A 56,672-nucleotide genomic window follows, 5' to 3' on the forward strand; every position below is an offset into this window, starting at 1 on the left:
CACGTTGGCAGCACGTGCGGGCCTGTTACTCGACAGCGTCGAGCCTGTTGCCGAAGTCGCGTTGGGAGAATACCGGGGTGAGGGGGCGCAAGCAGTTGGCCGGCAGACAGCCAGGCTGGCCGCATCCGGCGACTTTATCAGCGCATGGTCCTTTCTCGGCGCGCTGAGCGCGCTGCCGGTGATCGCGGTACCCGACGAGGTCCAACTGAAAGCGGACGGTGGGCAACTCTCGTTGCGCGCCATGTTGACGATATACGGCATGCGCGGTGGACCCGGTCTCACTGCAGCTGGCTGCGGCCGCGAGTGGGTGCACGAGCCCCGTGTGCCGTTACCGGCGCGCAGCCTGGCGGCTGCTGCTATTCGCGTGCATGATGCCAGCAGGGATGACGCTGCCGAGCGAGACGTCGATGCCGACCGAAAGCGTGCCGGCGATCCACCTTCGCCGTTGCCATCGGATCCTTTTAGTCGGCCCCGCGCACGCCAGCCTCGCGTAGCGTCGGTTGCGCCACCGGTGTGGATCGGCACGATATGGAGCGGGTCACGCCGGGTCGCCGTGGTCGACGCGATCAAACCTCGCTTGCCGGCCGCCCCAGGCGATGGCGCCGACTTGGCGGCGGGGGCCATTGCCGACGACGCGGCCTGGGAGGTCGGGCGAGGCGATCATGGGCCATCGGCGCCACCCGCGGAGGGTTACGGGTGAGCAGCGTTCGATTCGGCAACACGCGTCGCGTGGCGGCGCGGTGTTTTACGGCCACGCTGGGCGTTGCGCTTTTCGGGCTTGCCGGGGCACTGGTTGATGCCCGTGCCTCGTTGGCCACAGGACGGCCCGTGTCGCATGCCATGGCCGAGCATGATGTGCGCATGCTACAACTGCCTAGCGCGGCGATGGCGGCGGGTGCGCCGGCGCCGGCGTTTCGTCTTGGGCCCGTGCCGAGTCTTGCGTCCACACCCACGCCCACGCCTGGTTCCGAGGCCATACCTGCACAGACGCCATGGCCGACGCCGAAGGTCAACGCACGGGATGGTGCCGAGCCTTCCGCCGCCCCGCCGGCTGTGTGCAGCGGCTTGCGCTCCGGCGCAAACGTGCACGATGGTACGGACGCGGCCAGGCCAATATCCTTGACTTTTCGTGACGCGGAACTGAGCACGGTACTCGGCGCCTTCGCCGAATTCACGGGATCCAACATCATTGTCAGTGACAAGGTTCGCAAAAAAGTGTCGCTGCATCTGGTCGACGTGCGATGGTCCCATGCGCTGGCCGCGTTGCTGCAAGCGCACGGACTCGAAATGGAGCGACGCGGCAATGTGATATGGATCGCGCCGGCGGCCGAAATCGCGGCGCGAGAACGCGCGTTGCTGGAGGTGCGCGCGAAACGATTGCAACTGGAGCCGCTGGCTAGCCGCTTGTTCGAACTTCATTATCAGCGAGCCGAAGACGTGCGCACGATGATCTGCGCATCGGGCAGCCAGCGGCTGTTGTCCAGCCGCGGCGCGGCGAATGCTGACCCGCGTACCAATCAATTGTTTGTCACCGATGTCCCCGAGCGGCTGACCGACATCGCGTCGCTGATCCAGGCGATCGATCGGCCGACCCGGCAGGTGTTGATCGAGGCGCGGATCGTTGAGGCGGATAATGAATTTTCCCGCGCGCTGGGGGCACGAGTCGCGATGCTCAAGCGCGACGGCGGCGACCGTCCGACATCCGGTGGCGAGGTGGTGTCTCAAGGGCGTACCGGGGCAGGGCTGCGAGGGCCGATGGTCGATCTATTGGCGGCCCCGCTTTCCGGGTTTGCGCCGGCCAGCGCGGGCATTGGGCTGTTGAGCGCGTCGGTATCGAGGCTGCTCGACATCGAGCTCAATGCACTGGAGATGCAAGGGCGCGGCCGCGTCGTATCGAGCCCACGCGTGATCACCGCGGATCGCTTCAAAGCCGTGGTCGAGCAGGGGGCCGAAGTGCCGTACCAGACCCGTACGCAGCGGGGCAGCACGGTACAGTTCCGGCGCGCGACGCTCAAACTCGAAGTCGAGCCGCGCATCACACCTCGCGGACATGTGATGCTGGACCTTGACATTGCCAAAGACAGTGTCGGCTCCGAGATGTTACATGGGCCGGCGATCCATACGAAGCGAGTGCACACGAGCGTGGAGGTCGAAAACGGCGGCACGGTCGCGATTGGCGGCATCTATTCCCAGGACGATCGGCAAGACGAGGCTCGCGTACCCGTCCTAGGTGATATCCCGCTGATCGGTGCTTTGTTCCGGCATCGGGCCCGAAGTGACCGTCATAGTGAATTGATCATATTGATTACTCCCACCGTCGTCACTGGGCTGCAAGAAACCGCGTCCGGGGCGCGACGCAAGGATTTTGGAGCCACACCACGGCCCGGCGGCGCCGAAGCCGACCCTGCGCAGGGGACCGAAGCGGACCTGCCGCAGCCTGCTGAAGCGGGTCCGTTGCAGCCAATCGAAGCGAACTGACTACGGCCTACCGAGGCGGGTTCGTCACAGTCCGCCGAGCAGGACGCACACGAAACCGAGGGGCAGCATGAGGGGGGATGCGCAAATCGTCCGCGCCGCCTGTCGCGATGCGTGTGTCCCGGCTCCACAAGTACGGTGGTACTGTGCTGCGGCCTCGACAAACTACGACGTTTGCAATTAAGCTGCGCGACGGACTAGTAGATTCATGTCAATGACACAGTTGCTCGACGCGATGGCAAACGCCAGCGTTTTTTTTATCGGATTGATGGGGGCGGGAAAGACGACGGTCGGTCGTGCTGTCGCCCGTCGCCTCGGACGCCCTTTCGTCGACTCCGATCACGAAATCGAAGCCCGTACGGGCGCGCGCATTCCGGTGATATTCGAGCACGAGGGGGAGGATGGCTTCCGCCACCGGGAATCGGCGATCATCGATGAGTTGACGCGCCGTCCAGGCCTGGTCCTGGCGACGGGCGGCGGCGCAGTGATGCGGCCCCAAAACCGTGAGTGGCTGCATACGCGCGGCATTGTCATTTATTTGCGCGCCACGCCGCATGACTTGTGGCTGCGTACCCGTCGCGACAAGAATCGTCCGCTGCTGCAAACCGACGATCCGCGCGGCAAGCTGGAATCGCTGTTCGAGTTGCGAGATCCGCTGTATCGTGAATGCGCGCATTTCGTGATTGAAACCGGACGGCCCACTGTCAATGGTCTTGTCAATATGGTACTCATGCAACTGGAACTGATCGGCCTGCGCCCGCAGCCCGACTGCGAAGCATCGCAAGATGCGCTGCCGCCCCATGACAATGCTTGTTGAGTTGCCCCGTATGATCCATGTCGAAGTCGAACTGGGCGAGCGTGCCTACCCCATCCATATCGGTGCGGATTTGATCGACCGGCAGGCGTTGTTCGCGCCGCATATTTGCGGGACATCTGTGGCCATCGTGACCAATACCACGGTCGAGTCGTTGTACGGCACGCGGGTACGAGCAGCGCTTGAGCGCGCTGGCAAACGCGTGCAGACGATTGTGCTGCCCGATGGCGAAGCGCATAAGAACTGGCAAACGCTGCACCAGATATTTGATGCGTTGCTAGGTCAACATGCGGATCGCAAGGTGACGCTGGTTGCACTGGGTGGTGGTGTCATCGGTGACATGACCGGCTTTGCCGCCGCATGCTACATGCGAGGTGTGCCGTTCATCCAGGTGCCGACCACGTTGCTGTCCCAGGTCGATTCGTCGGTCGGAGGCAAGACCGGCATTAATCATCCGCTCGGCAAGAACATGATTGGCGCGTTCTACCAGCCGCGAGCGGTGATCGCCGACATCGGCACGCTGGACACGCTGCCGCAGCGCGAGCGTGCCGCCGGCCTCGCCGAGGTCATCAAGACAGCGGCCATCGCGGATCCGGCGTTTTTTGACTGGATCGAAGCGAATATCGACGCGTTGAACCATTGTGACGCATCGGCGCTGGCATGGGCGGTCAAGTGTTCCTGCGAGTTGAAGGCAAAGGTGGTGGCTGCTGACGAGCGTGAGGCAGGCTTGCGCGCGATTTTGAATTTTGGCCATACGTTCGGTCATGCGATCGAGGCCGGACTCGGGTATGGCCAGTGGCTGCATGGCGAGGCGGTCGGTTGTGGGATGGTGATGGCCGCGGACCTGTCGGTACGGCTTGGCCTGCTTGACGAGGCCACGCGCGAGCGACTGGTCCGATTGATCAGTGCAGCGCACTTGCCCACGCGCGCGCCGGCACTTGGCACGGATCGGTATGTCGAACTGATGCAGGTCGACAAGAAAGCGGACAGCGGTACGATAAAGTTCATTCTATTGAAGCAAATCGGTGACACGCTGATCACCGGTGCGCCCGAAGCGGATGTGCGCGCGACACTAGCGGCGAGCGTCTGAGTTTACGCCCTGGTGTCCGGGCGGCTGAAGCAGGGCTGCAGCAGTCGTTGCTCAAGGAGTGTCAGTAAGTGAAGAGTGCGTTCGAAGGTCAATTTCGGCATACGGTGCCGGCGTTGCGCGATCTTGAGGATCATCTCGCGCCGTATGCGGTGTCTTCGCGGCTGTCCCGCGGGCGCCGCCATCCGGAATCCGCGCCGGATTCCCGGACCGAGTTTCAACGCGATCGGGACCGTATTATCCATTCGACGGCGTTTCGGCGCCTCGAATATAAGACGCAGGTATTCGTCAATCACGAGGGCGACCTGTTCCGCACGCGGCTCACCCACAGTCTGGAAGTCGCGCAGATCGCGCGTTCGGTGGCGCGTAACCTGCGCGTCAACGAGGACCTGGTGGAGGCGATCTCATTGGCGCACGATCTCGGGCATACGCCGTTCGGCCACGCCGGACAGGATGCGCTGAACGAATGCATGCACGAGTTCGGTGGATTCGAGCATAACTTGCAAAGTCTGGCGGTAGTCGATGAGTTAGAGGCGCACTATGGCGGATTCAACGGCTTGAATCTGTGTTTTGAGACCCGCGAGGGCATCTTGAAGCACTGCTCGCGTGAAAACGCGCGGCGCCTGGGCGAGCTCGGCGAGCGTTTTTTGCACGGGCGCCAGCCTTCCATCGAGGCGCAGATCGCCAACCTTGCCGACGAAATCGCGTATAACAATCATGATATTGACGATGGGCTACGCTCGGGGCTGCTGACCCTGGAGCAACTCGATGCAGTCGAGTTGTGGCGGGCGCATTACGCATTGGCGAGGCAGGCTCATCCGACGTTGAATGGGCGGCGGCTAATCTATGAAACAATACGGCGGATTATCAATACGTTGATTGTCGATTTGATCGGCGCGACGGCTGAGCGCTTGGCGATGGCGGCGCCAGACTCGGTCGATGCGGTTCGCGCATCGGCGCCGCTGGTCGCGCACAGTGACGCGATCGCGGCGCAAGCGCGCGAGCTTAAACAATTCCTGCTCCACAACCTGTATCGCCATTATCGTGTGATGCGCATGGCGAACAAGGCGCGTCGCGTGGTCGTGGGGTTGTTCGACGCGTTCCAGGACGATCCGCGCTTGCTGCCGCCCGCTTACCAGTGCGATGATTCGGCGGCGACACAGGCTAGACTCATAGCGCATTACATCGCTGGGATGACGGATCGGTATGCGTTGAAAGAATATCGCCGTCTGTTCGTCATTGACGACGGCTAAACCCCGATGCTTGCTTTTCCCGTGCGTTGACTTGCGCTGCTTCCAACTTTGTTCAAGCGAGGAATGCAAGGTGGCCGATTGGCCTTATCCGCGCGTGGTCGCGCACCGGGGTGGCGGTACGCTGGCGCCGGAAAACACCTTAGCGGCGATTCGCGTCGGCGCGAAGCTAGGGCTCAAGATGGTTGAGTTCGATGCTAAGTTGTCTGCCGACGAAGTGGTTTTTCTGCTGCACGACGATACAGTGAATCGGACTAGCGACGGCCGGGGGGCTGCGGCGCGTAAACAGTACGCGGCGATTGCCCGGTTGGATGCCGGCAGCTGGTTCGACGGGCGTTTCAGTGGTGAATGGATGCCGACGCTGCAGCAGGCGAGTGAGTACTGTCGCGAGCTGGACTTAGCCGTCAACGTTGAAATCAAACCGTGTCCGGGGCGCGAAGCCTTGACCGGGCGCATTGTGGCAGGCGAAGTGGCGCGATGGTGGGAAGGTGCCACGTCGCCGGTGCTGCTCTCGTCGTTTTCCCTCGAGGCACTGCGCAGCGCGCGCGGCGCGGCGGCGCACCTGCCTCGCGGCTGGCTGGTCGATGCCGTGCCGGCGGACTGGCGCGAGCACGCCCGTGCGCTCGGCTGCGTCTCATTGCACGTGAGCCACCGCCAGTTGACCGCCGCACGCGTTGTCCAGATTAATGAAGCCGGCTTGCGTGTCCTAGCTTACACCGTCAATACGCCGGAACGCGCCCGCGAACTTGTCGAGTGGGGCATCGATACGATCTGCACAGACCGCATTGACTTGATCGGCGCGAGTTTCTTAGGCTAGGGCGCCGCGTTACGCACGGCGAGCCCGTTACGCCGAGTTGGTAATCCGCATAGGTAGGAAAATGCCGTACCACGTAAGACGTTGGGTACGCGAAGGATACGCTGGCCGTTAGTAGAAATGCCAGTCCGTCAATGGGGTGCATGCCAGCATCACGACGCCGCGCCGTGACCGGCGCGGCGAGTGAGGCGCCATGGGATCAGAGCCTGCTCAACGGCCTCAAACGCTGTTGCGGCACACACAGGCTACCCCGGGGCGCAGCAGCAGCAGGCCGGCGCTGCGCATGTGTGCTGCGCCTTGGCGCGTCGCTAAGCGCGTCCCAGCAACAAGCCCAGTAGCAACGCCGCGCCAGCGGCTGCGGCGACGGCCTGCCATGGGCGCTCATGGACATATTCGTCCGCCCCGCCCCATGCGGCTTGGGCGCGGCGCCTCACGTTTGCCTGGGTATCCTCCAGGCGCGAGCGCGTGGCTTCGATCTTGTCTTGCAATTGCTGACGCAAAACCTCGGCGTCGGCTTGAGTACCGTCAGTGAGCGTATTTTCCAAATCGGACAACAGCTCACGTACTTCGGCGCCGACGTCCTGCACGGCATGACGCCCATGGTGCGCGATACGCTGCGCGTGGCGGCCGGCCCTGTCGAACGAATCACCTAGCGCCTGGCGGGTATTTTCCAAATTTGCCATTGCAGCTTCCTCCAAATATTGTCGAAATGTTCGACGGTGTTGCAAAAAAGCCATCCGTGTTGGCACGCAACGTGCGGTAACGCACTGAACAGCCGTGGCTGTGTGAGTGTTGACAACGCCACGTCGAGTTGGTTCTGCGACTTGCGACTGAGTTCTCGATGGTGGTGGCAGTGCGCAATGCGGCTGTCGGTGCCGACACAGTGAAGCACATTGCAGGCCAACTTGGAGGTGATCGGCGTCGTGCCGCTCAAGGCTGGCGATAGCTGCGCCGGCCAAGGCGGTGTTCTGAGGTAGGCGGCGTGCGACCCAAAGCGGTGGCGTAGAGCTAGACGGCGCGCGACCCAGGGTGGTGGCCTGGAGCTAAACGGCGCGCAGCCACGAGGCGGTGGGGCGGAGCTAAACGATGCGCGGCCCAAGGTGGATGACGCGCAGTTAGAGGGCGCGCGGGGCAAGGTAGGTGCCACGCAGACCCGCGTTGCACTGGCGAACGCGGGCGGCACGGTTGCAATGCCGCTCTCGGCATGAAGAGGCCAGCACGGCGCCCCCGGTGCGTCGGGCGTCAGAAGCGGTAGCCGACGTTCAGGAGCGTGACGAGCGGATTGAGTTTGATGTGCGCGTGGCTCGTGACGTTACGTACGCCGACCGGCGTTTGCGCAGCAGTATGCAGCGTGGCATCGGTTGAGAATGGGAGGAACGATACGGAAAAGCTGGCGAACATGTGCTTATTGAAGTTGTACGCGAAGCCGGCGTTGAACACCGGTGCCCATGCGCTGTCTACGTTTACAGAGGCCGGACCATGCAACTGCTGCGACACGAACCTCTGGTTCGTGATCCGTGCGTTGGTGAACCAGATGTAGCTCACGCCGATTCCGACGAACGGGCGAAACGCGGCATCTGCATTGCGCAAGTAATATTTGAAGACGAGCGCGGGACTCCATTGTCGTGCCTGCCCGAGTTTGCCGTACGAGGCGAGGGTGCCGCCGCCGAGCAGGTCGAATTTGGGCGGAATGCCCGCATCGGCTTGGACGACGAAGTGATCAGTGATGAAGTACCCTGTGGAGAAGCCAAAAGTATTGGAGGAGCCGATACTGGCACTCGACCCAGGGACCGCAATGTTGACGGGAGAGCCGCCGATGTTCGTGGTTCTCAGTACGTCGCTGCTGTCTTGCGGCGCAAGATGGAACCATCCGGCTGCCATGTAGACGCTGCCAGCCGTTTGAGCATGTGCCTGATTGAAGCAGCAGGCGATGGCCGTGAACCCCACGATGGCCTTGATGACGCGTATTAATTGCATGGTGCTCCTCCATTTTTTTTAAAAGCCCACCCATTATGCAGACAACATTTCAAACGAACCATAGCCCTGCGCTAGAACATTTTCCCTAAAGCTGGAGCAATGGGTTTTGCACGCCACGTCGTGCGCGAGCGCCGCGAGATAATTGACTCCCGCGGGTATACTGTAAGTGCGATCTAAACGGAAATCCCTGCAATGGCCCGGTTAGCACGTCTTTATGTCCCCGACCAGCCGCAGCACGTAATTCTGCGAGGCATCGATCATCAGCCTGCTTTTGTCGATGACGAGGATTATGCGCTGTTTGTCGAATGCCTGAAAATGGCATCTCGCGACCACCGGCTTGCGATCCACGCGTACGTCCTGATGCCGTCGGCGGTGCAGTTGCTGGCGACGCCGCGCGAGGAGTCCAGCCTTCCCAAAGCGATGCAGGCCGTGGGTAGACGCTACGTCGCGCACTTCAATCGTCGCTATGGACGACGGGGTACGCTGTGGGAAGGGCGTTACCGCGCCACGGTGATCGAGGCAGAAAGGTATTTCATGCTGTGCAGCCGGCTGGTGGAGCTCAGTCCGGTACGCGAGCGCCTCGTTTCTTCTGTCGACGCATACCCGTGGTCTAGCTATCAACACCATGTTGGCCTCACACTCGATTCGCTGATTACCGACCATCCGCTATATTGGGCGTTGGGCAATACGCCGTTCGCGCGCCAGCACGTATATAAAGAGCTGTGCGAGCAGGCGTTGGATGAAAACGCGGTGAATGAGCTGCAGCAGGCCACGCTCAAGGGCTGGGTGCTGGGAAGCGAAAGTTGGCGCGATTGGGCAGCCCAACAAGCGAACCGCCGTGTGTCGCCGTTGCCGCGTGGACGCCCTCGCAAGACGCGGGACGACGATGACCAGGGGCCGGCCGGTGCGCAGCCGGCTGGTACAGAGGCCGAAGGCGACGCTTCGGCGGCTGCGCCCCCGCCAGGCGATGCGCCATCGTCGGAAGCGGGCCGCTCAGGCGAGGCAGGGTCGGGCAATGAGCCGTGCGCACAGCGCAGGCAGGCGGGGCAGGCCACTACTGGCCTCGGCGCCGCTGGCACGGGGGCGAGTGATGGCCCTCCGGCACAGGCATCGGGGGAGGGGGCGGCCAATGGCGGTTCGGAAAAGGATCATCCTACTTCAACGTAGGACACCGCTGTTCAGCGGCGTCTCCACCGGCGGCCACTCGCTTAGTGGCTACCCGTGGTTCTCCCGGCGGCGACGTTACATTCGATGTTCTCATCCTGATAGTCCCCTTCTGGGCGGCCTACATCGAGCAGTTGCCCCCTCGAGCGCTTCCTCTCGGGCATTTCCTTCCGGGCACGCCTCCCCCGGAACGCTTTCTCCGATACTCCCCCTTCAGCATTCCCCCTCTTAGGCACTCCCTTTTAGGCATACCCCTCTCTGGCCCTCTATATCGCGCAGCCACCCATCCGGCAGTTGCTCATCGCACGGCGTAGTGGCCCTGGGGACAGCGCGACGCACAGGCTTTCGCAATGATGCATCGCGTGCAGAACGGACAGAGGCAAGCGGGGGTATTTCGGTTGCCACAGACGCCATCCTAATCGACGAAGTAGGCACATCCAAATAGGCTTTTTTATGCACTTCAGTGATATGGAACCAATTTATTGGAACAAAAAATGAAGACAAATATTAATGGGGACATATATTCCGATTTTTCTTGGCATCCTGTTGATTCGTCGCGTATATTCCGATTTCCAGCTGCTTCATCGCTGCCGTGTCCACAAGCCGCGGCCGCTCCCGATCCAGCCGACATGCGCCGAAAACCTTTGCGCCAGCGACACAGCGCTCAAGCACGAGTTTTCTCGGACGGTTGCACGGCCAAATCACAATCACGGTGTCCCCATGAAAGACGTAACACAATCGACCGTCGGCCAGGGCGTGCCTGAAGCACAAGGCCTGTACGCGCCAGAAAACGAACATGACGCGTGTGGCGTCGGCTTTGTCGTGCACATCAAGGGCCGCAAGAGCCACGAAATCGTGGAGCAGGGCCTGAAAATTCTCGATAACTTGGATCATCGCGGCGCGGTGGGCGCGGATCCGCTGATGGGCGACGGTGCCGGCATCCTGATCCAAATTCCGGATGCGTTCTATCGTGAGGAGATGGCGCGGCAGGGGGTGACGTTGCCGCCGTCCGGCGAGTATGGCGTCGGCATGATTTTTCTGCCCAAGGAGCAGGCGTCGCACCTGGCGTGCGAGCAGGAACTCGAGCGCACGGTCAAGGCCGAAGGGCAAGTGGTGCTCGGCTGGCGCGACGTGCCAGTCGACGGCACGATGGAAATGTCGCCGATGGTGAAAGCCAACGAGCCGGTGATTCGTCAGATCTTCATCGGGCGCGGCAAGGACATCATGGTGACCGACGCGCTCGAGCGCAAGCTGTACGTGATCCGCAAGACGGCCAGTCATCGTATCCAGGCGCTCAAGCTCAAGCATGGCAAGGAGTATTTTGTGCCGTCGATGTCGGCGCGCACGGTCGTCTATAAGGGGCTGCTGCTGGCGAGGCAGGTGGGGATCTATTATCGCGACTTGCAGGACGCGCGGGTCGTGTCGGCGCTTGCGTTGGTGCACCAGCGTTTCTCGACCAACACGTTCCCAGCGTGGGAGTTGGCACACCCGTACCGGTTAATCGCCCACAATGGCGAAATCAACACGGTCAAGGGCAACGTCAACTGGCTGAACGCGCGCACCGGGGCCATTGCGAGCCACGTGCTCGGCGATGATCTGCCCAAGCTGTGGCCGCTAATCTACCCGGGCCAGTCCGATACAGCATCGTTTGACAACTGTCTCGAATTGCTGGTGATGGCGGGCTATCCGCTGGCGCACGCGGTGATGATGATGATTCCGGAGGCGTGGGAGCAGCACGCGCTGATGGATGAGAACCGTCGCGCGTTCTACGAATATCACGCGGCGATGATGGAGCCGTGGGACGGTCCGGCGGCGATCGCATTCACCGACGGTCGTCAGATCGGCGCGACGCTGGATCGCAACGGCTTGCGTCCGGCGCGCTACCTCATCACCGATGACGACATGGTGATCATGGCGTCCGAAGCCGGCGTGCTGCCGATCCCCGAGTCCAAGATCGTCAAGAAGTGGCGCCTGCAGCCGGGCAAGATGTTCCTTATCGACATGGAGCTCGGCCGCATCATCGATGATAAGGAACTGAAAGACAATCTGGCGAACGCGAAGCCGTACAAGAGCTGGATCGACGCGGTGCGCATCAAGTTGGACGAAATCGAGCCGAAGCCGGAGGACGTTGCGGCGGCGGCTGAGCCGCAGGCCGCGCCGGCGTTGCTGGACCGGCAGCAGGCGTTCGGCTACACGCAGGAAGACATCAAGTTCCTGATGGCGCCGATGGCGCAAGCCGGCGAAGAGGCGATCGGCTCGATGGGCAATGACTCGCCGCTCGCGGTGATGTCGAACAAGAACAAGACGCTATACCATTACTTCAAGCAGTTGTTCGCGCAGGTCACGAATCCGCCTATCGACCCGATTCGCGAGAACCTAGTGATGTCATTGGTGTCGTTCATCGGACCGAAGCCGAACCTACTCGATACAAACAACATCAATCCGCCGATGCGGCTGGAAGTATCGCAGCCGGTGCTCGACTTCAAGGATATCGCGAAGATCCGTGCAATCGGCGAGTACACCGGCGGCAAGTTCAGTTCCTACGAGTTGAATATCTGTTATCCGGTCGCGTGGGACAAGGCCGGTATCGAGGCGCGCCTGGCGTCGCTGTGTGCTGAGGCAGTCGACGCTGTGCGCTCCGGCTACAACATCTTGATCGTATCGGATCGCAAGACCGACCGGGACAATGTCGCGATCCCGGCGTTGCTCGCGACCTCGGCGATTCACAGCCACCTGGTGGCGCATGGGTTGCGCACGAGTACGGGCCTGGTGGTCGAGACGGGTTCCGCGCGCGAGGTTCATCACTTCGCGCTGCTCGCTGGCTACGGCGCCGAGGCGGTGCACCCTTACCTGGCGCTCGAGACGCTGGTGGCGATGTCCAGCAGTTTGCCGGGTGTGCTGTCGGCTGACAAGGCCATCCAGAACTTCACGAAGGCGCTCGGCAAGGGTCTGCAAAAGGTCATGTCGAAAATGGGCATCTCAACCTACATGTCGTACACCGGCGCGCAGATCTTCGAGGCGGTGGGCTTGTCCAGCGAACTGGTCGCCAAGTACTTCAAGGGCACTGCATCCAACGTCGGCGGCATTGGCTTGTTCGAAGTGGCGCAAGAGGCGATCCGCCTGCATCGCGATGCATTCGGCGACAACCCGGTTCTCGCGACAATGCTGGATGCCGGCGGCGAGTACGCGTACCGCGTGCGTGGCGAAGACCACATGTGGACGCCCGACGCGGTTGCGAAACTGCAACATTCGGCGCGCAGCAACTCATACCAGACCTACAAAGCGTATGCGCACATCATTAACGACCAGACCCGCCGTCACATGACGTTGCGCGGCCTGTTCGAGTTCAAGGTCGATCCGACCAAGGCCATTTCGCTCGATGAAGTCGAGCCGGCCAAGGAGATCGTCAAGCGCTTCGCAACCGGTGCGATGTCGCTTGGCTCAATTAGTACCGAGGCGCATGCGACGCTGGCGATCGCGATGAACCGCATCGGCGGCAAGTCCAACACCGGTGAAGGTGGCGAGGACGAGCGTCGTTATCGCAATGAGTTGCGTGGCATGCCGATCAAGAACGGGGATACGCTCGGCTCGGTCCTAGGGGAGAAGGCGGTCGTTGTCGATATTCCGTTGCGCGACGGCGATTCGCTGCGCTCGAAGATCAAGCAGGTCGCATCGGGCCGTTTCGGCGTGACCGCCGAGTATCTGAGCTCGGCCGACCAGATCCAGATCAAGATGGCTCAGGGCGCCAAGCCGGGCGAAGGGGGCCAACTGCCCGGGCACAAGGTGTCAGAGTACATCGGCCAGCTGCGCTACTGCGTGCCAGGCGTCGGGCTGATTTCCCCGCCGCCGCACCACGATATCTATTCGATCGAGGACCTCGCGCAGCTGATCCACGACCTGAAGAGTGCCAACCCGAGCGCCGGCGTATCGGTGAAGCTCGTGTCTGAAGTTGGCGTGGGCACGGTGGCGGCGGGCGTGGCCAAGGCCAAGGCCGACCACGTCGTGATCGCGGGCCACGATGGCGGCACGGGTGCATCGCCGCTGTCGTCGATCAAGCACGCCGGCACGCCGTGGGAGTTGGGCCTGGCTGAGACGCAGCAGACGCTGGTGCTCAACAAGCTGCGCGGCCGGATTCGCGTGCAGGCCGACGGACAGATGAAGACGGGGCGCGACGTCGTGATCGGCGCGCTGCTGGGTGCCGACGAGTTCGGCTTTGCGACGGCGCCGCTGGTCGTCGAAGGCTGCATCATGATGCGCAAGTGCCATTTGAACACGTGCCCCGTGGGTGTTGCGACGCAGGACCCGGTGCTGCGCGCGAAGTTCAACGGCCAGCCCGAGCACGTGGTGAACTTCTTTTTCTTCGTGGCCGAGGAAGTGCGCGAAATCATGGCGCAGCTTGGGATTCGCCGCTTTGACGAACTGGTCGGGCGGGCTGACTTGCTCGACACGAAAAAGGGCATCGAGCATTGGAAGGCGCGCGGGCTTGATTTCTCGCGGATCTTCCATGTGCCTGAGGCGGGCGCCGAGGTGGCGCGCCGGCACGTCGATACGCAGGACCATGGCCTGGATCGGGCATTGGATCATGTGTTGATCGACAAGGCGAAGGCGGCGATCGACAGAGGCGAGCATGTGTCGTTCATCCAGCCGGTGCGCAACGTGAATCGCACGGTCGGCGCGATGCTCTCGGGGGTGATCGCCCGCAAGTATGGGCACGCTGGCCTGCCCAACGATACGATCCACATTCAGTTCAAGGGGACGGCGGGACAGAGTTTCGGCGCGTTCCTGGCGCGCGGCATCACGCTGGACCTGGTCGGCGACGGCAACGACTATGTGGGCAAGGGGCTCTCGGGTGGACGCATCATCGTGCGTCCGACCAATGACTTCCGCGGCAAGTCAGAAGAGAACATCATTTGCGGCAACACCGTCATGTATGGGGCGATTGAGGGCGAGGCGTACTTCCGCGGCGTTGCGGGCGAGCGCTTCTGCGTGCGTAACTCCGGCGCGACGGCGGTCGTTGAGGGCACCGGCGACCACGGTTGCGAGTACATGACCGGCGGCACCGTCGTTGTGCTCGGCCAGACCGGCCGCAACTTCGCGGCTGGCATGTCGGGAGGCGTCGCGTACGTATTCGATCCGGACCACACGTTCGCGACCCAATGCAATAAGGCGATGGTCGCGCTTGAGCCGGTGTTGCAGCAGGCTGAGCAAGAGCGCACTGTCGATCCGGCGCTGTGGCATCAGGACCAGACCGACGAGGCATTGCTCAAGGGGCTGATCGAGCGCCACTTCGAGTTCACCGGGTCGCCGCGCGCCAAGGTGCTGCTCGAGAACTGGGATACGTCGCGACGTCAGTTCGTCAAGGTGTTCCCGACCGAGTACAAGCGTGCGTTGGCCGAAATCGGCGCCAAGAAGAAGGCGGCGAGCGCGCCGAGCCTAGCGGCCTGACGGTGCATGCACCGACGCGGCTGCGGATGCGCCGACAAGTCAACGCACGACAGTCCCGCCGCGGTGCAGCGGGCTGCCCCTTAATATACATTGGTTAAGAGAACCTCATGGGCAAGGCAACCGGTTTTCTCGAATATGAACGCCGCCACGAGGCGTATGAACGACCGCTAGAACGCGTGAAGCACTGGAAGGAATTCGCGCATGCGCTGACCGATGAGGACGCAAAGATCCAGGGCGCACGCTGCATGGATTGCGGTATTCCGTTTTGCAACAATGGCTGTCCGGTAAACAACATCATTCCGGACTTCAATGACCTCGTGTTTTGCCAGGACTGGAAGCAGGCGATCGAGGTGTTGCACTCGACAAACAATTTTCCGGAGTTGACCGGCAGGATCTGTCCCGCGCCGTGCGAGGCCGCCTGTACGCTCAATATCAACAGCGACGCGGTGGGCATCAAATCGATCGAGCGCGCGATCATCGACAAGGCGTGGAGCGAAGGATGGGTCGCGCCACAAGTGCCCAAGCTGAAGACCGGTAAGAAGATTGCGGTGGTGGGGTCCGGGCCCGCCGGGCTGGCCGCCGCGCAGCAACTGGCGCGAGCCGGTCATGAGGTGACAGTGTTCGAGAAAAACGACCGGATTGGCGGCCTGCTGCGCTACGGCATCCCCGACTTCAAACTGGAGAAGTGGCAGATCGACCGCCGTATGCGCCAGATGGAGGCCGAAGGCGTGACGTTCCGTACCGGCGTGTTCATTGGCAAGGAACCGTTGCCGCCGTCGATCAACAATGCGGCAAAGGAAATCCTGTCGCCGCACGCATTGCGCGAGCAGTTCGACGCAATCGTGATGGCGGGCGGTGCCGAAACGCCGCGTGATTTGCCGGTGCCGGGCCGCGAGCTGGCCGGTATCCACTTCGCGATGGAGTTCCTGCCGCAGCAGAACCGGGTCAACGCTGGCGACAAGCTCGCGGATCAGTTGCTCGCCAAAGGCAAGCACGTGGTCGTGATTGGCGGCGGAGACACCGGGTCGGACTGCGTCGGCACGTCGAACCGGCACGGCGCGAAGAGCGTCACGCAGTTCGAATTGCTGGCGCAACCGCCGCAGGAAGAGAATAAGCCTCTCGTGTGGCCGTACTGGCCAATCAAGCTGCGCACGTCGTCGTCGCATGAGGAAGGTTGCGAGCGCGATTGGTCGGTCGCGACCAAGCGTTTCGAGGGCAGGAACGGCAAAGTCGACAAGCTGATCGCTGCGCGCGTCGAGTGGAGGGACGGCAAAATGCAGGAGGTGCCCGGTTCCGAGTTCGAAATGAAAGCGGACCTGGTACTGCTTGCGATGGGCTTCACGCAGCCGGCGGCGGCGATGCTCGATGCGTTCGCCGTTGACAAGGACCAGCGTGGCAACGTGCGAGCCGGCACCGACGGCGAGCGCGCGTATCACACGTCGGTCGACAAGGTGTTTGCTGCTGGCGACGTGCGTCGGGGGCAATCGCTGGTGGTCTGGGCCATTCGTGAAGGCCGCCAATGCGCGCGTGCGGTGGACGCGTTTCTGATGGGGGCCTCGGAGCTGCCGTGTTGAGCTTGAGCCGTGCGCGGGCCGGTGTCGGGTCAGGCCTGGCTGCGCGTCGATGAGCTCACGAGCCGCAACGTACAACGTATATACGTTGCAGTTTTTCGTCATCGGCTACCGTGCGCAGTAGGATGGCTTTGCCGTAAGGAGTCGTCGATGGATGTCAGACTGCAGCGTTGCTTTGTCGCACTGATTCCCGATTCCGACGCCCTCGATGCGATCGACGCATGGCGCAATCCATGGCGCGCCAATCGTATCGCAGGCGTCAGATGGACACCGCGCGAGCAAATTCACCTGACCATACGATTCATTGGCGCGCTGACGCCGGATGGGGGAAAACGGCTGATCGACGAATGGCCGACACTGACGCCGGCGCCGGACATGCTGCTCACCTCGCATGCCGCGATGCTGCCCAGCGCCACGCGGGCGCGCGTGTATGCGCTTGAACTGATCAGCGCGCCGGCGTTCCTCGCGTGGGTGGCTCGCGTCGCCGTGCTGCTGGAGCGGGCCGGTGTGCCCGCCGCTGCGCGGCCGTTGCGGCCGCACCTGACCCTGGCCAGACTGCGCGGCGATCTTCCCGCGCCGACGTACGATTTCGAAACGGTGCGTCCCGTGCCGCCGTTAATCACCTTTGATAGGCTGGCGTTGGTCAGCAGTACGCTGACGCCGGCCGGATCGCGCTACACGACGCTCGCGGCGGTACCGGCCAGGCGCAGCCGGCCGTGACTGTGCGATGCGTGCGCGGCACAGTCGTCATCACGCTGCCGCACGTCAGTTATCGCGCACCACTTCGATCGTCTCGTCGTGCATCGCTTGCACGGACTCCCGGTGCGCGACACTGACGATTGCCGCGTGGGCCAGACGTTGCGTCAGCACGTGGTACAGCGCCGCTTCGGTGTCGAGGTCGAGCGCGCTGGTCGCCTCGTCAAGGAACAGGAAATTGGGCTTTTGCAACAGCACGCGGGCGATCGCTAGGCGTTGCTGTTCGCCTGGTGACAGCACGTGCTCCCAATGGTCGCTCACGTCGAGCTTATCGACTAGTTCGCCTAGTCGGCAAGCGCGCAGCACGTCGGCACAGTCTGCGTCGGTGAACGCGTCGGCCGATGCCGGATAGCACAGCGCGCCCTTGAGCGTGCCGATCGGCACGTAGCTTTTCTGCGGCACGAACATCACGCGCGCGTTGACAGGCATCACGATGGTGCCGCTGCCAAATGGCCACAGGCCGGCCAGCGAGCGCAGCAGTGTGCTCTTGCCGGAGCCCGACGCGCCTCGCACTAACACCCGCGAGCCGGGCGTAATGGCAAACGAGCCGATCGTCGATAGCGGCGTGCCATCCGGGCGCAACAGCCGCAGCGCCTGCACGCGCAGTACCGTCGTATCGGCCATCCTCATGTGAATGCCGCCGTGTTCGGTGGCCCGCGACGTTGACTCGAGCAACTGCGGCTGCGCCATGATGCGCCGGAATTCCTTGAGCCGGTTAGTCACAGCGCGCCATGCGGCCAGCGTCGAGTAGCTGCTGATGAACCATGAGAACGAGCTACTGACGGTGCCGAACGCGCCGATTGTCTGCTGATAACCGCCGTAGCTGATCGCCTTCGCGAAGTATTTCGGTGCGGCGGCGATGAACGGGAACACAATCGCTAGTTGCGAATAGCTGACCACGACAAGGTTCAGGCGACGCGTATAGCGCATGATCATCCGCCAATTGTCGCGGATGTGCCCGAAGGCGCCTTGCAGCGCTTTCTCCTCGGAGCGTTCGCCCTCGTACAGGGCAATCTGGTCCGCATTCTCGCGCAACCGGATTAACGAGAAACGAAAATCCGCCTCGACCCGTTGTTGTTGGTAGTTGATCGACACGAGCGGATGGTTGACGCGATGCGTGATGTACGAGCCAATCACAGCGTAGAGTAGGGCGGTCCACACCATGTAGCCCGGTATTGTCACCTCGGTGCCCAGCACGGTGAAGCTGAGCGGGCCGGCCAAGTGCCACAGGACATTGCTGAACCACAGCAACGTGACGGACGTGGACAGGAAATCCAACGAGAGCGCCAGCGTCGTGCTCGCCAGTTCCTGTAGGTCTACTGAAACCCGCTGGTCCGGGTTATCGGCGAGCTTGTCGCGCTCGATCCGATAGTACGCGCGGCCCGACAGCCACTCGTGCATGTATTGCGTGGTGAGCCACTGGCGCCAGCGGAATTCGAGCATCTGCCGGAAGTACGTGCGGTATGAGCCGAGCAGGATCATCGCCATCGCGATCGCAGTAAATTGCAGCAGCGAGTGCTTGAACACCGGATAGTTGTACTGCTGGATTGAGTCGAAGAACACGCGCTGCCATGTGTTGAACCACGCGTTGACCGCCACCATGGTCATGTTGATCGTGACCACGAGCGCGAGCAGTCCCCAGGCGATCCACTTTTCGTTCGATACCCAATACGGCTTGATCAAGCTCCACGTGGTAATACATTCGTTGTTGCCCGATGCGGGTTGACTCATGGGGTGTCTCAAATGTAGGGTTCCTCAAATTGGTCCATTCACCGGCGCGTCGCGGGCGTCGCGACGATGACCGACTCGTGCCAGTGCGGATTGTTCCGGCTACCGCTTAATTCCGGCTTAAAGCGCGCGGCAGCGTGCGCTCCGGCGGTGGCGATTGCGCGACATTGTGTCAGAGCAACAAATTGCGGCCCGCGGCGGTTTTGTGATTTAATGGGCTTAGACGAAACAGGGGTGCTTTGCAAGTCGGTGCGCGGCGATCCGCGCAGTGCGAGGCTGAGAGAGTCCCTTCGCACCCGATCCGGGTAATACCGGCGCGGGAAGTTTTCGGTTCCTGTCGTGAGGGAGCGGACGTGCCTGCCGGCGCGCCACTGTGGTCAGGTCCCGCACGTGAATCTCGCCGGTTTCGTCCTTGTACCCCGATTTTCGTACATAGGTTTCGATTGCCGTGCACCGATCCGACCCCTCTTTAGAAACCGCGTACCACGCTACGCCGATGCCCGATGTCGCCATCCTGGGCGGCGGCTTGTCCGGTCGCCTCATTGCGTGGCGGCTCGCGCGCGCGGGCCATCACGTCGCGTTGTATGAGCAAGGCGAGCCGAGCGGCCGCAGCGCAGCAGCGTGGGTCGCCGCGGCCATGCTCGCGCCGCTGGCCGAAGCTGCCAGTGCCGAGCCGTTGTTGGTGGAGCTGGGCGCCGCGTCGCTCGAGCGCTGGGCCGAATGGTTGCCGCAGCTGCCACAACCGGTGTTCTTTCAGCGCAACGGCACGTTGATTGTCTGGCATGCGGCCGATCGCGCCGAATGGCCCTTGTTCGAGCAGCGTGTGCGCGTGAACGCGCCCATTACGATGCTGCGCGACGGCATCGTCGCACTGCACGGCGCTCAGGTCACGCAAGCCGAGCCGGCGCTTGGTACACGTTTTCACGACGCGTGCCTGCTGCCTGGCGAGGGGCAACTGGACAATCGGCAGTTGCTGGTGGCGCTGGGGGCCGCGCTCGAAGAACTGCATGTCGACACGCACTGGCATACCTGCGTGCGCGAGGATGCCCTGCCGGCTGCCGGTCTGGTGATTGATTGCCGTGGACTGGGCGCGAAGCGGGCATGGTCCGGTCTGCGCGGGTTGCGAGGCGAAGTCGCGCGGGTTCATGCGCCGGGCATTGGTCTGAGTCGGCCGGTGCGTCTGTTGCATCCGCGCTATCCGTTGTATATCGCGCCCAAGCAGGACGATCACTATGTGATCGGGGCCACCGAGATCGAGGGCGAGGACATGTCGCCGGTGAGCGTGCGCTCGGCGCTCGAGTTGTTGTCGGCGGCATACTCGCTGCATCCTGCCTTTGGTGAGGGCCGGATTCTTGAGCTAAACGCGCATTGCCGGCCCACACTGCCGGACCATCGCCCTGCGCTGTCGTGGGATGGCGCGTCGATGCTGCGCGTCAATGGCCTGTACCGCCACGGCTACATGATTGCGCCTGAGGTGGCGTGCGAAGCCGTGGCGTTCGCGGACGCGTTGCTCGATGGGCAGGTGCGCGATCCGGACGGTTTTGACGCATGGCGTGCCGCCTCGCGCTGGCCGATACTTTACCGTACGGCTGCGCTGCAGCCGTACCCGACTGACGCATAAATTATATGGATATCCAGATCAACAACCAGCCGTTCTCGTTGCCTGACGATGCGCGCCTTGCCGACGCACTGGCCTCGTATGGTGCGGTGCCGCCGTACGCGGTCGCGATCAACGGCGAATTCGTACCACGCGCGCAGCATCCTGCGCGTACGCTCACGCAAGGTGACCGAATCGACGTCGTCAAGCCCGTTGCAGGCGGATGACGCATTAACGGTATGCCACGCGAGCCGACAACCTGGCCCGACAACCTGGCCCATAGGTCACCGAAACTGACGGAGACAATGATGAATTCGCATTCCACTGCCGACGCGCTGATCCTGTACGGACAACCCTTCACAAGTCGGCTGTTGCTCGGCACTTCGCGCTATCCGTCGCTGCATGCGCTCGAGGCCTCGCTCGTGGCCGCGCGGCCCGCGATGGTCACCGTCGCGCTGCGGCGCCAGTTGGCCGCGCAGGGCGACGCCGACGTCGGGTTTTTTGACGCGCTGAAGCGCCAGGGTGCCGCGCTGTTGCCCAACACCGCCGGTTGCCATACTGTGAAGGAGGCGGTGACGACCGCGCAGATGGCCCGCGAAGTGTTCGAAACTGACTGGATCAAGCTCGAGCTAATTGGGGACGACTACACGTTGCAGCCGGATCCGGTCGGTTTGATCGAGGCGGCCGACATCCTCGTGCGGGACGGCTTCAAGGTATTACCGTATTGCACGGAGGACCTCGTCGTCGCGCGGCGACTGCTCGACGTCGGCTGCGAGGCGTTAATGCCGTGGGGCGCCCCGATCGGAACCGGCAAGGGAGTGGTGAACCCGTATGGGCTCAAACTGCTGCGCGAGCGCCTGACGCACGTACCGCTGATCGTCGACGCAGGGCTAGGTGTGCCGTCGCACGCGTGTCAGGTGATGGAGTGGGGGTTTGACGCCGTGCTGCTCAACACGGCGGTGTCGCAGGCGGCGCGGCCCGAGGCGATGGCGCGGGCATTCGCGAGCGCGGTTGATGCGGGTCGCGAAGCGTACTTGGCCGGGCCGATGCCGCAACGCGACAGCGCGCATGCGAGTACGCCGGTGGTTGGCATGCCGTTCTGGCACCAGGACGGCTATAGCACGCCGGAAGGCGCCGCCGTCCCGCCGTCGGATGAGCGCACGTGAGCAGTCCCTTCCCGTGGGGACGCGAGGTTTTTTACCCGCCTGCTGCAGACGAACTGTTGGAGGCGGCCGAGCGGATTCGCGCACGGTTGGATGATGGGCCGCGCGCCAGCCAGTCTGTGCGTATTTGTCTCGCGCCGCCGCCGCAGCCCGGGCCCGGTGACGTGATCGTGGCGACCGATGCGCAGCCGCATGCGGTCGATGTCGCGCGCTGGGTGGCTGCCGGCGCCACGGTGCTGGACGCGTCGGCGCGTGCCATGCGGTTGCATCAAGGCGATATGGTCCGCACGTTGGAGGCCACGCCGTGCGGCGACTGGATCGCGGCGTTCGCCGCGTTTATCGATTGTGGTTGCGTGCCGCACGATGCGTTGTGCCTCGCCCTGGCGTGGCGGCAGGGCGACGAGTATGCGCAGGACCCATGGCCGAGCGACTTGTCGCGCTTTCCGCGCGTGCTGGGGTTGCCCAATGCGCCTGTGCAGCCGTTCGCCGCGTGCCCGGCGGCGCTGGGTCTGTATCCGGTGGTGCCGACGGCCGACTGGATCGAGCGGTTGCTACCGCTCGGTGTGCGGACTGTGCAACTGCGCCGCAAGGTTGACGAGGCGGACGACGCGGCGGATTCGCGCGAGTTAGCCGTGCTGCGGGCCGACGTGCGCCGCGCCGTTGTGGCGGGCCGCCGCTATGAGGGCGCACGCGTGTTCATCAACGACCACTGGCAACTGGCAATGGACGAACGTGCATACGGCGTGCATCTAGGCCAGGAGGATTTGCAGCGCGCGGACATCGGTGCGCTGGCGCACGCGGGGCTGCGGCTGGGTCTGTCCTCGCACGGATACTACGAGATATTGGTGGCGCTGCACTTCAAGCCGAGCTATGTCGCGCTGGGTGCGGTGTTTCCGACCAACACCAAGGCGATGCCCAGCGCGCCGCAAGGGCTTGCGCGACTCGCGCGCTACGTGCGGCTGCTGGACGGCGTGGTGCCCTGCGTGGCAATCGGTGGTATCGACTTGCAGACGCTGGACGACGTGCTGGCCACGGGGGTACGCGGCGCCGCGGTTGTGCGTGCGATAACGCAGGCCCACGACGTCGAAAAAGCAATCTTTGCGTTGCAAAGAGGGTTTACCCGATAATGCGGGGCTCGCCTGCCATTTCCCTACGCCGCGAAGGCGGCATATAAGCGGTCTTGCGCACAGTTCACGTCGGGGTTTTAGGCGGCAGATCCGCTTTAGGCCCTATAATCCGCGTTCCGTGCTTTTGATGACCGCCTACGTGCCGCCCACCACCTCCGATATCCTGCTTGAGCTGCGCGACGTTGCTTTCGGCTACAGCGCTGAGCGGCTCGTGCTCCAGAACCTGAACATGCGTTTCAAGCGTGGACAGGTGGTTGCGATCATGGGCGGCTCCGGGTGCGGCAAGACGACGGTGTTGCGGCTCATCGGTGCGCAGGTGCGTGCCAACCGAGGCCAGGTGCTGTTCCGTGGCGAGGACGTTGGTGCAATGGGCCCCCAGGCGGTCTACGCAGCGCGGCGCAAGATGGGCATGTTGTTCCAGTTCGGGGCGTTGTTTACTGACATGTCGGTGTTCGACAACGTCGCATTCCCGCTGCGCGAGCATACGGACCTGCCAGAGGAGTTGATCCGCGATCTCGTGTTGATGAAACTCAACGCGGTCGGCTTGCGCGGCGCACGCAACTTGGTGCCGTCCGAAGTGTCGGGCGGCATGGCGCGCCGGGTTGCGCTGGCCCGGGCGATCGCGCTCGACCCCGAACTGATGATGTACGATGAGCCGTTCGCGGGACTGGATCCGATCTCGCTGGGCATTACCGCGAAACTGATCCGTACCCTCAATACCGCGCTCGGCGCCACGTCGATCCTCGTGACGCACGATGTGCCGGAGTCGTTTGCGATCGCAGACTACGTGTATTTCATTGCGAATGGACGGGTGCTTGCCGAGGGTACGCCCGCGCAGTTGCGCGCGTCGCAGGACCCGAGCGTGCGGCAGTTCATCGACGGCGCGCCTGATGGTCCCTTTCATTTTCACTATGCGAGCGCGCCGCTGGAGGCGGACTTCGGTCTTGGCGTCGCGCCGCGCGCAGGAGAGTAGCGCATGATCGCCACGGTTGGCCGCGCCGTTCTCGACGGCCTTTCGCGCACGGGCTACGGCGCCCGCATGTTCGCGCGGCTTGCATCGGAGTGCTTCCCATTGCTGCGGCGCCCGCGCACCGTCACCCAGCAGATCCACTTCCTGGGTAATTATTCACTTGTCATCATCGCCGTTTCAGGGTTGTTCGTCGGCTTCGTTCTGGGCTTGCAGGGCTACAACACGCTGAATCGCTACGGCTCCGAGCAGGCGCTCGGGCTGTTGGTCGCGCTGTCGCTGGTGCGCGAGCTGGGGCCGGTGGTTACCGCGCTGCTGTTCGCCGGACGCGCTGGTACGTCGCTGACCGCGGAGATCGGCCTGATGAAGGCGGGCGAGCAGTTGAGCGCGATGGAAATGATGGCGGTGGACCCGATCCGGGTCGTCGTCGCACCGCGATTCTGGGCTGGCGTGATCGCGATGCCGATCCTGGCGGCGATCTTCAGCGCGGTCGGCATTGTCGGCGGGTATTTCGTTGGTGTGGTATTGATCGGCGTGGATCCCGGCGCGTTCTGGTCCCAGATGCAATCGGGCGTCGACCTGCGGCAGGACATCGGCAACGGCGTGATCAAGAGCATCGTGTTCGGCTTCGCGGTGACTTTCGTCGCGCTGTTCCAAGGCTATGAAGCCAAGCCGACCCCCGAAGGCGTGTCGCGCGCGACGACTAAGACGGTCGTGTTCGCATCGTTGGCAGTACTCGGGTTGGACTTTCTGCTGACCGCGCTGATGTTCAATTAATGGATGGACCCGGCGCCACGGCGCGCCGGCACGACTGCGTGCGCGATCCCCGTGCGGCACGCAGCGACAACAGCTATTCCGATGGGATGACGATGAAGAAAAACGCTCTGGACTTCTGGGTCGGCTTATTCGTGGTGCTCGGTTTTGTTGCGCTGCTGTTCCTGGCGCTCAAGGCTGGCAATATGAGTTCGCTGTCGTTTCAATCCACCTACTCGGTGAAAATGAAGTTCGACAACATCGGTGGACTGAAGCCGCGCGCGGCGGTCAAGAGCGCCGGTGTGACGGTGGGTCGTGTGCAGAGCATCGGATTCGATACGCAGACTTATCAGGCACTGGTTACGATCGACGTGTTTAAGCAGTACACGTTCCCGAAGGACTCGTCGGCCAAGATCCTAACCGCGGGCCTGCTCGGCGAGCAGTACATCGGCCTGGATCCGGGAGGCGATGAGCAGTTGCTCAAGGATGGCGACACGCTCACGATGACGCAGTCCGCGATCGTGCTGGAAAGCCTAATCAGCCAATTCCTGTACAGCAAGGCGGCGGATGCGGGTGCGGGCAAACCGGCCGCGCCTGCCGCGCCCGCTCCGGCGGTGCCCGGGCCCGCCGGGGCCAGCCTTGGCGCATCTCAAACCCAAGTCGCGCCGGCAAGCGCGACGGCAAACTGAGGGGAAGCAGCATGACAACGATGCGAGCCACCGTTGTGGTTGCGGCCGCTGCGATGGCGCTGGGCGGTTGTGCGACGGTGAAGACGCCGTCGAAGCAAGACCCGCTGGAAGGATTTAACCGGACGATGTTCGAATTCAACGATACGCTGGACCGCGTGGCGATGAAGCCGGTGGCGCGCGCCTATAACTGGGCGTTGCCTCAATTCGCCCGCGATCGTGTGTCGAGCTTCTTCTCGAACATCGGTGACGTGTATATTGCCGCTAACAATTTGTTGCAAGGCAAGATCACCGCGGGCACGGAAGACATCATGCGCGTAGCGATCAATAGCACATTCGGGCTGGGCGGGCTGTTCGACTTTGCCAGCCAGGCCAGGTTGCCGAAACACCAATCGGACTTCGGCGTCACGTTGGGCCACTATGGCGTGCCGCCGGGCCCGTACCTCGTGCTGCCACTGCTTGGGCCCAGCACCGTGCGTGATGCGGCAGGCCTGCTGGTCGACTGGCAGGGCGACCTGACTGCCTATATGCGTCCGATCTGGCTGCGCACGACGCTGTATGGTGTGCGCATCGTCAGTACGCGCGCGGCGTTGCTCGGTGCGACCGACCTGCTGTCTAATGCGGCGCTCGACAAGTATTCGTTCGTGCGCAATGCCCATTTGCAACGGCGCCAGTACCTGATTTCGGATGGCAATCCGCCGCCGCCCGCGTACGACGATGAATCGGGCGCCGACACCGGCCCGACCGACGATGGCGCACCGACGCCTGGCGCCGAAGGTGCGCCGGCTGCCGGTGCTACCGGAACTGCTGGCGGCAGTCTTGCCCACCCGGTGGTGACGCGACCACTGGTACCGGCCGCCGCACCGCGGCCCGACGCGGCGCAGGGGGCATCGGCCCCACAACGGCAGGAGCTGACCGGCGCGGCCGGGCCGGATGCTGCGGCGGCGCGATTGGCGTCGGAGACGCATGTGCCAAGCCAGCAGATGATTCCACCCGGCGGCCGCCCCTATAGCTTTCCGAATCTTCGGTTTAGGTGAGCATGCTTCGCGGCGAATGAAACTCGCACTGTGCAATTCGCTCCAATGTTCGATGATCGTTGACCATAGCGGAAAGAAAAATCGATAGGACTAAGTTAATGAAAAAATTTTTACTGATCCCCGTCGTTGCTACGTTGTTGTCATTCAGTGCCGGTTCATTTGCCGATGCGCCGGCCATTGATATGGGCACACCGGATGGGCTGGTGAAATCGGTGACGACCGATGTGCTGGGCATCGTGCGCGCCGACCCGTCGATCAAAGCCGGCGACATCGATCGGATCACGCAGGTCGTCAACCAGAAGATCCTGCCGTACACTGACTTCGCGAGGACAACGCGTCTGGTCATGGGGCGGCACTGGCGCACCGCGACGCCGCCGCAGCAGCAGCAGATCGTCGAGCAATTCAAGCTGCTGCTGATCCGAACCTATTCCGGGGCGCTGTCGCAGGTGGGCAATCAAGAAATCCGGTACCAGCCGTTGCGCGCGGCGCCGACCGATACCGACGTCGTCGTGCGCTCGACGGTCATCAACAATGGTCAGCCGATCGAGCTCGACTATCGGATGGAGAAGACCGCGCATGGCTGGCGGGTCTATGATTTGAACGTCGCCGGTGCGTGGCTCGTGCAGACATACCAGCAACAGTTCAATGAACAGATCCAGCAACATGGGATCGATGGCTTGATCACCTACCTATCGCAGAAGAATACATCGGCCGCCGCGGCCAAGAGCACATCGTGACGACCTTCGAAATGCACCCGGCACTGACGGTCGCGACGGCGAACGCCACGCTCAAGGCTGGCCTGAACCATATCGCCGGCGGCGCAACCGGTGTGGATTGCGCCCGCCTGCGGCAATTTGATTCGTCGGCATTAGCGGTATTGCTGGCGTGGCAACGTGCGGCTCGCGCGCGTGGCGCCGCGTCGTTCTCGATTTTGAACCTGCCCGACGGATTGGCCAGCCTTGCCCAGGCCTACGGCGTCCAGGCGCTGGTTTCGTCAGGCCGACATTGACGCTGTCACGTCATCCCAGGTGACGGCGCGGACCATGCGAGCGATCGGCTTCCTCGCGGCGACCCGCTGACTTCGCCTATAATCAACGGTTTTTTAGGCGCTTGATAGGCCGCCCGCGCAGCCTGCATGGGCGAGCCTGCACAAACCCTGCCGGCGCCGTCGTGCCGCACACTCATGCCAGCCATAGAAATCCACAACGTCAAGAAGCGCTATCGCGATCTGCAGGCGCTCAAAGGCGTGTCGTTCACCGTTGAAGATGGTGAGTTCTTCGGATTGCTCGGCCCCAATGGCGCAGGCAAGACGACGCTCATCAGCATTCTCGCGGGTCTGGCGCGCGCGCATGAAGGATCGATTGCGGTGCGTGGTCACGATGTCGTGACGGACTTCAGGCGCGCACGGCGCGCGCTGGGCGTGGTGCCACAAGAATTGGTTTTCGACCCCTTTTTTACCGTGCGTGAATGCCTTCGCATCCAGTCCGGCTATTTCGGTTTGGCCCGCAACGACGATTGGATCGACGAGGTGATGGCCAATCTGGACCTGACCGAGAAGGCAGACGTCAACATGCGTGCGTTATCCGGCGGAATGAAGCGGCGCGTACTGGTCGCGCAGGCGCTTGTGCATCGTCCGCCGGTGATCGTGCTGGACGAGCCGACCGCGGGCGTGGACGTAGAATTGCGCCAGACACTGTGGAAATTCATCTCGCGGCTCAACCGCGAAGGGCATACGATCGTGTTGACCACGCACTACTTGGAAGAGGCTGAGTCGCTGTGTGACCGCATCGCCATGCTGCGTCGCGGCGAGATGGTTGCGCTCGAGCGCACCGGTGCGTTGCTGCAGCGCTTCAGCGGACTGCAGTTGTTCGTGCGAGTGAGCGCAGGCAGGGTGCCGGCGCAGGTCAGGGCTCTGGAGATCGGCACGCCCGATCCGGCGGGCCGGCAGCACCTGCTGCGGCTGGACTCGTATGACGACGTGGAGCCGATTCTTGCGCAATGCCGTGCGGCCGGCTGCCGGTTTGACGAGATCGACGTGCGCAAAGCCGACCTGGAAGACGTGTTCGTGCAGATCATGAATGCGCCCGACACTGTGGAGGGGCTGGCATGACCGGCTTCAGGACGCTGTTCTACAAGGAAGTGCTGCGGTTTTGGAAGGTGGCCTTCCAGACCGTGCTGGCCCCGGTGATGACCGCGCTGTTGTACCTGACCATCTTTGGCCACGCGTTGCGTGGTCATGTCCAGGTCTATCCTGGCGTCGAGTACACGAGCTTCCTCATCCCGGGACTGGTCATGATGAGCGTGTTGCAAAATGCGTTTGCGAACAGTTCGTCGTCGTTGATTCAGTCTAAGATTACCGGCAACCTGGTGTTCGTCCTGTTGCCGCCGCTGTCGCACTGGGAGATGTTCGGCGCCTACGTGCTGGCCTCGGTCGTGCGTGGCCTGGCTGTTGGGCTGGGGGTATTCGTCGTGACGATTGCGTTCATCCCGGTGTCGTTCTCTGCACCGCTGTATATCGTCGCGTTCGCCGTGCTTGGCGCGGCGATCCTCGGCACGCTGGGCCTGATCGCCGGGATCTGGGCCGAGAAGTTCGACCAGTTGGCGGCATTTCAAAATTTTCTGATCATGCCATTGACGTTCCTGTCCGGCGTGTTTTATTCGACGCATACGTTGCCGGACCTGTGGCGGCACGTATCGCGCCTGAACCCGTTCTTCTACATGATCGACGGATTTCGCTTCGGTTTCTTCGGTGCGTCCGACGTGGCGCCGCTTGTGAGTCTGACAGTGGTAGGTGGATTTTTCGTCGCCGTCGCGGCATTGGCGGTACGCTTGCTGGCGAGCGGGTATAAGCTGCGCCATTGAAGCATGGGAATCGGTCGAGGCGTCGCGTCTGACGTGCGTCGCGGCTCACACTTGAGAGAATACTGAGAGGAACTTGCGATGTTGCCGACCCCGGAACAAGTCAAGGGATATATTGAAACAGGCTTGCCGTGCGAGCGCGTCGACATCGAAGGCGACGGCCAGCACTTCTTCGCGACGATCGTCAGCTCGGCATTTGAGGGCAAGCAAAGGATTGCACGGCACCAACTCGTCTATGCGGCGCTGGGCGAGCGCATGCGCGAGGAGATTCATGCGTTGAGCATGAAGACGCTGACACCGGCTGAATGGCAAAACCGATGAATCGGGATTCGAGTGCGGATTGAACAAGATAACCTGGGCGTGACGAACGACGCCCCAGTGGCCCAGGCGGTTCACGCGTCGCGCCCGCCGGCCACACAATGCGGAAGCGAATCAATGGATAAATTGCTGATCGACGGTGGCGCTCGCCTCAATGGCGAGATCACGGTGTCCGGCGCCAAGAACGCGACGTTGCCGATCTTATGCGCAAGTCTGCTGAGCGCGGAGCCGGTGCAGTTGGAGAACGTGCCGGACCTGCAGGACGTGCGTACCACGTTGAAGTTGCTCGGCCAGATGGGCGTGCGCTCGGAGGTGAACGGCAACGCCGTGACGCTGGACGCGTCGCAGGTCGACAAGCCGGTGGCGCCCTACGAGTTGGTCAAGACGATGCGTGCGTCGATTCTCGTGCTTGGACCACTGGTGGCGCGCTTCGGTCATGCACAAGTGTCGCTGCCTGGCGGATGTGCAATCGGCGCGCGTCCAGTCGATCAGCATATCAAGGGATTGACCGCGATGGGCGCGCAGATCTCGATCGAGCACGGCTTCATCGATGCGCGGGCGCGACGCTTGAAGGGCGCGCACGTGGTCACTGACATGATTACCGTGACCGGCACGGAGAACCTGCTGATGGCGGCGGTGCTCGCGGACGGGGAAACCGTGCTGGAAAACGCGGCGCGTGAACCGGAGGTCACCGACCTGGCGAACCTGCTGGTCGCGATGGGCGCGAGAATCGACGGGATCGGCACGAATCGGCTCGTGGTGCATGGTGTGCCGCGCCTGCACGGTGCGCGCCACGCGGTCATCCCGGACCGTATCGAGGCCGGCACGTTCCTGTGCGCGGCCGCCGCCACGGGGGGCGACGTCACGCTGCGCGGCGTCACGCCGCTGATCCTGGAGGCGGTTATCGACAAGTTGCGCGAGACGGGCGCGCAAGTGTCGGCCGGCGATGACTGGATCCGCCTGCGGATGCCAGGCCGTGCGCGTGCGGTATCGTTTCGCACCTCCGAGTATCCAGCGTTTCCGACCGACATGCAGGCGCAGTTCATGGCGCTGAACGCCATTGCGACCGGGACGTCACAAGTGGTGGAGACGATTTTCGAGAATCGCTTCATGCACGTGCAGGAATTGAACCGGCTTGGCGCGAACATCACGATTGACGGTAATACGGCGCTGGTGACCGGCGTGGACAAGCTGTCTGGCGCGAAAGTGATGGCCACGGACCTGCGCGCATCGGCCAGCCTGGTCATTGCCGCGCTGGTGGCCGACGGGCAGACGCTGATCGATCGGATTTACCACCTCGATCGTGGCTACGACCGCATGGAGATGAAGCTGGGCGCGCTGGGCGCGTGTGTCAGCCGTATCAGCGCGAATGCACCCAGCAATACGGATGATGCGCGCGGCGATGCCGCGCAAGACGCCGCAGCAACGGCCTTGCAAGACGCCGCCGTGGCTTCGCAAGATGCTATCGGGCAGGCGTGCGCTGCCACGGGCGGGGAGGGTTTGGCCCACGGAGCGGCTGCATGAGTCCGCCGGCCAGCATACCGGGCGCGTTGGCGCCGGTAGTCGGGCCGGGCGCGCCGTTGACATTGGCGCTGTCCAAGGGCCGTATCTTCGAGGAGACGTTGCCGCTGCTGGCGGCGGCTGGGATCACGGTGACCGAGGCCCCGGAGTCGTCGCGCAAGTTGATTCTGCCCACCACGGATTCGGGCTTGCGCGTGATCATCGTGCGGGCGACCGACGTGCCGACCTACGTCGAGTATGGCGCAGCCGACTTCGGCGTGGCCGGCAAGGACGTGCTGCTCGAGCATGGTGGCGACGGGCTGTACCAGCCGATCGACCTAAACATTGCCCGCTGCAGGTTGTCGGTGGCTGTGCCGCAGGGTTTCGATTACGCGAATGCGGTGCGGCAAGGTGCCCGGCTGCGGGTGGCCACGAAGTATGTGAGCAGCGCGCGCGAGCATTTCGCGGCCAAGGGCGTGCACGTGGACCTGATCAAGTTGTATGGCTCGATGGAGTTGGCGCCGCTGGTGGGCCTGGCTGATGCGATCGTCGACCTGGTCAGTTCCGGCGGCACGCTGCGTGCGAATAACCTAGTCGAGGTTGAGCAAGTCATGGAGATCTCGTCGCGGCTGGTAGTCAACCAGGCCGCGCTCAAGCTCAAGCGTACACAACTCAGGCCCATTCTCGAAGCGTTCGAGCGCGCCAGCAAGGGTGGGGTGCAAGCCGTGGCCGGGCGCCGCGCAGAGACCGGGACGCCTGGCGCATGATGCCCGCATCGCGGGACACAAGGAACTCGTATGGCGATCAAGATCCGCAAACTCGACTCTTCTGATGCTAGTTTCAAGCCGGCGCTGGCGGCCGTGCTCGCATTCGAGGCGGGCGAAGACGAAGCGATCGAGCGCTCGGTCGCGCAGATCCTAGCTGATGTCAAATTGCGCGGCGATGCCGCTGTGCTGGAATACACGAAGCGTTTTGACCGGCTGGACGTGGACAGCGTGGCGTCCCTGGAATTGCCGGTTGCCCGGCTGCAGGCGGCACTGGATGCGCTGGAGCCCAAGCGCCGGGCAGCGTTGGAGGCGGCAGCGGCGCGCGTGCACGCGTATCATGACAAGCAAAAAATCGAATGCGGCAGCCACAGCTGGCAGTACACTGAGGCGGATGGCACAGTGCTCGGCCAAAAGGTTACGCCGCTAGACCGCGTCGGCGTATACGTGCCCGGCGGCAAGGCCGCCTACCCGTCATCGGTGCTGATGAATGCGATTCCGGCGCGCGTGGCGGGCGTACGCGAAATCGTGATGGTGGTGCCGACGCCGGACGGCGTGGCCAATGACCTCGTGCTGGCTGCCGCGCTGCTCGGCGGCGTGGACCGGGTGTTGACCATCGGGGGCGCCCAGGCCGTTGGCGCGCTCGCATACGGCACGGATACGATCCCGGCCGTGGACAAAATTTGCGGACCGGGCAATGCCTACGTCGCCGCCGCTAAGCGACGGGTGTTCGGCACGGTCGGCATCGATATGATCGCGGGTCCATCGGAGATCTTGGTGTTGTGCGATGGCACGACCGATCCGCGTTGGGTCGCGATGGACCTGTTTTCGCAGGCCGAGCATGATGAACTCGCGCAGTCGATCCTGTTGTGTCCGGATGCTGCGTTCATCCGGCGCGTTGAGGAGGCGATCGACCAGTTGATCGGGACGATGCCGCGGCGCGACGTGATCACCCGTTCGCTGCAGGATCGCGGCGCGTTGATCAAGGTCCGGGACATGGCCGACGCATGCGCGATCGCCAATGACATCGCGCCGGAGCACCTGGAGGTGTCGGCGCTCGAGCCGCACCAATGGGTGCAGCACATTCGCCACGCTGGCGCGATCTTCCTCGGCCGCTACACGAGCGAGAGCCTCGGCGACTATTGTGCAGGCCCGAACCACGTGCTGCCGACTTCCCGTACCGCGCGTTTTTCGTCGCCGTTGGGTGTGTATGACTTCCTGAAGCGCTCAAGCGTGATTGAGGTGAGCGCCGAAGGGGCGCAGACGCTGGGTGAAATTGCCGCGGAACTCGCGTATGGCGAGGGCTTGCAGGCGCACGCGCGCAGCGCCGAGTATCGGATGAAGAGCGGCGCCTGAGCGCACCGGCGGGCAGGCGGGGCAGCTTGGACACCAGACTATGACGATACCCCAGGACATCATTCGCGCGGATGTGCTTGCGATGACAAGCTATCCGGTACCGGATGCCGCCGGCTTGATCAAGCTGGACGCAATGGAAAACCCCTACGCGCTGCCGCGGCCGCTTGCGGACCGGCTCGGCGAGCGGCTCGCACAGGTTGCGTTGAATCGCTACCCGATGCCACGGCCCGGCGCACTGCTGGACAAGCTCAAGCGCGCGGCACAGGTGCCGGCTGGTTGCGATATGCTGCTGGGCAACGGCTCAGACGAATTGATCAGTCTGATTGCGACCGCGTGCGCGAAGCCGGGCGCTAAGATCCTGGCGCCGGTGCCCGGCTTCGTCATGTATTCGGTGTCGGCCAAGCTCGCCCATCTGGAATTCGTGGGTGTACCGCTGAACGCCGATTTGACGCTGGACGTGGGCGCGATGCTAGAGGCCGTTGCCGCGCACCAGCCCGCGGTGATCTATCTGGCCTACCCGAACAATCCGACCGGCACGCTGTTCGACGACGCAGATCTCGAGCGGGTCGTGCGCGCGGCCGACCGGTCGCTGGTGGTCATCGACGAGGCGTATCAACCGTTTGCGCTGCGCAGCTGGATGTCGCGAGTCGACGAGTTCGACAATGTGGTGGTCATGCGCACCGTCTCCAAGCTGGGCCTGGCCGGTATCCGGCTTGGCTATCTGGTCGGCTTGCCGGCCTGGATCAACGAACTTGACAAGGTGCGTCCCCCGTACAATACCAACGTGCTGACGCAGGCGACGGTCGATTTTATGCTCGATCACCTGGAAGTGCTCGATGCGCAGGCCGCCGAGTTGCGTGCCGAGCGGGCGCGGCTTGCCGAGGCGATCGGCGTGTTGCCCGGTGTTCACGTGTTCCCAAGTGCGGGCAACTTCCTGTTGGTGCGCGTGCCGGATGCCGCTGCGGTGTTTGACGCGCTGCTCGGCGCGCGGATTTTGATCAAAAACGTGAGTAAAATGCATCCATTGCTGGCTGAGTGCGTGCGGATCACGGTCAGCACGCCGGATGAGAATGCACAATTGCTGGCTGCGTTGAAAAATGTGCTGGTTTGATCGCGTGCGAGTCGCCGTTTAATTTTTTCCGCCATTTCAGGAATATCCATGCGTATTGCGGAAGTCGCGCGCAACACGAGCGAAACGCAGATCCGAGTCAAGGTTAATCTGGACGGCACCGGCCAGCAGAGGCTGAACACCGGGGTGCCGTTTCTCGATCACATGCTGGATCAAATTGCCCGCCACGGCTTGATCGATCTTGAGGTCGACGCGCTCGGCGATTGGCACATCGACGACCACCATACGGTCGAGGACACCGGCATCACGCTGGGCCAGGCTGTCGCCAAGGCGATCGGCGACCGTAAGGGCATCCGCCGCTACGGCCATGCGTACGTACCGCTGGACGAAGCATTGTCCCGCGTCGTCATTGATTTTTCCGGACGCCCGGGACTGGAGTTCCATATCCCGTTTACGCGCGCGCGGATCGGCAACTTTGATGTCGATCTAACGATCGAGTTTTTCCGCGGCTTTGTCAATCATGCTGGCGTCACGCTGCATATTGACAACCTGCGCGGCCTGAATGCGCATCACCAGGTCGAGACCGCGTTCAAGGCGTTCGGCCGGGCGCTGCGCATGGCCGCCGAGATCGATGAGCGCGCGGCCGGACAGATCCCATCGACCAAGGGCAGCCTGTAGAACACATTGCCACCGTTGCTCAACCGCGCGTTGCCGGAGACCAGGCCGGTGAGCGCCACCGCGGTACCGCGATGGATCTTCTTAAATCGTTCATCTCGCTGCTTGCGCTGATCAATCCGGTCAGCGCGGTGCCATTTTTCTTGGGCCTAACCGTGAACCAGCGCGCGGCGCAGAAGCGCCGCACAATGCGCGTCGCGTCGATATTGGCGGTCTACGTGATCGCGGTATCGGCCACACTCGGCGAGCGCATGATCCCCTTCTTCGGCATTTCGACGGCGTCGCTCGAGGTCGGTGGTGGGATCGTGATGCTGCTCATGACGATCAGCCTGCTCAATGCGCAAATGGGCAACGCGCGCAGCCACGCCGAGGAACGCGATGAGGCCGAGGTGAAGAACCGCGCGGCTGTCGTGTGCCGCTGGCGATTCGGCTGCTCACGGGCTGCTGACGGGGCTGGGGACGATCAGTACTGTGATCGTGTAGGCGAACAAGTCGCGCCACGGGTTTGAGTTGCTCGAACTGATTGAAAATACTGCTATCGGTACTCAGGTAGCAGGCGGACAGCGCGCGGGACGGGCGGTGCGGCCACCCTGCGCGGATTTGGGAAGGATGTGTATCAAAAGCGGGTTTGCATGAAAACTTCGATAGCAATTGTCGACTACGGGATGGGTAACCTGCGCTCGGTCTGGCAGGCGATGTTGCGCGCCGCGCCACAGGCCGACGTGCAAGTGGTCAGCGACGTGCACAAGGTGCGCGCCGCGCATCGCGTGGTGCTGCCCGGTCAAGGGGCGATGCGCGATTGCATGGCGTCGCTGGCCGCGTCGGGACTGCAGGACGCGGTGCTGGATGCGACACGCACCAAGCCGGTTCTAGGCGTGTGTGTGGGTGAGCAGATGCTGTTCGACTGGAGCGAGGAGGCCAATACGGAGGGTCTGGGCGTGCTGGCCGGCAAGTGCATGCGCTTTCAACTGGATGGCAAGCTGCAGGACGATGGCTCGCGCTTCAAGGTGCCGCAGATGGGCTGGAACCAGGTGCGGCAGACTCGGCCCCACCCGCTGTGGGATGGCATCGCCGACCAGAGCTTCTTCTATTTCGTACACAGCTATTATGTGTTACCCGACGACGCATCTGACACCGTGGGTGAAACCGCATACGGCGCGCCGTTTACGTCCGCGGTAGCACGGGATAACATTTTCGCCACGCAATTCCACCCCGAAAAAAGCGCGGAAGCGGGGTTGCGGCTGTATCGCAATTTTGTCAGGTGGAATCCATGATAATTGCGGGTATCGGGTATCGGGTATCGGGTATCGGGTATCGGGTATTCGGTGTTCGGTGTTCGGTGGTGCGCAGCCTTCGGCACTGGGCCGCGCGCCGGCTGGGGCCGCCTTACAACTTGTACTAAACTAGCAAAGACCTGCCGTCACATTGCAACGTGGTGGCAGCCCGATGAATCTTTCACTCCAGACTGATACGCGATAGTTATGTTGCTCATCCCGGCCATCGACCTCAAGGACGGTCAATGTGTGCGCCTGAAACAAGGCGATATGGACCAGGTGACGGTCTTCTCCGAGGACCCGGCGGCCATGGCCCGTCATTGGGTGGACAACGGTGCGCGTCGGCTTCATCTGGTCGACCTGAACGGCGCGTTCGCCGGCAAGCCGAGGAATGAAGAAGCAATTCGCTCGATCATCGCCGAGGTCGGTGATGAGATTCCCGTGCAACTCGGTGGCGGGATTCGCGACCTCAATACGATTGAGCGGTACCTGGACGATGGACTGTCGTATGTGATCATCGGTACGGCTGCGGTGAAGAACCCGGGATTCCTGCGGGATGCGTGCAGTGCATTTGGCGGCCATATCATCGTCGGGCTGGACGCGAAGGATGGCAAAGTGGCCACGGACGGCTGGAGCAAGCTGACCGGGCACGAGGTGATCGACCTGGCGCGCAAGTTCGAGGGTTACGGCGCTGAGGCGATCGTCTATACCGATATCGGCCGCGACGGCATGTTACAGGGAATCAATATCGAGGCGACCGTGCGTCTCGCGCAGGCGGTCAAGATTCCGGTGATCGCCAGCGGCGGGCTGTCGAACCTGGCCGACATCGACGCGCTGTGCGCCGTCGAGGACGATGGGATCGAGGGTGTGATTTGTGGGCGCGCGATCTATTCCGGCGAGCTCGATTTCACGGCTGCGCAGAACCTTGCCGATTCGCTGCGCGAGTCCAGTGCCTGAGGCTGCGGCGCGCGCCGCGGGCCGGCTGCCCGTGCGCCGCCGTCGCGTGGCCACACGCGTTTCACTTTTCAGCACCTACGTTCATGGCTTTACCAAAACGCATCATTCCGTGTCTTGACGTGACCGCCGGACGGGTCGTCAAGGGCGTCAATTTCGTCGAACTGCGCGACGCCGGCGATCCGGTCGAGATCGCGCGTCGCTACGATGAGCAGGGGGCCGACGAACTCACGTTCCTGGACATTACCGCGACGTCCGACGGGCGCGACCTGATTCTGCCGATCATCGAGTCGGTCGCCGCGCAGGTGTTCATCCCGCTGACGGTCGGCGGTGGCGTGCGCACCATCGAGGATGTACGACGGCTGCTCAACGCAGGCGCCGACAAAGTCAGCGTAAATTCCACCGCGGTGGCCAATCCGCAGTTCGTCCGCGACGTGAGCGAGCGTTACGGTTCGCAGTGCATCGTCGTCGCGATCGACGCGAAGCAGGCTGGCGATTCGCATGAGGCGCTACGTTGGGAGGTGTTCACGCACGGCGGCCGCAAGGCGACGGGGCTCGACGCGGTGCAATGGGCGCGCCGGATGGCGCAGTTTGGGGCCGGTGAGATCCTGCTGACCAGCATGGACCGGGATGGTACCAAGCGTGGATTCGATCTGGCACTTACGCGTGCGGTATCGGACGCGGTATCGGTGCCGGTCATCGCCTCGGGCGGCGTGGGCTCGCTACAGCATCTGGCCGACGGGGTGACCGATGGCCGCGCGGACGCGGTACTGGCCGCTAGCATTTTCCACTACGGCGAATATACGGTCGGCGACGCGAAGCGGTTCATGGCCGAACGTGGCATTGCAGTGAGGCAGTAATATGGGCGGCAATGACTGGCTGGACAAGGTGAAATGGGACGCGAACGGCTTGGTGCCGGTGATCGCGCAGGAAGCGTCGAGCAATGATGTGTTGATGTTCGCGTGGATGAACCGTGAAGCATTGGCCAAGACCATCGAACTGGGGCGCGCCGTTTACTTTTCCCGCTCGCGCAACAAGCTGTGGTTCAAGGGCGAGGCGTCCGGCCATGTGCAGCACGTGCGTGAAGTGCGGCTGGACTGCGACGAGGATGTCGTGCTATTGAAGGTCGAGCAGGTATCCGGCATTGCCTGCCATACTGGACGGCATTCGTGTTTTTTTCAAAAATTCGAAGGCACCGTGGACGACGGCGGCTGGATATCGGTCGACCCCGTGCTGAAGGATCCGGAAAGTATCTATCAATGATTCACGATATTCAACCTGCGCTGCAGGGGGCGGCTGACGCCGTGGGTCCGCGGGACGCGAGTGAGGTCCCGCGCGACGTGTTGCTGCGGCTAGCGGCGACGATCGACGGCCGCAAGGGGGGTAATCCCGAGGCCTCTTATGTCGCGCGACTGTTCCATAAGGGCGACGACGCGATTCTGAAAAAGATCGGCGAAGAGGCGACCGAAGTCGTGATGGCGGCCAAGGATGCGCGCTACGCAGGCTCGAGCGCGACGCTGGTGAACGAGGTGGCCGATCTGTGGTTCCATTGTCTTATCATGTTGTCGCACTATGGTGTGGGACCCAATGACGTGCTGACCGAACTGCAACGCCGCGAGGGCCTGTCGGGCATTGAAGAAAAGGCGTTGCGCAAGCGGCGCGAGCGCGAACACAATGGTGATTGAGCTATCCGGCAGTGCCGTGGAGCGACGCGATGAATGATCCGTTCAATGACAACGAGCGTACGGTGCGCACGCTCCAGCGTGCACCGCTGGACGAACAGCGGCTGCGCTCGCTCAGAACGCTCACCCATCTGTTGTACGCGCTCTATGCGTTATTGTGGTTCACTGGCGGTGTGTCGGCGCTGATCGCTGTCATCGTCAACTACGTCAAGCGTGACGATGTCGCCCACACGCCGTACGCCGCGCATTTCGATTGGCAGATCCGCACCTTCTGGTGGGGATTGGTGTGGGGTGGCGTGGGTTTTGCCACGATGGTGATCGTGATTGGTTTCGCCATCTGGTTCGCTGCCGGCATTTGGGTGCTTTACCGGATCATCAAGGGGTGGCTGTATCTGAACGACAACAAGCCGTTGCCGGTGCGACAGCGGGCGGCGGCATGATGGTGGACTGACTGGGAACATGATATGACGCAATCCGACTGTATCTTTTGCAAGATCGCGAGCGGCGAACTGCCGAGCAAAAAAGTGTTCGAGAACGACGAATTCGTCGCGTTTCACGATCTGCGGCCGGCAGCTGCCGTGCACGTTCTCGTCATTCCTCGAAAACATATCAAAACACTGTCCCATTGCACGGAAGACGATGCGCCGCTGCTTGGTAGAATGACAGTATTAGTCGCGCGTCTGGCCGAGCAATTGGGTTGCGCTTACACCGGTGGGCAGACCGGTTTCCGGACCGTAATGAATAGCGGGCCGGGTGGCGGGCAGGAGGTTTACCACCTGCACGCGCATATCCTTGCCGGCCCACGGCCATGGCTGCGTATGGGCTGACACACCGCACGCAATCGAGATCGGAGAGTTTTTATGGGTTCATTCAGTATTTGGCACTGGCTGATCGTGCTGTTGATCGTTGCGTTGGTGTTCGGCACGAAAAAGCTGCGCAACATTGGCAGCGATCTCGGCGGAGCGGTCAAGGGTTTCAAGGACGGCATGCGCGACGCGCAAGAGGCTGGCACTGATTCGCACAAGGAACTGCCACGCTCCAACACGATCGACGTTGACGCGAAGGAGAAGTCTGGTTCGCGCGATGCGCGTTGAGCATCCGACTCACGCGTTAACTGGCTCCCCGCGATGCTTGACTTAGGCCTTAGCAAGATGGCGTTGATCGGCGTCGTTGCGCTGATCGTGATCGGCCCGAAGAAGCTGCCCGGTGTGGCGCGCACCGCGGGCGCACTGTTCGGCCGTGCCCAGCGCTATGTGAACGACGTCAAGGCGGAGGTGATGCGCGAGATCGAGCTGGACGAGTTGCGCAAGATGAAGACCGACTTCGAGGATGCCGCGCGGAACATGCAAACCTCGATTCACGAGCACGTGCAGCAAGCGCAAACCGAGTTGACCGAGATCTGGCATGATGGCACCGGCCCGAACACGGACAGCGCCGAGCAAGGCGTCGGCGCCGGCAGCACGCCGAATTCAATTTGGCACAACTCGCCCAGTGGCGCGGTACGGGCATCATCGCGCAAAAATTGGCGGGTTAAGCGCACGGCGACACCGGTGTGGTACAAACGGATCGCCGCACGCCGTACCCGTGTGCAGTCGGGCGCGGCTCGTGTGGCGCAGCATACGCCGCCACATCTGCGGCGGCCGATCCGTTTCCTGTGATCCTGCCCCGTTTCCTGTCCACCTTTTTTCCGTCCCAGGCCGCTGTGAGCGAAGCTCCGCAAAATCCGCAGAACGAAGACACCGAAGAAACGTTTATTTCGCATTTGATCGAGTTGCGCACGCGGGTGATCCGCGCCGCCGTCTCGGTGCTGGTGGTGTTCGTGTCGCTGGTCTATTGGGCGCCAGACATTTTCCGGTTGCTGGCTCACCCGCTGATGGTGAACCTGCCCAAGGGCGGCAAGATGATCGTCACCGACGTCACAGGCTCGTTCTTCGTGCCAATGAAGGTGACGATGCTGGTCGCGTTTGTGATCGCGCTGCCGGTGGTGCTGTACCAGATTTGGGCGTTTGTTGCGCCAGGCCTGTACCAACATGAGAAAAAGCTTGTGGTGCCCCTGGTTTCGAGCAGCTACACGCTGTTTCTGTGCGGGATGGCGTTCGCCTATTTCGTCGTTTTTCCGACCGTCTTCCGCGTGATGGCGCACTACAATGCGCCGCTCGGCGCTGAGATGTCAACGGATATCGACCATTACCTGAGCTTCGTGTTGACGATGTTCATCGCGTTTGGCATGACGTTTGAAGTGCCGATCGTCGTCGTGTTGCTCGCGAAGCTGAATCTGGTAACGGTGAAGAAGCTCAAGGAAGTGCGTCCGTACGTGATCGTCGGCGCGTTCGTGGTCGCCGCCATCGTGACGCCGCCCGACGTTTTCTCCCAACTCATCCTCGCGGTGCCGCTGGTCGTGCTATACGAACTCGGGATCATTGCGGCACGGCTGCTGGTTACTCGGCAGCCGGACAGCGAGCCCCAAAGCGAAGAGGCGAAATAGCGGCGCGGCGGGCTATGCGCTCCTTTCTGCTGAGCGCCGCGCGGCCCCGCCCATTACTCATCGTCGTCGCCGTTGTTCAGCGTTTGCTTGGGCGGCGGCGGGCGCTTGCCGATCGTCACGTCGATGTCCATTTCGTGCGACTTGCGCCACAGGTGTACCTTCGCGACCGTGCCGGGCTGAATCAGCGCGATCACATTGAGCAGGCGCGTCGTGTCGGTGATGTCCTCATCGTTGACCTTCACGAGGATATCGCCTGGCTTGATACCCGCCTTGTCTGCCGGTCCGCCTCGTAGCACGCCCGCCACGATCGCGCCCGATTTTTGCTGCAGGCCGAACGATTCCGCGATTTCCGGCGTCACGTCTTGAGGCTCGACGCCGATCCAGCCGCGCGTGACCGTGCCCGTCGTGATGATGCTCTCAAGCACGCTGCGTGCCGTCGACACTGGGATGGCAAAGCCGATCCCCAGTGAGCCGCCGCTGCGCGAATAGATCGCGGTATTGATGCCGAGCAAGTTGCCGTTCACATCGACCAGTGCACCGCCGGAATTACCCGGGTTAATCGGCGCATCGGTCTGAATAAAGTTTTCGAACGTGTTGATCCCCAGGTGATTGCGGCCGAGTGCACTGATAATGCCCATCGTCACTGTCTGTCCAACCCCGAAAGGATTGCCGATCGCCAGCACGATGTCGCCCACGCGCGCATCCTCCATCCGTCCGAGCGTGATCGTCGGCAGATTGGGGAGATTGATCTTGAGCACCGCTAGATCCGTTTCCGGGTCCACGCCGATCATTTTCGCGTTCGCCGTGCGCCCGTCGGCCAACGCGACCTCAATCTCGTCGGCGCCGTCCACCACGTGCTGGTTCGTTAAAATGTAGCCCTCCGAGCTCACAATGACGCCGGAGCCGAGGTTGGACGCGGGCTCCTGGCGTTTGCGCTCGTAATTGCGATCGCCGAAGAAATAGCGGAACAGCGGGTCGTTGGCGCGCGGATCCGGCATCTGAGAGCCGTCCTTGCTGGAAAATACGTTCACCACTGCCGGCATTGCGTGCTGGGCGGCGTCTGCGTATGACGTGACCAGTCCGCGGCTTGCAATGCCCGGGGCGACCTCCTGCAGCGCGACGATCGGGGACGCCAGCTGTTGCCCGAGGTTACCTTGGCGCTGCAGCCACTGCGGCTTCAGCGTCGCGACGATGAACATCAACGCGAGCAGTACCGTCACCGCCTGCGCAAAGAACAGCCAAAAGCGTCTAAGCATTTGAACTTATGGGGCTTGCATGGATCGAAATGAGCTTGAATTGTACTTGAACGGGTTGCTTGAAACCTCCCGGTTCCGGGACTACTGCCCCAACGGGCTGCAAGTTGAGGGCCGTCGCCGGATCGAGAGGGTCGTCACGGGTGTGACCGCTTGCGCGGCGTTGCTCGAGGCGGCGATCGACTGGAAAGCTGACGCGGTGCTCGTGCACCACGGGTATTTTTGGAAGAACGAAGCGCCGCAAATTACGGGCCACAAGTATCGTCGACTGCGCCTTTTGATCCAGAACGACATCAACCTGTTCGCCTACCACCTGCCGCTGGACGCTCACGCGGAACTGGGCAACAACGCGCAACTCGGTGCGCGGATGGGCTGGCTGGCCGACGCGCGGTTCGGCGACAACGAGCTCGGCTTCATCGCCACGCTGCCGATGCCCACGTCGCTGTCGCATCTGGCCGCACAGGTTGGCAATACGCTCGGGCGCGCGCCGCTCGTGCTCGGCGATCCCGATCGCAAGTTGCGCCGTGTCGCGTGGTGTACCGGCGCCGCGCAAGGCTACTTCGACGATGCGATCCGGGCCGGTGCCGATGTCTACCTGAGCGGCGAAGTGTCCGAGCCTACCACCCACTTGGCGACGGAGTCCGGCGTGGCGTATGTGTCGGCCGGCCACCATGCGACCGAACGTTACGGCGTGCAGGCCATCGGGGCTCACTTGGCTGACACATTCGGCTTGGAACATCTGTTCATCGACATCGACAATCCGGTCTAGTCGGGCTGCGTCGATATCTGCGCTGGCAAACCTGCACGCGTTGGTGAGGAATGAGTGACGCGACATATTGTCGCGACTGTGCTGTGCCATGCCATGCTATGTCAGGGGGCGGCATGCGCCGCCGCAGACCGTACTGTCCGCATTCGGCACATCTCCCCGTCCACGTCGGTACATATCGCCCTCCGCATTCGGTACATCGTGCCGCCGGCCTGGACCTCACAGCGGAATGCGCTCGTCAGTCACAGCGCCCGCGCGGATCCCGCGCGACGTCGATTTCACGATTTTATTAAGTACTTGCTTAATCTTAGATGCCGCGCTGTCCGAATCGGTGCCGCCAAACCCTTGCGCAGCAAGCCTTTACTCGGCAGCCGCAACCAAGACTTGTAAATGGCGGCTGCATTCGCGCACACTATAAGTGGGTAGCCGAAGCAAGATTGGAGTCCAACCAAAAAGTGGGGCGTGTGATGCGAGATAAGGAAGACAGTCGCGTCGATGGCAGCCGCCGTACCTGGCTGATAGCGACGTCAGTAGCAGGTGGAATGGGAGGCATGACAACGCTGGTGCCGTTTGCCGCATCGCTGGCGCCCTCCGAAAAAGCCAAGGCCGCAGGTGCGCCGGTCGAAGTGGACATCAGTACCCTACAGCCCGGCGAGATGATGACCGTTGCATGGCGCGGCAAGCCCGTGTGGATCATCAATCGTACCGAGCAGATGCTGGCCGAGGTTACCAAGGCCGACGGCGAGGTCGCCGATCCGCATACTCAGAATCCGTTTTCAATCCCGCTCCCCGAGTATTGCCAGAACGAATACCGCTCCCGTCCCGAGCACAAGAACATCCTCGTGCTCGTGGGTATTTGCACGCACCTGGGCTGCTCGCCGAGCCCGCGCTTTTTGCCGGGTCCCCAGCCGAACCTGCCGGCCAACTGGCCGGGCGGTTGGCTGTGTCCGTGCCACGGCTCGACCTTTGACTTGGCTGGCCGCGTGTTTAAGAACAAGCCTGCACCGCAAAACCTCGATGTACCGCCGTTCATGTTCAAGACGGCCACGCAGCTCGTGATTGGCCAGGATGAAAAGGGAGAGGCGTAAATGGCGATAACGGACAACCCTGACGGAGACACGGGCCTGATTGGCTGGATCGATCGCCGCTTTCCGCTGAGTTCGACGTGGAAGGCGCACGTCTCTGAGTACTACGCGCCGAAAAATTTCAACTTTTGGTATTTCTTTGGCTCACTGGCCCTGTTCGTGCTGGTGATCCAAATCGTCACCGGCATCTTTCTGGTGATGAATTACAAGCCCGACTCGCAGTTGGCGTTCGCGTCGGTCGAATACATCATGCGCGAAGTGCCATGGGGTTGGCTGATCCGGTACATGCACTCGACCGGCGCATCGATGTTTTTTGTCGTCGTCTATCTGCACATGTTCCGGGGGCTGCTGTACGGCTCCTATCGCAAACCGCGCGAACTGATATGGATCTTCGGCTGCTTGATCTTCCTGTGCTTAATGGCCGAAGCGTTCTTCGGTTATTTATTGCCGTGGGGCCAGATGTCGTTCTGGGGCGCGCAGGTCATTGTGAACCTGTTCTCCGCGATTCCGTTCATCGGTCCGGACTTGGCGCTGTGGATCCGTGGCGACTACGTCGTGTCGGATGTGACGTTGAACCGCTTCTTTGCGTTTCACGTGATCGCGATTCCGCTGGTGCTGATTGGTCTAGTCGTCGCTCATATCGTCGCGCTGCACGAAGTGGGCTCGAACAACCCTGACGGCATCGAGATCAAGGCGAAGAAAGACGCAAACGGCGTTCCGCTGGATGGCATCCCATTCCATCCGTACTACTCGGTGCACGACTTCTTCGGCGTCTGCGTCTTCCTGCTCATATTCTGCGCAATCCTATTTTTCGCACCCGAGATGGGCGGCTATTTCCTCGAGGCGAACAACTTCGTGCCGTCCGACCCGCTCAAGACACCGACCGAAATTGCGCCGGTCTGGTACTTCACCGCGTTCTACGCGATGCTGCGTGCGACGACGGACGACTTCAAGATCGCGTTGATGATCGTGGCCGGGTTGCTCGGCGTGTTCGGCTTGATCAAGGCCCGCGGGGGAGTAAAGAAGACGAGCTCGGTCGTGGCCGCCGTGCTCGTGATCCTCGCAATGGTCAGCACCCAGGCCAAGTTCTGGGGCGTCATCGTTATGGGCGGCGCCGTCCTCACGCTGTTTTTCCTGCCTTGGCTTGATCGCAGCCCGGTCAAATCTATCCGCTATCGTCCGGGCTTTCATCGATTCTTCTATGGGATCTTCGTCGTCGTCTTCCTGACACTGGCCTTTCTCGGCACCCGGCCTCCATCACCGGCCGCGACCGTGATCGCGCAGGCCTGCACGCTAGTGTATTTTGCGTTCTTCCTCGGAATGCCGTTCTGGACCCGCCTGGGCACATTCAAGCAGCCGCCCGAGCGCGTGACCTTCAAGCCGCATTGAACGCGGGAACCGGACGCGAACGGAGCATACCGATGAAGAAATGGCTTTCGATACTTGCGCTGCTGGCGGCGGCGCTGGCTACTACGCTGGGCGTGGCCCGTGCCGAGGACGATATCGTCCTCGATCGCGCGCCGGACCGCACCAACAACCTCGCGTCGCTGCAACATGGCGCGCAGTTGTTCGTGAACTACTGTCTGAACTGCCACAGCGCGAGCATGCTGCGCTACAGCAAGCTGCAGTCGATCGGCATCTCGCAGAAGGAAATCGAGGACAACCTGCTATTCAGCGGCGGCAAGGTCGGTGACACGATGACCGTTGCGATGCGCCCGGCCGATGCGCAAGAGTGGTTCGGCGTTGCGCCGCCGGACTTGTCGCTCGAGGCGCGCGCGCGAGGCGTGGACTGGCTGTACACGTACTTGCGCACGTTCTATCGCGACCCGACGCGGCCGACCGGGTGGAACAACCTCGCATTCCCGAATGTCGGAATGCCCCATGTACTGTGGCAACTGCAGGGCGTGCGCGACGCGAAATTTATTGAACATAAAGGTGAGGACGGTGAGGTGACGCACCAGTTCGACGGCTTTACCCAGGTGACCAACGGGATGCTTGCGCCGATAGACTATGATTCGTCTGTCGCCGACCTTGTCTCCTACCTTGCCTGGATGTCAGAGCCGGCACGCAAAACGCGCGAGCGTGTAGGCGTGTGGGTGCTGCTGTTCCTTGGCGTGCTGACGCTGTTCGCCTGGAGGCTTAACGCCGCGTACTGGAAAGATATCAAGTGAACACGCCGTTTGCGGTGTGGGGCTGGCAGCCAAGAAGACCGACATGGGTGGGTCTTCTCAGCGCTGGCCCTTCGGTTTTTTGAGGAAAGTAGAAATGATGGTTTTGTATTCCGGCACCACTTGTCCATTCTCCCAGCGTTGCCGGCTGGTGCTGTTCGAAAAGGGCATGGACTTCGAGATCCGCGATGTCGACCTGTTCAACAAACCGGAGGACATCTCGGTGATGAATCCGTACGGGCAGGTGCCAATTCTCGTGGAGCGCGACTTGATCCTGTACGAGTCGAACATCATTAACGAGTATATCGACGAGCGTTTCCCGCATCCGCAATTGATGCCTGCCGACCCGGTCCAGCGTGCCCGTGCACGGCTGTTTCTGCTCAATTTTGAGAAAGAGCTGTTTGTGCACGTTGGCACGCTCGAGAATGAGAAGGGCAAGACGGCTGAGAAAGCGCACGAGCGCGCGCGTGCGGCGATTCGTGACCGGTTGACGCAATTGGCACCGATCTTCGTCAAGAACAAGTACATGTTGGGTGAAGAATTCTCGATGCTTGACGTCGCGATCGCGCCGCTGTTGTGGCGCTTGGATCACTATGGCATCGAGCTGTCCAAGAACGCGGCGCCGCTGATGAAATATGCGGAGCGCATTTTTAGCCGGCCGGCCTATATCGAGGCGTTGACGCCATCCGAGAAGGTGATGCGTCGTTAAACGGCGGCGGGCTTGCGTCCCCAGCCGTAACTGCTTGCCGGTGTGACGCCCGCGTGCCGGGCGCGACGCGTCGGCAGTTCGAGGAACAATAATGCAAGAGATTTCCACCAAGCCGTATTTATTGCGTGCGCTCTATGAGTGGTGCACGGACAATGGATTTACGCCGCATATCGCGGTGAAGGTTGACAACTGCACGCGTGTACCGCGACAGTTCGTGCGTGACGGCGAAATCGTGCTGAACATCAGCTTCGATGCGACCAGCCAGTTGCAAATGGGCAACGATGTGATCGAATTCCTCGCGCGCTTCTCCGGTAAATCGCACAAGATCGAGGTGCCGGTGGCCAACATTCTGGCGATTTATGCGCGTGAGAACGGGCAGGGAATGGCGTTCCCGGTCGAAGGGATTCCGCAGGAGCCGGTTGAAGGCGCGCCCGAGTTCGAGGCCCTTGCAGCGGACGAATTTTACGATATGACGCCCCAGGAGAAGCAGCGCATCCTGCGGGATCGTGCATTGCAGCAGGCGGGACAGAGCAGGCCGGCCGTGGTCGGCCATGACGTGCAGCACGGCCAGCACGCAGAGGGTCGGGCTGTGCAGGAGCCCAATGCTGACGATGCCGGGGGCGAGGGCCATAAGGACAGTAGCCGCAAGCATCTGAAAGTGATTAAGTGATCTTTTGCCGCAAGCCAGGACTGTAGTATACTGCGTCGCTAAGCCGGCTTAGCTCATCTGGTAGAGCAGTTGATTTGTAATCATCAGGTGGCGGGTTCGAGTCCTGCAGCCGGCACCAATACTGACGCGGGTCCCAGCGAATGGGGCCCGCTTTTTTTGTTCTACAAAATTGCTTTTGCTGACAAGACGGAGGCCGCGTAGGATGCTATGAAAGGCCAACTGCAGCTAAGCACTTCACGCCGGTCGGTGCTGCATGACTCGTCCACAATAGAAGCCGCCGCCGGTTACCATCCCAACCGACGGAAGGCTGGCTGGCCATGCAGGAGATGTCCTCGTCACCGGCCGATCGGAGATTGGATAAGAGCACGGCTGAGTTGGCGATACGATAACGCCCACCTTGGCGAGACGAATGGAAAAAGTTGACACACGCTTGCCAAGCTTGCCTACCGGGCGAAGTAGGGTCGTATCAGCCGGCAATGACTGCGATAGCGCCAAGCATGACGAAGAAACTCTTGTTATCTAAGCTATAGCCAGGCGTACCTACACATATCGCTTGCGAAAAAAATTGTGCCCAGCTGTCTGGAAAATGCCTTCGTATTTAGCGTTGGTTGGGTGATGGTCTTGTTCGCGATGTTATTTGTTTTGTCGCACCTGGATGTGCATACGCCGTTTGGCGTTTAGCGTCGCCCTTTTCCAGATAGCAGGAACGCGTCCAACGAGTAGAAGACTCCAATACCGTGGCGATAGCCAGAGGGTAGGTCACTTTAACTTCAACACAGCCACGCAGCGAGTTTTGGCGGGCAATTTTTTTACCCTATCGGGTTGACGCGCCAAAACCAGGATGATCGGCATTTGTAAATGCATTATCAGCAATGGTTCAGAAAACCGTTCACCCATGTGTTATAAAGTCGGTGTAACCCTATTCGTATCCGCCCGGGTGGCCATGCGACATTAGGCTATCGTGCGTGCAATATCGCTTCGCGCTGCGCTCTTCTCACTTCTTGCTAAGGTTACCGATGGATTTTGATCTAAACGAATTTTTGAACACGCAGGCCGCCATTTACTCGAGCGACGAACGAGCCTGCCCACAGGCTACAGCTGCACTGTCCACGGGCATAAAGCGATCGGCTAGTCCGGCACCCGACACATCGCTAAAAAAGCCGAAAACTCACACTGCGTTGCCGGATAAAGTGATTTTAACTATTGCGGATCATTTGTCGGCTAACGATATCCCTGCGTTTTCACTACTGGACAAGCACACTTATCACCTAATGGAGGAAAGGCAATGGGCTGCGCGCTGCGCCAAGCAAGTGGACAATGTCTGTGATCTCGCGTCGTGGCAACAGTTAATCGATGACGTCGAGCGTATCCAGGCTGCGCCGGGACTACGGGCCGAACCCCTTCTAGCGCTCTCTACACGATTCCCGTATTTACCTCCGCAGCAGCAAGTCGAAGCATTCAAACGACTGTTCGCGGCGGCCGAGCGTATTCCGGAACAAGGCTTTCGAATACAAAAAAAGTTGCTATTATCACAGCGCAGTTACTCAAGCCCGCAACGCATATTCGATTTTGCCTATGCAATGGCCGAAAGACGTCGACCCGACCAAGAGAATTTCTGGCCCGAACTGGTCGAGTTGCTTGGGGCAGTGGACTATGAACGCTTTGGCTTACAACCACCTCAGCGTGAAAGGTATCAGGCGCTGCTCAATCGACTTGTACACCTGGATCCGTCTGAACAAGCTAAGCTGATCCCTCCATTGGCTGATCGACTGATACTTAGCAGAGAGGAGGCCCCCAACTTGGCCTCTTTGGCCTTGGCACAGCAGCAGGCACATCAGCAGATTGCTTTACAGCAAAGCGCATCGGTCGGCGCGTTGGCCGCTGCTACACGGGATCTGCCCGAAGCAGAGCGTGCCGCGGGCTACGCAGCATGGGTTGATCGATTAAGACGCAGAGAAAGCAATATTCTCTCGGCCTATGTGGCCTTGCTACAGCAAATACGATCGCTGCCCCCCTCTCAGCAAGGCGCATCGGTTGGCGCGTTGGCCGCTGCTACACGGGATTTGCCCGAAGCAGAGCGTGCCGTGCGCTATGCAGAAATGCGACAACTGGCATTATCGCTTTCAGACGAGCAATTGGGAATGGCACTGCACCGTCTTCCACTGGGGCTAACTGGATTGCCACCCGAGCAACATGCGCACGAACTTCAATTACTGGAGCCTGCGCTATTGCGTGTGCTGCCCGCGCAGCGCGTGCAGGCCGCCCTCGGTTTGCTGAGATGTAGTTTCCAGCTGAACGACGTGCTCTCAAAGCAGGTATGGCAGCGTGCGCTGCAGCTGCTTGACGGCAGCAGTGAGGCGGAATTATTGGAGTTGTTTAGTGATTCAAGGCTCGTGTCCGCCATAGAGAGCTCAACAATGGATGGCGGAAAACGACGCGATGCCATCAATGAAATTTTGGTTTTTATGGAACGTAACCATGTCACTGAGCCCACTCGTGCAATGATGTACGTGCATATGCCATTATTACGTATGAGCATGGGGCCCACAGAGCGTCTTCAGGTCGCACTCAGTTTACTGCGATATAGTTCCCAGCTGGACGACGTGCGTTCAAAACAAGTGTGGCAGCTTACGCTACGGCTGTTTAGCAACAGCTTTGCAACGGAAATATTGGAGGTGTTGAGCAAGGCAAGAGAAGAGGGCGTGACAACCACGATGAGCGACCAAAAATGGGAAGATGCCGCCAACGAAATTTCGGCTTTTACGAGACGCAGCTGGCTCAATGATTCCAGTCGTGCAATAATATACGCGCATTTACCATGGTTACGCAGCCCTAATTTGGAGCGGCCTAGGCAACAGCGGCTAGAAATAAAAAGCGGCAACGTGTGCCAAACGACGTTCCCCCACCTACCGTAGGCGACAATAAGTTCGTCACCAGCCTTGACTTATAAGGGGCAGCTCTAGAACCGCAATGGCACGAATTGCGGTGTGCTCAAGACTGCGTAGCTGTCCGCCTACAATAATCTGAACGCCGTGCGGGCTTGGCTGTTCAATGATGCTGACACGAAAACGAGGTTTGAGAACTACCGCAAGGAGGGGTGATCATTCGATGCGTGCAAAAATGGCAGTATAGGTGGAAAAATGCTTACGCTTTAGAAGATTGCGTAATGACTAGGTCGCTTTAACAATCAAAGCGTGGGTGCAAAGGCGCAGGTGAATTGAACAAAGGCAAGGAAGTTGCGGACGAGTTTGTCATGCCGAGTAACGAGGCGGCGAAACTGTTTGATGCGACTAAAAAGCGCTCGATGATGTTGCGGCAGCGATACTGCAAACGCTCGAAAGGGCGCGGGTGGCGCCGATGGGCGCGCGGCGCAATGGCCGCTTGTGCGTCGCTCGCTTTGATTTGCTCGACGAGCGCGTCGCTATCGTAGTCTTTGTCGGCGACGACAGCCTGAGCCGGAAATTGTGCGATCAACTCGGCCGCGCAGTTGCAAACTAAAACCGCTACACAGCAGATACGATGTCGAGCGCTGAGTGCCGCCTTGGCACTGGTTGTTCGGTGTTGGCCTCGTACCGGCGTACCAATGTCGTATGCGACAGGCCACCACGTCGCTTCATTTGCGCAAATTGTTCGTCGGTGGGCACGAACGTGTCGGTGTCAGCGGCAATGCCACGCTCGATCGCAGCTTCTTCCTGCGCAGTGTTACGAATCAACTTCGATCGCTCGTTCATAACGGCTAATCTCCCGGTTATTGGCTTTGCGAAAACTGATTACGCGAAACATGTACAGCCTATCCGGGATCTGCAAGAGGTGCCAGTGGTAGTGTGGCAAGTCATCGGCAGCGCCGTGGGCCTCAATCTGCTTGATTCAATTGAAGCACATAGTCGCAGGTGTCCGTAGCCAACCGGTTACGGTTACGTTCGATAAACGCACTGATCTCGGTTTTGGCGTCTTCCCATTGCTGGTCAGGCATTCCTGATAAGGAATCCCAGTATTGCAATTCCCAAAATACGTCGTACACGTCTTTTACATCGTAGTTGTCAAATGCACGTAGGGTACTGCGCCACACTTGCCTGGATAGTGCTTCGTCCAGTCTCTTTGTACTTTGAATGAGCTCAAACCCCATCGATACACGCTGCTCGGGCGGCATGCGTTGGATGACGTCACTGCTGCTGTCAAGTAGGTTTAGTGCGCGCTGCCACACTTGCTTGACTAGCGCTTCGTTCAGCCCCCCTGTACTGTTAATCAGCCCGAGCACCACCAATGCACGTTGTTCGGGTAGCACACGCTCAATGATGGGTTCGAGTCGCGACAGCTCGTGTGCTTGCTGGGTTGATGGCAAGTTTGCTACCGCGCTTGACAGATAACGTAACGCCTTACCTAATTCGTGATCGGGTAGTGACAACATGAGGTGTCGTAGGTTGGCATAGTGGACAGGCCTTTGCGCCTGCGACAGCAGCCATATTTTTTCGGCTAATGCACCGATCGGCGCGCCGCGGTGCGACGCTGGCATATGTTGCACCCATTGGGTCAATGTTTCGTATAGCTCTGCGACTGTCGTCGTAGTTGTGGCGTAGGAGTTGACGTTAAATTCGATTAGCAGTTCGGCTAGTTCCACGATCAGTTCAGCTTGTTCGGCTGGGCTCAACGCGGGAAGCCGACTCACAAAAGCTCGATATTCGGTTGCAAACTGCGGGGGATCAATGGGGAGCTCATCTTGCACCGACCAATGTTTTCGCACCGATGCAAGGGCAGTCCAAGTGCTGCCCTGTCCGGGGCGTCGTCGTTCGGCGTCGGCATAGGCAAACGCATACAAAGCAGATCGCTGGCCCGGAAAATTGACTATGGACCCAATCATCTTTTTTTGTATTAGCAAGCCTTCCTTTGGCACATGGCCTGCGGCCTCGAAAATCTTCTGGAATGCCGCTGTCTGTTGCTCTTTGGGCAACTTATCTATCTGTCTAAATAACGCATTGATTGGCGCGCCGCGGTGCGATGCCGGCAGACGCTGTACCCATTGGGTCAGCGTTTCGTATAACCCAGCGATTGTCGCCGCTGTAGGGTAGTGGGCGGGGAAGGGGTCCCACGATACTTCGGAGGGAGGGTCGGGCAGCCGTGCGGCGAGTTCCGCGAGTAGTTCAGCTTGTTCGGCTGGATTTAACGCGGGAAGCCGGTTCACAAAAGCCCGATATTCAGTTTCAAACTGCAAAGACTCAGTCGGTGGAAACCATCCTAGTATCGATGCAAGAGCAGCCCAGGTGCTACCTTGTTCGGGGCGTCGTCGTTCGGCGTCGGCATAGGCAAATGCATATAAATCGGATCCCTGGCCCGAGAAAGCGGGGATAGATTTGATCATCCTTTTTTGTATTTGCAAGCCTTGCTTGGGTACACGGCCTGCGGCCTCAAAGACTTGTTGAAATGCCGCTTTCTGTTGCTGTCGTTCTTCGGGCAACGTAATCAAACAGTTTGCCAGCATTCGCAGTGGCTCGGCGCGCAGCATCGGATCGTGGATACGCTCGATTTCAGCGAGTAACTGTTGTGCCCGCAGAAAACCTTCCGGCGTCTCGAAGCGGGTAGCATCAGCAGCGCGTTGGCAGCAAAGCCGGCTCAGTCGTCTTTCTTGCAGCGCATGGTAGGTTCGCCTGTCCACAGTCGATAGATTGCCGATGTCATCGAACGGCATGTGGTCGGCCACCTGCTGAAGGATCTCGGGCGGCAAGTCATGATACGTCGTCGGGCGTTGCCGCACGCTAGTGTTCGCCCGCGCCGCTAAGCGCGGGGAGGGCGGTGGGGCAGTGGCTGCAGAGCGATCGGCTTGCTGACTTTGCATTGCGTAAAGTGCAACTTGAGCGCTGTTGGCAGTGGAGGTGGGATCAAAATCCATTTTATGCAGTTCTAGATTGCCAGCCGCCTGTGTGGTTGACACGCCACGCTTCTTGACCAGCGTCATTGCCTTGCATTTGAAGCCCTTACTGAATTGCTTTCATGGGTCTTCTTTTGCTTCATTGTTCACCGTATCTCGGTGTCCGTGAAATTGTCAAGTGTCCAATCTGGCACCGCCTCCGCATCAGTCCACGATCTCATGTCATCTGCAACGTTGATTGCGCGGTTCAGGCTGTTCTCACAACGTTCAAGCCCTTCGAGCAGATGATCGAAGCCACTATACCGCTTACGATTACGCTCGACGAAGGCCCTGATTTCAATTTTGGCGTTTTCCCATTGCTGGTCGGAAAATAGTAAGATTGCAGTGCCATGCTGGAATTCAGAAAATACGTTAAATACGTCTCCTGTATCGCAGTTGTCAAGTGCACGTAGCGCACGCTGCCACACTTGTTGGGATAGTGCTTCGTCCACTTCATTCAACCTAATCGTACTAAATAACAGTTTATGTACTAACGATGCCCGCTGCTCGGGTAATCCCCCTTAAAGCGGTGCATCCAGAAGTAGAATTTTCTCGTTAAGGGAGTTTTACGGATGAAGAAGTCGAGATTCACGGACAGCCAGATCATCGAAGCTCTGAAGCGGGTGGAGTCCGGGCTGGCAGTGCCGGATCTTTGCCGGGAACTGGGTATTAGCACGGCGACGTTTTACAAGTGGCGCTCGAAGTTTGGCGGTATGGATACCTCGCTGATGGCCCGGATGAAGGAACTGGAAGCGGAGAATGCCCGGCTACGCAAGATGTATGTCGAGGAGAAACTCAAGGCCGAGGTGGTTGCGGAGGCACTCGCAAAAAAGTGGTGAAGCCATCTCGCCGCCGCGAGATGGCTCAGTGGGCAGTACAGGAGCGGGCCATGTCGGTTCGCCAGGCCTGCAAGGCATTTGGCCTGAGCGAAACGTGCTATCGCTATGTTGTCGGCAAGCGCGATGAAAAGAACGGCGAGGTGGCCCAGTGGCTGCTGCGTCTGACGGACAATCATCGAACATGGGGATTCGGTTTGTGCTTTCTGTATCTGCGCAACGTGAAGGGCTATGGCTGGAATCACAAGCGGGTGTACCGGATCTATCGCGAACTGGAGTTGAACTTGCGAATCAAGCCGAGGCGACGGCTGGTACGTCAGGCGCCCGTGCCGTTGGTGGTGCCCACGGCGTTGAACCAGGTCTGGTCGATGGATTTCATGCACGACCAGCTGGCAGACGGGCGCAGCATCCGGCTATTCAATGTGATCGACGACTTCAACCGCGAGGCACTGGGCATCGAGATCGACTTCTCGCTGCCGTCCGAGCGTGTAATACGTTCGCTGAACCAGATCATCGGCTGGCGCGGCAAGCCCGTGGCGATTCGTTGCGATAATGGCCCGGAGTACCTGAGCGCGGCGATCACGGCGTGGGCGGCGAGAACCGGGATCAAGCTCGAATACATCCAGCCGGGCAAGCCGCAGCACAATGCGTACGTCGAGCGGTTCAACAGGACCGTGCGCTACGAATGGCTATCGCTGTACCACTGGGAAAACCTCGACTGTCTGGCGTCAACTACAAACGCCGCCGACGACAACTAAAATTGCCGCCCTATGCTGTTAGCAGGGCTGGCGCCGTCGGCTTGGCGCCGGCAGCTTTTGCCCGATAGCTTTCAACGTTCATCAAGTCGAGAATGACACTGTGATGGACGACGCGGTCGATGGCCGCGAGCGTGGTCATCGGATCCTTAAAGATGCGCTCCCACTCTGAGAACACGAGGTTTGTCGTGATGACGATGCTCTTGCGCTCGTAGCGCTCAGCGAGCAACGTGAACAGCACTTCCATTTCATCTCGGTTATGCTGGACGTAGCCGATGTCGTCCAGAATGAGGCACTCGAAGCGATCCAGCTTCGCTAGCTCCTGCGGCAAACGCAGATCGCGCTTTGCTGCCAATAGTCGCTGCACCAAGGCTCCCGTGGGTGTGAACAGGACCGGGTACCCTTGCTCGACGAGCGCGTGCCCCAATGCGCAGGCAAGATGGCTTTTCCCGGCACCAGGTCGGCCCAGCGCGATCACATTGGTGGCATCCTTGAGGAAGCTGCCGCTGCGCAGCCGCTCGATCTGCAGGCCAGTGGCCGGATCGAATCTTTCCAGTTTTAACGTGCGCAAGTTCTTCTCGGGCAGCAGTCCGGATTGCTTCAGTAGCCGCTCGATTCGGCGCGACGCCTTCGCTGCACGTTCGATACGAGCCAGCTCGAGAAGAAACGCCTCATGGGTCATCCCTTCCTTTGCCGCTTGCAGTGCCGTGTCTTCCACAGCTGCCGCCATGGCACCAAGATTGAGCGCACGAAGCGACACCAGCAATTCTTCACGGGCGTTATGCATGATTGCTCCGCGACGGGATTAGGGCGTCATAGTCGCGCAAGTTGATGGCGGCCTTGCCAATTTCCGGCTCGCGCACCGGTGTCGGCGTAGGGCTTGCGACGAGTTCGCGCACGACATCGAGCGTCGGTATGCGCTCGTCATGCAACAAGCGGCCGATTGCTTCGTCAACTTCCACCTCGGATGTGCTCGCAGCTCAATGCAACAGACGAAGGTATTGCTGGTCCGCCTTCGTCGGCGTTGTGGCAAGCAGTGCGTCGTAGGCCCGGCGAAACGTGGTCGTTGGAAACAGCTCGTCTCTGTAGCAGTAAGCTGCGAACGCGCCGGGCTTTCTCACCAGTGACCAGATCAGATGCCGGTAGTCGATTCGCCGCTAGTTGCGCCCGCTCAAGCGCGG

Annotated in this window: 54 protein-coding genes, 1 tRNA gene, 3 pseudogenes and 1 riboswitch (2 of these 59 only partly in view); of the genes and pseudogenes, 48 read left to right on the plus strand and 10 right to left on the minus strand. The window is 61.2% G+C overall.

Going from position 1 to position 56,672, the window contains the following annotated elements; translation table 11 throughout:
• From KQH60_RS04680 to ugpQ, 6 genes are all read left to right on the plus strand, one after another.
• Positions 1-700: the 3' portion of a type 4a pilus biogenesis protein PilO gene (locus tag KQH60_RS04680; protein WP_237575395.1), read on the plus strand. 347 nt of this gene lie to the left of the window's left edge; the window shows 700 of its 1,047 coding nt (coding positions 348-1,047); the start codon falls outside the window, past its left edge; its stop codon occupies positions 698-700.
• Entirely contained in the window at positions 697-2,478 is a 1,782-nt protein-coding gene (locus KQH60_RS04685) for a type IV pilus secretin PilQ (RefSeq protein WP_237575396.1), read from the plus strand. Before KQH60_RS04680 ends, KQH60_RS04685 begins: the two co-directional genes overlap by 4 nt.
• Positions 2,479-2,683: 205 nt before the next feature.
• The gene (locus KQH60_RS04690; RefSeq protein ID WP_237575397.1) at positions 2,684-3,292 is read left to right on the plus strand and encodes a shikimate kinase; all 609 of its coding nucleotides are present in this window, start codon (positions 2,684-2,686) and stop codon (positions 3,290-3,292) included.
• Between the two features lies 1 nt (position 3,293).
• Entirely contained in the window at positions 3,294-4,379 is a 1,086-nt protein-coding gene (gene aroB / locus KQH60_RS04695; protein WP_237575498.1) for a 3-dehydroquinate synthase, read from the plus strand.
• Positions 4,380-4,447: 68 nt separating this feature from the next.
• Positions 4,448-5,629 carry a deoxyguanosinetriphosphate triphosphohydrolase gene (locus KQH60_RS04700; protein ID WP_237575398.1) on the plus strand — a complete coding sequence of 394 codons (1,182 nt, stop codon included), beginning with the start codon at positions 4,448-4,450 and terminating at the stop codon, positions 5,627-5,629.
• A gap of 70 nt (positions 5,630-5,699) precedes the next feature.
• Positions 5,700-6,443 carry a glycerophosphodiester phosphodiesterase gene (ugpQ, locus tag KQH60_RS04705; RefSeq protein WP_237575399.1) on the plus strand — a complete coding sequence of 248 codons (744 nt, stop codon included), beginning with the start codon at positions 5,700-5,702 and terminating at the stop codon, positions 6,441-6,443.
• Positions 6,444-6,748: 305 nt separating this feature from the next.
• Here the strand turns inward: ugpQ and KQH60_RS04710 are convergent, their stop codons facing one another.
• Positions 6,749-7,123, minus strand: coding sequence for a YqjD family protein (locus KQH60_RS04710; protein WP_237575400.1), 375 nt, complete (start codon positions 7,121-7,123; stop codon positions 6,749-6,751).
• A gap of 559 nt (positions 7,124-7,682) precedes the next feature.
• Positions 7,683-8,417 (minus strand): OmpW family protein, encoded by a 735-nt coding sequence (locus KQH60_RS04715; protein WP_304611059.1) that lies wholly within the window; start codon positions 8,415-8,417, stop codon positions 7,683-7,685.
• Positions 8,418-8,609: 192 nt separating this feature from the next.
• Here KQH60_RS04715 and KQH60_RS04720 point away from each other — a divergent pair.
• The 4 genes and pseudogenes from KQH60_RS04720 to thpR form a co-directional block, all read left to right on the plus strand.
• A pseudogene (locus KQH60_RS04720) lies at positions 8,610-9,302 on the plus strand (transposase); the annotation flags it as partial.
• 999 nt (positions 9,303-10,301) lie between these two features.
• Entirely contained in the window at positions 10,302-15,026 is a 4,725-nt protein-coding gene (locus tag KQH60_RS04725) for a glutamate synthase-related protein (protein WP_237575401.1), read from the plus strand.
• Positions 15,027-15,133: 107 nt separating this feature from the next.
• Entirely contained in the window at positions 15,134-16,600 is a 1,467-nt protein-coding gene (locus tag KQH60_RS04730) for a glutamate synthase subunit beta (RefSeq protein ID WP_237575402.1), read from the plus strand.
• Between the two features lie 147 nt (positions 16,601-16,747).
• The gene (thpR, locus tag KQH60_RS04735; protein ID WP_237575403.1) at positions 16,748-17,317 is read left to right on the plus strand and encodes an RNA 2',3'-cyclic phosphodiesterase; all 570 of its coding nucleotides are present in this window, start codon (positions 16,748-16,750) and stop codon (positions 17,315-17,317) included.
• A 45-nt stretch (positions 17,318-17,362) separates the two neighbouring features.
• Here the strand turns inward: thpR and KQH60_RS04740 are convergent, their stop codons facing one another.
• A complete protein-coding gene (locus KQH60_RS04740; protein ID WP_237575404.1) occupies positions 17,363-19,084 on the minus strand; it encodes an ABC transporter ATP-binding protein/permease in 1,722 nt (573 codons plus the stop codon).
• 217 nt (positions 19,085-19,301) lie between these two features.
• Positions 19,302-19,421: riboswitch (TPP riboswitch) on the plus strand.
• Positions 19,422-19,577: 156 nt separating this feature from the next.
• Here KQH60_RS04740 and KQH60_RS04745 point away from each other — a divergent pair.
• From KQH60_RS04745 to tatC, 29 genes and pseudogenes are all read left to right on the plus strand, one after another.
• Entirely contained in the window at positions 19,578-20,702 is a 1,125-nt protein-coding gene (locus tag KQH60_RS04745) for an FAD-dependent oxidoreductase (protein WP_237575405.1), read from the plus strand.
• A gap of 5 nt (positions 20,703-20,707) precedes the next feature.
• Positions 20,708-20,905: a sulfur carrier protein ThiS gene (thiS, locus tag KQH60_RS04750; RefSeq protein ID WP_237575406.1), complete on the plus strand. Its 198-nt coding sequence runs from the start codon at positions 20,708-20,710 to the stop codon at positions 20,903-20,905.
• A gap of 81 nt (positions 20,906-20,986) precedes the next feature.
• Entirely contained in the window at positions 20,987-21,844 is an 858-nt protein-coding gene (locus KQH60_RS04755) for a thiazole synthase (protein ID WP_237575407.1), read from the plus strand.
• A complete protein-coding gene (gene thiE / locus KQH60_RS04760) occupies positions 21,841-22,968 on the plus strand; it encodes a thiamine phosphate synthase (RefSeq protein ID WP_237575408.1) in 1,128 nt (375 codons plus the stop codon). The genes KQH60_RS04755 and thiE overlap by 4 nt, the downstream gene beginning before the upstream one ends.
• A 127-nt stretch (positions 22,969-23,095) precedes the next feature.
• Positions 23,096-23,941 (plus strand): ABC transporter ATP-binding protein, encoded by an 846-nt coding sequence (locus tag KQH60_RS04765; RefSeq protein ID WP_237575409.1) that lies wholly within the window; start codon positions 23,096-23,098, stop codon positions 23,939-23,941.
• Between the two features lie 3 nt (positions 23,942-23,944).
• Entirely contained in the window at positions 23,945-24,712 is a 768-nt protein-coding gene (mlaE, locus tag KQH60_RS04770; RefSeq protein WP_237575410.1) for a lipid asymmetry maintenance ABC transporter permease subunit MlaE, read from the plus strand.
• An 86-nt stretch (positions 24,713-24,798) separates the two neighbouring features.
• The gene (mlaD, locus tag KQH60_RS04775) at positions 24,799-25,377 is read left to right on the plus strand and encodes an outer membrane lipid asymmetry maintenance protein MlaD (RefSeq protein WP_237575500.1); all 579 of its coding nucleotides are present in this window, start codon (positions 24,799-24,801) and stop codon (positions 25,375-25,377) included.
• A gap of 11 nt (positions 25,378-25,388) precedes the next feature.
• On the plus strand, positions 25,389-26,411 hold the full coding sequence (locus tag KQH60_RS04780; RefSeq protein ID WP_237575411.1) for a VacJ family lipoprotein: 1,023 nt from the start codon (positions 25,389-25,391) through the stop codon (positions 26,409-26,411).
• A 98-nt stretch (positions 26,412-26,509) separates the two neighbouring features.
• Positions 26,510-27,148: a phospholipid-binding protein MlaC gene (locus KQH60_RS04785; RefSeq protein WP_237575412.1), complete on the plus strand. Its 639-nt coding sequence runs from the start codon at positions 26,510-26,512 to the stop codon at positions 27,146-27,148.
• Positions 27,145-27,420: an STAS domain-containing protein gene (locus tag KQH60_RS04790; protein ID WP_237575413.1), complete on the plus strand. Its 276-nt coding sequence runs from the start codon at positions 27,145-27,147 to the stop codon at positions 27,418-27,420. Before KQH60_RS04785 ends, KQH60_RS04790 begins: the two co-directional genes overlap by 4 nt.
• 174 nt (positions 27,421-27,594) lie before the next feature.
• Complete coding sequence (locus KQH60_RS04795; RefSeq protein WP_237575414.1) at positions 27,595-28,521, plus strand: ABC transporter ATP-binding protein; 927 nt, start codon at positions 27,595-27,597, stop codon at positions 28,519-28,521.
• Complete coding sequence (locus tag KQH60_RS04800) at positions 28,518-29,273, plus strand: ABC transporter permease (protein ID WP_237575415.1); 756 nt, start codon at positions 28,518-28,520, stop codon at positions 29,271-29,273. The genes KQH60_RS04795 and KQH60_RS04800 overlap by 4 nt, the downstream gene beginning before the upstream one ends.
• Before the next feature lie 78 nt (positions 29,274-29,351).
• On the plus strand, positions 29,352-29,591 hold the full coding sequence (locus KQH60_RS04805; protein ID WP_237575416.1) for a BolA family protein: 240 nt from the start codon (positions 29,352-29,354) through the stop codon (positions 29,589-29,591).
• A gap of 114 nt (positions 29,592-29,705) precedes the next feature.
• Positions 29,706-30,959: pseudogene (gene murA / locus KQH60_RS04810) on the plus strand (UDP-N-acetylglucosamine 1-carboxyvinyltransferase); the annotation flags it as partial.
• A gap of 149 nt (positions 30,960-31,108) precedes the next feature.
• Complete coding sequence (gene hisG / locus KQH60_RS04815) at positions 31,109-31,855, plus strand: ATP phosphoribosyltransferase (protein ID WP_237575417.1); 747 nt, start codon at positions 31,109-31,111, stop codon at positions 31,853-31,855.
• Positions 31,856-31,885: 30 nt separating this feature from the next.
• Positions 31,886-33,208 carry a histidinol dehydrogenase gene (gene hisD / locus KQH60_RS04820; RefSeq protein WP_237575418.1) on the plus strand — a complete coding sequence of 441 codons (1,323 nt, stop codon included), beginning with the start codon at positions 31,886-31,888 and terminating at the stop codon, positions 33,206-33,208.
• 40 nt (positions 33,209-33,248) lie between these two features.
• The gene (hisC, locus tag KQH60_RS04825; protein ID WP_237575419.1) at positions 33,249-34,319 is read left to right on the plus strand and encodes a histidinol-phosphate transaminase; all 1,071 of its coding nucleotides are present in this window, start codon (positions 33,249-33,251) and stop codon (positions 34,317-34,319) included.
• A 48-nt stretch (positions 34,320-34,367) separates the two neighbouring features.
• Positions 34,368-34,955: an imidazoleglycerol-phosphate dehydratase HisB gene (hisB, locus tag KQH60_RS04830; RefSeq protein ID WP_237575420.1), complete on the plus strand. Its 588-nt coding sequence runs from the start codon at positions 34,368-34,370 to the stop codon at positions 34,953-34,955.
• Between the two features lie 71 nt (positions 34,956-35,026).
• Positions 35,027-35,432, plus strand: a pseudogene (locus KQH60_RS04835) (MarC family protein); the annotation flags it as partial.
• 152 nt (positions 35,433-35,584) lie between these two features.
• The gene (gene hisH, locus KQH60_RS04840; RefSeq protein ID WP_237575421.1) at positions 35,585-36,226 is read left to right on the plus strand and encodes an imidazole glycerol phosphate synthase subunit HisH; all 642 of its coding nucleotides are present in this window, start codon (positions 35,585-35,587) and stop codon (positions 36,224-36,226) included.
• 207 nt (positions 36,227-36,433) lie between these two features.
• Positions 36,434-37,183, plus strand: coding sequence for a 1-(5-phosphoribosyl)-5-[(5-phosphoribosylamino)methylideneamino]imidazole-4-carboxamide isomerase (hisA, locus tag KQH60_RS04845; protein ID WP_237575422.1), 750 nt, complete (start codon positions 36,434-36,436; stop codon positions 37,181-37,183).
• An 83-nt stretch (positions 37,184-37,266) separates the two neighbouring features.
• Complete coding sequence (gene hisF, locus KQH60_RS04850; RefSeq protein ID WP_237575423.1) at positions 37,267-38,040, plus strand: imidazole glycerol phosphate synthase subunit HisF; 774 nt, start codon at positions 37,267-37,269, stop codon at positions 38,038-38,040.
• A 1-nt stretch (position 38,041) separates the two neighbouring features.
• The gene (gene hisI, locus KQH60_RS04855; RefSeq protein WP_237575424.1) at positions 38,042-38,443 is read left to right on the plus strand and encodes a phosphoribosyl-AMP cyclohydrolase; all 402 of its coding nucleotides are present in this window, start codon (positions 38,042-38,044) and stop codon (positions 38,441-38,443) included.
• Entirely contained in the window at positions 38,440-38,865 is a 426-nt protein-coding gene (locus KQH60_RS04860; protein ID WP_237575425.1) for a phosphoribosyl-ATP diphosphatase, read from the plus strand. Before hisI ends, KQH60_RS04860 begins: the two co-directional genes overlap by 4 nt.
• Before the next feature lie 29 nt (positions 38,866-38,894).
• Complete coding sequence (locus tag KQH60_RS04865) at positions 38,895-39,302, plus strand: hypothetical protein (RefSeq protein ID WP_237575426.1); 408 nt, start codon at positions 38,895-38,897, stop codon at positions 39,300-39,302.
• A gap of 24 nt (positions 39,303-39,326) precedes the next feature.
• Positions 39,327-39,689 (plus strand): histidine triad nucleotide-binding protein, encoded by a 363-nt coding sequence (locus tag KQH60_RS04870; protein WP_237575427.1) that lies wholly within the window; start codon positions 39,327-39,329, stop codon positions 39,687-39,689.
• A 33-nt stretch (positions 39,690-39,722) separates the two neighbouring features.
• Entirely contained in the window at positions 39,723-39,956 is a 234-nt protein-coding gene (gene tatA, locus KQH60_RS04875; RefSeq protein WP_237575428.1) for a Sec-independent protein translocase subunit TatA, read from the plus strand.
• Positions 39,957-39,989: 33 nt separating this feature from the next.
• The gene (gene tatB / locus KQH60_RS04880) at positions 39,990-40,520 is read left to right on the plus strand and encodes a Sec-independent protein translocase protein TatB (RefSeq protein ID WP_237575429.1); all 531 of its coding nucleotides are present in this window, start codon (positions 39,990-39,992) and stop codon (positions 40,518-40,520) included.
• 44 nt (positions 40,521-40,564) lie between these two features.
• Positions 40,565-41,347: a twin-arginine translocase subunit TatC gene (gene tatC / locus KQH60_RS04885; RefSeq protein WP_237575430.1), complete on the plus strand. Its 783-nt coding sequence runs from the start codon at positions 40,565-40,567 to the stop codon at positions 41,345-41,347.
• Positions 41,348-41,400: 53 nt separating this feature from the next.
• Here tatC and KQH60_RS04890 read toward each other — a convergent pair whose 3' ends face one another.
• Entirely contained in the window at positions 41,401-42,603 is a 1,203-nt protein-coding gene (locus KQH60_RS04890; RefSeq protein WP_237575431.1) for a Do family serine endopeptidase, read from the minus strand.
• Positions 42,604-42,622: 19 nt separating this feature from the next.
• Between KQH60_RS04890 and KQH60_RS04895 the strand changes: the two genes are divergently transcribed.
• The 8 genes from KQH60_RS04895 to KQH60_RS04930 all read left to right on the plus strand — a co-directional run bounded on the left by KQH60_RS04895 (position 42,623) and on the right by KQH60_RS04930 (position 50,913).
• Positions 42,623-43,369 carry a Nif3-like dinuclear metal center hexameric protein gene (locus KQH60_RS04895; protein ID WP_237575432.1) on the plus strand — a complete coding sequence of 249 codons (747 nt, stop codon included), beginning with the start codon at positions 42,623-42,625 and terminating at the stop codon, positions 43,367-43,369.
• A gap of 464 nt (positions 43,370-43,833) precedes the next feature.
• Positions 43,834-44,454 carry a ubiquinol-cytochrome c reductase iron-sulfur subunit gene (petA, locus tag KQH60_RS04900; RefSeq protein WP_237575433.1) on the plus strand — a complete coding sequence of 207 codons (621 nt, stop codon included), beginning with the start codon at positions 43,834-43,836 and terminating at the stop codon, positions 44,452-44,454.
• Positions 44,455-45,840 (plus strand): cytochrome bc complex cytochrome b subunit, encoded by a 1,386-nt coding sequence (locus KQH60_RS04905; protein ID WP_237575434.1) that lies wholly within the window; start codon positions 44,455-44,457, stop codon positions 45,838-45,840.
• Positions 45,841-45,872: 32 nt separating this feature from the next.
• Complete coding sequence (locus KQH60_RS04910; RefSeq protein WP_237575435.1) at positions 45,873-46,622, plus strand: cytochrome c1; 750 nt, start codon at positions 45,873-45,875, stop codon at positions 46,620-46,622.
• 94 nt (positions 46,623-46,716) lie between these two features.
• Entirely contained in the window at positions 46,717-47,328 is a 612-nt protein-coding gene (locus KQH60_RS04915) for a glutathione S-transferase N-terminal domain-containing protein (RefSeq protein ID WP_041753298.1), read from the plus strand.
• A gap of 91 nt (positions 47,329-47,419) precedes the next feature.
• A complete protein-coding gene (locus KQH60_RS04920; RefSeq protein WP_237575436.1) occupies positions 47,420-47,998 on the plus strand; it encodes a ClpXP protease specificity-enhancing factor in 579 nt (192 codons plus the stop codon).
• 42 nt (positions 47,999-48,040) lie between these two features.
• Positions 48,041-48,116: transfer RNA gene (locus tag KQH60_RS04925), tRNA-Thr, on the plus strand.
• Between the two features lie 898 nt (positions 48,117-49,014).
• Positions 49,015-50,913 carry a hypothetical protein gene (locus tag KQH60_RS04930; protein WP_237575437.1) on the plus strand — a complete coding sequence of 633 codons (1,899 nt, stop codon included), beginning with the start codon at positions 49,015-49,017 and terminating at the stop codon, positions 50,911-50,913.
• Positions 50,914-51,501: 588 nt separating this feature from the next.
• On the opposite strand, the gene KQH60_RS04940 is transcribed toward KQH60_RS04930, so the two are convergent.
• From KQH60_RS04940 to KQH60_RS04950, 3 genes are all read right to left on the minus strand, one after another.
• Entirely contained in the window at positions 51,502-51,729 is a 228-nt protein-coding gene (locus KQH60_RS04940) for a hypothetical protein (RefSeq protein ID WP_237575438.1), read from the minus strand.
• A gap of 122 nt (positions 51,730-51,851) precedes the next feature.
• Positions 51,852-53,924, minus strand: a complete 2,073-nt coding sequence (locus KQH60_RS04945) for an F-box protein (protein WP_237575439.1) — start codon at positions 53,922-53,924, stop codon at positions 51,852-51,854.
• An 83-nt stretch (positions 53,925-54,007) separates the two neighbouring features.
• Complete coding sequence (locus KQH60_RS04950) at positions 54,008-54,361, minus strand: hypothetical protein (protein ID WP_237575440.1); 354 nt, start codon at positions 54,359-54,361, stop codon at positions 54,008-54,010.
• A gap of 111 nt (positions 54,362-54,472) precedes the next feature.
• Here KQH60_RS04950 and KQH60_RS04955 point away from each other — a divergent pair.
• A protein-coding gene (locus tag KQH60_RS04955) for an IS3 family transposase (RefSeq protein ID WP_237575441.1) occupies positions 54,473-55,494 on the plus strand; the annotation gives its coding sequence in 2 pieces (ribosomal slippage) (positions 54,473-54,734 and positions 54,734-55,494; 1,023 coding nt in all).
• Between the two features lie 10 nt (positions 55,495-55,504).
• On the opposite strand, the gene istB is transcribed toward KQH60_RS04955, so the two are convergent.
• The 3 genes from istB to KQH60_RS04970 form a co-directional block, all read right to left on the minus strand.
• Entirely contained in the window at positions 55,505-56,278 is a 774-nt protein-coding gene (gene istB, locus KQH60_RS04960; protein ID WP_237575442.1) for an IS21-like element helper ATPase IstB, read from the minus strand.
• Complete coding sequence (locus tag KQH60_RS04965; protein ID WP_237575443.1) at positions 56,271-56,453, minus strand: hypothetical protein; 183 nt, start codon at positions 56,451-56,453, stop codon at positions 56,271-56,273. The genes istB and KQH60_RS04965 overlap by 8 nt, the downstream gene beginning before the upstream one ends.
• A gap of 195 nt (positions 56,454-56,648) precedes the next feature.
• Positions 56,649-56,672, minus strand: the 3' end of a protein-coding gene (locus KQH60_RS04970) for a hypothetical protein (RefSeq protein WP_237575444.1). The gene runs 453 nt beyond the window's last position; 24 of the gene's 477 nt are visible here — the last part of the coding sequence; its start codon lies beyond the right edge, outside the window; the stop codon is at positions 56,649-56,651.

The sequence above is a fragment of the Mycetohabitans sp. B8 genome (assembly GCF_021991875.1).
GTDB lineage: Bacteria > Pseudomonadota > Gammaproteobacteria > Burkholderiales > Burkholderiaceae > Mycetohabitans.

What these genes read in the sequence shown, in the direction of transcription:
- KQH60_RS04940 (WP_237575438.1), bottom strand. Translation starts at nt 51,729, where the DNA reads ATGAACGAGCGATCGAAGTTGATTCGTAACACTGCGCAGGAAGAAGCT.
- KQH60_RS04890 (WP_237575431.1), bottom strand. Translation starts at nt 42,603, where the DNA reads ATGCTTAGACGCTTTTGGCTGTTCTTTGCGCAGGCGGTGACGGTACTG.
- KQH60_RS04895 (WP_237575432.1), top strand. Translation starts at nt 42,623, where the DNA reads ATGGATCGAAATGAGCTTGAATTGTACTTGAACGGGTTGCTTGAAACC.
- KQH60_RS04905 (WP_237575434.1), top strand. Translation starts at nt 44,455, where the DNA reads ATGGCGATAACGGACAACCCTGACGGAGACACGGGCCTGATTGGCTGG.
- KQH60_RS04805 (WP_237575416.1), top strand. Translation starts at nt 29,352, where the DNA reads ATGTTGCCGACCCCGGAACAAGTCAAGGGATATATTGAAACAGGCTTG.
- thpR (WP_237575403.1), top strand. Translation starts at nt 16,748, where the DNA reads ATGGATGTCAGACTGCAGCGTTGCTTTGTCGCACTGATTCCCGATTCC.
- hisD (WP_237575418.1), top strand. Translation starts at nt 31,886, where the DNA reads ATGGCGATCAAGATCCGCAAACTCGACTCTTCTGATGCTAGTTTCAAG.
- KQH60_RS04920 (WP_237575436.1), top strand. Translation starts at nt 47,420, where the DNA reads ATGCAAGAGATTTCCACCAAGCCGTATTTATTGCGTGCGCTCTATGAG.
- KQH60_RS04765 (WP_237575409.1), top strand. Translation starts at nt 23,096, where the DNA reads ATGACCGCCTACGTGCCGCCCACCACCTCCGATATCCTGCTTGAGCTG.
- KQH60_RS04740 (WP_237575404.1), bottom strand. Translation starts at nt 19,084, where the DNA reads ATGAGTCAACCCGCATCGGGCAACAACGAATGTATTACCACGTGGAGC.
- KQH60_RS04780 (WP_237575411.1), top strand. Translation starts at nt 25,389, where the DNA reads ATGACAACGATGCGAGCCACCGTTGTGGTTGCGGCCGCTGCGATGGCG.
- KQH60_RS04870 (WP_237575427.1), top strand. Translation starts at nt 39,327, where the DNA reads ATGACGCAATCCGACTGTATCTTTTGCAAGATCGCGAGCGGCGAACTG.
- tatB (WP_237575429.1), top strand. Translation starts at nt 39,990, where the DNA reads ATGCTTGACTTAGGCCTTAGCAAGATGGCGTTGATCGGCGTCGTTGCG.
- hisG (WP_237575417.1), top strand. Translation starts at nt 31,109, where the DNA reads ATGAGTCCGCCGGCCAGCATACCGGGCGCGTTGGCGCCGGTAGTCGGG.
- KQH60_RS04800 (WP_237575415.1), top strand. Translation starts at nt 28,518, where the DNA reads ATGACCGGCTTCAGGACGCTGTTCTACAAGGAAGTGCTGCGGTTTTGG.
- thiS (WP_237575406.1), top strand. Translation starts at nt 20,708, where the DNA reads ATGGATATCCAGATCAACAACCAGCCGTTCTCGTTGCCTGACGATGCG.
- petA (WP_237575433.1), top strand. Translation starts at nt 43,834, where the DNA reads ATGCGAGATAAGGAAGACAGTCGCGTCGATGGCAGCCGCCGTACCTGG.
- KQH60_RS04715 (WP_304611059.1), bottom strand. Translation starts at nt 8,417, where the DNA reads ATGCAATTAATACGCGTCATCAAGGCCATCGTGGGGTTCACGGCCATC.
- KQH60_RS04930 (WP_237575437.1), top strand. Translation starts at nt 49,015, where the DNA reads ATGGATTTTGATCTAAACGAATTTTTGAACACGCAGGCCGCCATTTAC.
- KQH60_RS04865 (WP_237575426.1), top strand. Translation starts at nt 38,895, where the DNA reads ATGAATGATCCGTTCAATGACAACGAGCGTACGGTGCGCACGCTCCAG.
- hisC (WP_237575419.1), top strand. Translation starts at nt 33,249, where the DNA reads ATGACGATACCCCAGGACATCATTCGCGCGGATGTGCTTGCGATGACA.
- hisI (WP_237575424.1), top strand. Translation starts at nt 38,042, where the DNA reads ATGGGCGGCAATGACTGGCTGGACAAGGTGAAATGGGACGCGAACGGC.
- mlaD (WP_237575500.1), top strand. Translation starts at nt 24,799, where the DNA reads ATGACGATGAAGAAAAACGCTCTGGACTTCTGGGTCGGCTTATTCGTG.
- hisF (WP_237575423.1), top strand. Translation starts at nt 37,267, where the DNA reads ATGGCTTTACCAAAACGCATCATTCCGTGTCTTGACGTGACCGCCGGA.
- KQH60_RS04730 (WP_237575402.1), top strand. Translation starts at nt 15,134, where the DNA reads ATGGGCAAGGCAACCGGTTTTCTCGAATATGAACGCCGCCACGAGGCG.
- KQH60_RS04795 (WP_237575414.1), top strand. Translation starts at nt 27,595, where the DNA reads ATGCCAGCCATAGAAATCCACAACGTCAAGAAGCGCTATCGCGATCTG.
- KQH60_RS04690 (WP_237575397.1), top strand. Translation starts at nt 2,684, where the DNA reads ATGTCAATGACACAGTTGCTCGACGCGATGGCAAACGCCAGCGTTTTT.
- KQH60_RS04860 (WP_237575425.1), top strand. Translation starts at nt 38,440, where the DNA reads ATGATTCACGATATTCAACCTGCGCTGCAGGGGGCGGCTGACGCCGTG.
- tatA (WP_237575428.1), top strand. Translation starts at nt 39,723, where the DNA reads ATGGGTTCATTCAGTATTTGGCACTGGCTGATCGTGCTGTTGATCGTT.
- KQH60_RS04755 (WP_237575407.1), top strand. Translation starts at nt 20,987, where the DNA reads ATGAATTCGCATTCCACTGCCGACGCGCTGATCCTGTACGGACAACCC.
- KQH60_RS04725 (WP_237575401.1), top strand. Translation starts at nt 10,302, where the DNA reads ATGAAAGACGTAACACAATCGACCGTCGGCCAGGGCGTGCCTGAAGCA.
- KQH60_RS04910 (WP_237575435.1), top strand. Translation starts at nt 45,873, where the DNA reads ATGAAGAAATGGCTTTCGATACTTGCGCTGCTGGCGGCGGCGCTGGCT.
- KQH60_RS04710 (WP_237575400.1), bottom strand. Translation starts at nt 7,123, where the DNA reads ATGGCAAATTTGGAAAATACCCGCCAGGCGCTAGGTGATTCGTTCGAC.
- hisH (WP_237575421.1), top strand. Translation starts at nt 35,585, where the DNA reads ATGAAAACTTCGATAGCAATTGTCGACTACGGGATGGGTAACCTGCGC.
- hisB (WP_237575420.1), top strand. Translation starts at nt 34,368, where the DNA reads ATGCGTATTGCGGAAGTCGCGCGCAACACGAGCGAAACGCAGATCCGA.
- mlaE (WP_237575410.1), top strand. Translation starts at nt 23,945, where the DNA reads ATGATCGCCACGGTTGGCCGCGCCGTTCTCGACGGCCTTTCGCGCACG.
- KQH60_RS04785 (WP_237575412.1), top strand. Translation starts at nt 26,510, where the DNA reads ATGAAAAAATTTTTACTGATCCCCGTCGTTGCTACGTTGTTGTCATTC.
- istB (WP_237575442.1), bottom strand. Translation starts at nt 56,278, where the DNA reads ATGCATAACGCCCGTGAAGAATTGCTGGTGTCGCTTCGTGCGCTCAAT.
- KQH60_RS04915 (WP_041753298.1), top strand. Translation starts at nt 46,717, where the DNA reads ATGATGGTTTTGTATTCCGGCACCACTTGTCCATTCTCCCAGCGTTGC.
- hisA (WP_237575422.1), top strand. Translation starts at nt 36,434, where the DNA reads ATGTTGCTCATCCCGGCCATCGACCTCAAGGACGGTCAATGTGTGCGC.
- KQH60_RS04745 (WP_237575405.1), top strand. Translation starts at nt 19,578, where the DNA reads ATGCCCGATGTCGCCATCCTGGGCGGCGGCTTGTCCGGTCGCCTCATT.